The sequence below is a fragment of the Spirilliplanes yamanashiensis genome, from assembly GCF_016863475.1.
Taxonomy (GTDB): domain Bacteria; phylum Actinomycetota; class Actinomycetes; order Mycobacteriales; family Micromonosporaceae; genus Spirilliplanes; species Spirilliplanes yamanashiensis.
Map to the genome: position 1 here is coordinate 172259 of NZ_BOOY01000018.1, position 56136 is coordinate 228394.

A 56136-nucleotide genomic window follows, 5' to 3' on the forward strand; every position below is an offset into this window, starting at 1 on the left:
GGGTTGAGCAGTTTGGACCGCAGGACGGCCCAGCCGAGCAGCAGCCAGCCGCTGCCGGCGACCATGGCGGCGGTGACGCCGAGCGGTCCGATCCGGTCGGCGGGGACGGTGCCGCCGGCCAGCGCGGTGTCGGGCGGCAGCGCCATGAGCGGCAGCAGCATGATGGTGCCGAGGAAGCCGAGCAGCAGCCCGGCGACGGCGGGGCGGCGGGTGCGGGTGCCGGCGAGCAGGGCGGCGATCGCCACCATGGCGACGAGCGACAGCCAGGCCGCGGCGAGCACGGCGTAGAACTGCTCGGGGCGGCTGACGTCGCCGAAGGTGGTCCACCCGTACGCGACGGCGGCGACGGGCAGGGCCCAGAGGGCGTTGCGGGCGAACCTGCGCACCGACCAGATCCAGACGGCCTCGCGCACCGGCAGGACGTCGGCGCGGTGGTCGGTCCCGGCGGCGCCGACCCAGGCCGGGGCGACGCGCAGCGGTCGGCGCGGGTGGTGGCCGGCGTGCCGCCGGTCGGCTGCTGACGTCATTGTCGCTGCCTCTTTCGCTCCGGCCGAGCGGGCGGGGGCCACCGATCGGGCGCTCTGCCCCTCAGGATCACATCGGGCCGGGCGGTGCGCGGGCTTTTCCGGTTATTTGCCCCGCGGGGGCAGGCCGCAGCGGGCGCGCAGCATGGTGTCGAGGGTCAGCTTGTCGTTCTCGGTGACGGTGACCTGAGTGGGCACGTCCTCGCCGCCGAGGACGAGCCGGACGGGGAACTCGTACGGCTTCTTGACCTCGGCGACGGCGTGCGGGTCGCAGTCGAGCGCGTCGGCGCGCAGGCCGAACGCGACGGTGGGCGCCCCGGCGGCGAGGTCGCCGAGCCGGTCGGGCCGGAGCGTGTAGAGCACGTTGCCGCCGAGCTCGGCGACGGTGACGGGGTCCGGGCCGGCGCCGGACGCGCGGGTGACGACGAGCGAGCCGCGCAGGGCGCCGTCGGGTGTGGACGTCCACGGCCCGAAGGTGAGCGCGACGCTGCGCGCGGCGCGGGCGGCGAGGCAGTCCTGGCGCAGCAGCCGGTCGAGGCGTTCGCTGGGGTGCGGGAGGTCGAGGGTGACCCGGCGGGTGGGGCCGCCCTCGCGGGCGACGTCCACGATGGCCTGCGACGGGGCGGCTGCGGGCGACTCGCCGGCGCAGGCGGTGCCGGTGCCGTACGGGACGGGCACGTCGACGCGCAGGCCGCCGACGGGCAGCAGCGCCTCCTTGTCGACGACGCCGGCCCCGGTGAACGACGGCAGGACGAGCTGCACGCGGGTGACGCGCAGCGGCACGGTGTCGTCGTTGTGCAGGGCGACCGCGAGGTTGCGGGCGACCTCGTCGGTGCGCCACTGCTCGGCGGTGGCGTGCAGCTTGGGGGCGGGCGGGGCGGGCTCGGCGGGCCCGGCGCAGGCCCCGGCGAGCAGCAGCACGGCGACGGTCGCGGCGGGGTGCCACGACCGTCGCCGTGCGGGGCTCACGCCTGCTCGCGCCGGTACGCCGACAGGTCCTGCGTGAGGTCGTCGGCGGTCACCGGCTCGGGGGCGGGCAGGCCGCGCTGGCCGTTGCCGGGCGGGGCGACGGTGGGCGCGGGGGCGACCTGCTCCTCGGCCTTGCGGACCTCGGCGTTGATCCGCTGGGCCTCGGCGGCGGCGGCCTCGGCGGCGGCGACCGCCTCGCGCTCGACGGCGCCGGCGTCCACGTCGGACGACGGCGCGTCGCCGACCATGTTGGCGAGGCCGCCGAGGGCGCCGCCCATGCCCTCCAGCGCGCGGGTCAGCTCGGTCGGCACGATCCAGACCTTGTTCGCGGTGCCGTTGGCGATCTGCGGCAGGGCCTGCAGGTACTGGTACGCCAGCACCTTCTGGCTGGGGTTGGCCTGGTGGATGGCGTCGAAGACGGTGCGGATGGCCTTCGCCTGGCCCTCGGCCTGCAGGATGCGGGCCTGCCGGTCACCGTCGGCGCGCAGCACCGCGGCCTGCTTCTCGCCCTCGGCGGACAGGATCTGCGACTGCTTGTGGCCCTCGGCGTTGAGGATCGCGGCGCGGCGGTCGCGCTCGGCGCGCATCTGCTTCTCCATGGAGTCGCGGATGGACGGCGGCGGCTCGATCGCCTTGATCTCGACGCGGGTCACCTTGATGCCCCACCGGCCGGTGGTCTCGTCGAGGACGCCGGACAGGTGCTTGTTGATCTCCTCGCGGCTGGTCAGGGCGCGCTCGAGGTCGAGCGAGCCGATGACGTTGCGCAGCGTGGTGACGGTGAGCTGCTCGATGGCCTGGAGGAAGTTGGCGATCTCGTAGGTGGCCCGCACCGGGTCGACGACCTTGAAGTAGAGCACCGTATCGATGGACACGACGAGGTTGTCGGAGGTGATGACCGGCTGCGGCGGGAAGCTGACGACCTGCTCGCGCATGTCCACCTTGGTGCGCACGGCGTCGACGAACGGCACCAGGATGTTGAGGCCGGGCGTCAGGGTCTTCTTGTAGCGGCCGAGCCGCTCGACCACGTCCATGCGCTGCTGCGGCACGATGCGGACGGCTCTGACGAGCGTGATGACGACGATCAGGGCGATCGCCAGGACGACGATGCCGACGGCGGCTTCCATCTTGTTATGCCTCGTTTCCTGAAGTGCTGCTGCCGCCCGGGAGGCCCTCACGCCAGACCAGCGCGGTGGCGCCCCGGACCTTGATGACCCGGACGTGCTCGCCGGGTGCGTAGACCTCGGTGCCGTCGAAGGAGCGGGCGGTCCACACCTCGCCGTCGATCTTGACCATGCCGTGGTCGGCGTCGACCTGGTCCAGGACGAGGGCCTCGGAGCCCTCGATGGCGGCGAGGCCGAACGGCGTGTCGCCGCCGGTGAGCTCGTCCTGGCGGTGCCGCCGGATGACCGGGCGCACCACGGCGACGCTGAGCGCGGAGACGACGGCGAAGACGATCGCCTGGACGGCCACCGGCGCGCCGAGCCCGGCCGCGGCGGCCGCGGCGAACGCGCCGGCCGCGAACATGACGAGGAACAGCGTCGTGGTGAATATCTCGGCGACGACGAGGACGACCCCTAGTACGACCCACAGCAGCGGTTCCACGTCTCGATCGTGGCACGCCCGCGCACGCCCGGCCAGCGCCTGGCGAGCCGTCATGGAACCGACATACACCCGGCACGTTCCGCCCGCCATGTCACTCCGAAGAATTCAGACATACGGGTTATATTGGCCCACCGAACGAGCCCCCTGCGCGCTGCGAGAGTCCCCGTGAGCCCGCACCACCGGAAGGACCTGCCCGTGGTGTCCCTGCTGCCGGAAACCGGCCGAACCGTCGACGCGGTCGTCACCCGCGCCCAGTCGGCGGGGCGCGCGCCGTCGCTCGTCCTCGCCGTGGTGCGCGACCGCGCCATCGCCCACTTCACCGGCGCCGGCGAACAGCCCCGGCCCGACCCGAAGACCCAGTACCGGATCGGCTCGATCACCAAGACGATGACCGCCGCCATGGTGCTCCAGCTGCGCGACGAGGGCGCCTTCGGCCTCGACGACCTGCTGTACCGGCACCTGCCCGGCACCCCGATCGGCGGCGTCACCCTGCGCCAGCTGCTCGGCCACGTCTCCGGCCTGCAGCGCGAGCCCGACGGCCAGTGGTGGGAGCGGCGCGCCGGCGGCGACGTCGACACCCTGCTGCGCGAGCTGTCCTTCGACAAGCTGGCCGGCACGCCGTGGCGCGCCTACCACTACTCCAACCTGGCGTACGGGCTGCTCGGCGCCATCCTCACCAAGGTCACCGGCGACACCTGGGCCGACCTGGTGGGCAAGCGCGTGCTCGACCCGCTCGGGCTCAAGCGCACCACGTACCACCCCGTCGAGCCGTACGCCCGCGGCTACGTCGTGCACCCGCTGCACCAGACGCTGCACGAGGAGCCCCGCCTCGACGCGGGCGCCATGGCCCCGGCCGGGCAGCTCTGGTCCACGGTCACCGACATGGCCAAGTGGGCCGCGTTCCTGGCCGACCCGGCGCCCGCCGTGCTGTCGCGCGACACCCTCGACGAGATGTGCGCCCCGGTCGTCATCACCGACCCCGAGTCGTGGACCGCCGGGCACGGCCTCGGCCCGGAGCTGTACCGCTCCGGCGAGCGCGTCTTCGTCGGCCACGGCGGCTCCATGCCGGGCTACGTCGCCCAGGTCGCCGTGCACCGCCCGACCCGCACCGGCGTGGTGGCCTTCGCCAACTCGTACGGCCTGCACGGCCGGACCCTGCGCGACACCGTGCTGGAGGCGCTGACGGCGGTGCTGGACGGCGAGCCCACCACGGCCGCCCCGTGGCGCCCGGCGTCCCGGCTGCCCGACGGCGAGGCCGCCGAGCTGTGCGGGCGCTGGTGGTGGATGGGCCGCGAGTACGAGGTCGTCATCGACGGCGACGACATCGTCTTCGACTGCCTCACCGTGCCCGGCACGGCCCCGTGGCGCTTCAGCCGCGAGGAGCGCAACCGCTGGCGCGGCCGCTCCGGCTTCAACCTGGGCGAGATCCTCGACGTGCGCCGCGACGGCACCGGCACCCCGGTGGAGCTGGACATCGCCACGTTCCGCTTCCGCCGGGACCCGGAGCACCTGGCCTGACCGGCCACTGACATCTAACATGTCAGTGTGACCATCGAGCCGGTGCGGCGCACGCTGCTGCGGGAGAGCGCCTACGAGGCCATCCGCGACGCCATCGTGCGCGGCGACCTGCCCGCCGGGGCCAGCGTCGGCGCGGCCGAGCTGGCCGGGCGGCTCGGGCTGTCGCGGGCGCCGGTGCGCGAGGCGCTCGCCCGGCTCGCCGGGGAGGGGCTCGTCGAGTCCAAGCCGCAGAGCTTCACCCGGGTCACCCCCGTCGACGAGCGCGACGTGCGCGACGCCGCGGCCGTGGTGTGCGCGATGCACGAGCTGGCCGTCGGCGCGGCCGTGCCGCTGCTGACCGCCGCCGACCTCGACGAGATGCGCGCGGCCAACGAGCGGTTCGCCGCGGCGGCCGACGTGGACGCGGCGCTGCGGGCCGACGACGAGCTGCACGACGTGCCGGTGCGGGTGTGCGGCAACCGGGCCGTCGCCGCGACCGTCGCGCGGTACACGCCGCTGATCCGGCGGCTGGAGCGGCAGCGGTTCGCGGCGGGGGCGCACGCGTCCACCGCGCTGCACGCCGACCTCATCGCCGCCTGCGCCGCCGGGGACGCCGCCGCGGCCGTGCGGGTCACGCGCCAGATCTGGCAGTCCCTGACCACCCCCTGACCGGAGGCACCCCATGTCGATCGCGTCGTTCGAGCGGTACCCGCTGCTGTTCGGCCCCTCCCCCGTCCACCGGCTCGACCGGCTCACCGCGCACCTCGGCGGGGCCGCGCTGTGGGCCAAGCGGGAGGACTGCAACTCCGGCATCGCGTACGGCGGCAACAAGACCCGCAAGCTGGAGTACCTGGTCGCCGACGCGCTGGCGCAGGGCTGCGACACGCTGGTGTCCATCGGCGGCGTGCAGTCCAACCACACCCGGCAGGTGGCCGCCGTGGCGGCGCGGGCCGGGCTGAAGTGCGTGCTGCTGCAGGAGAGCTGGGTCGACTGGCCCGACTCGGTCTACGACAAGGTCGGCAACATCCTGATCAGCCGGCTCGCCGGGGCCGACGTGCGGCTGGTGCGGGCGGAGTTCGGCATCGGCTTCAAGGAGAGCTGGGAGCGGGCGCTGCGTGAGATCGAGCAGGCGGGCGGGCGGCCGTACGCGATCCCGGCCGGCGCGTCCGACCACCGGCTGGGCGGGCTCGGCTTCGCGAACTGGGCGTACGAGCTGGCCGAGCAGGAGCGGCAGCTCGACGTCTTCTTCGACACGATCGTCGTGTGCTCGGTGACGGGCAGCACCCAGGCCGGCATGATCGCCGGGTTCGCGGCGCTCGCCGACGCGGGCGGCCGGCCCCGGCGGGTGCTCGGCATCGACGCGTCCGCCAAGCCCGCGCAGACCCGCGACCAGGTGGCCCGCATCGCCCGCGGCACCGCCGCGCTGATCGGCGTCGGGCGCGACCTGCGCGACGACGAGATCCTGCTGGACGAGCGCTACCACGGCGGGGTGTACGGCATCCCCGACACGGCGACGCTGGACGCGATGAAGCTGGCCGCCCGCACCGAGGGCATGGTCACCGACCCGGTGTACGAGGGCAAGTCGATGGCGGCCCTGATCGACCTGGTCGGCACCGGCGAGATCGGCCGCGACTCCACCGTGCTGTACGCCCACCTCGGCGGGCAGCCGGCGCTGAACGCGTACAGCGCGCTGTTCTAGTCGCCGAAGTCGACCGTGACGAAGTCGATGAGCCGCTCCATCGCCCCGATCAGCGGGGTCTCCACGTCCTTGTAGCTCGACACGGCGGCCAGCACCCGGCGCCACATCTCCTGCGGGTCGCTCACCCCGAGGGCGGCGCACACGCCCTCCTTCCACGGCTGCCCGCGCGGCACGTCCGGCCACGCCCGGATGCCCAGCCGCGCGGGCTTCACGGCCTGCCACACGTCCACGTACGGGTGGCCGGTGACCAGCACGTACGGCGACGTGACGGCGGCGACGACGCGGCTCTCCTTCGAGCCGGGCACCAGGTGGTCGACGAGCACGCCGAGGCGGCGGTGCGGGGCGGGCCCGAACTCGCGCACCTCGTCGGCGAGGTGGTCGATGCCGGACAGCGGCTCCACGACGACACCCTCGACGCGCAGGTCGTCGCCCCAGATGCGCTCGACCAGGGCGGCGTCGTGCACGCCCTCCACCCAGATGCGGCTGGCCTTGGCGACCTGGGCGCGGACCCCGTCGACCGCCACGGACCCGGACGCGGTGACCCGGCGCTGCGCGACCGCGGCCGCGCGCGGCGGCCGGCGCAGCGTCACCGGGCGGCCCTCCAGCAGGAACGCGGCCGGGCTCAGCGGGAAGTTGCGCCGGCGGCCGTGCCGGTCCTCCAGCACGACCGCGCCGAGCTCGAAGCCCACCACCGCGCCGCAGAAGCCGCTGTCGGCGTCCTCGACGACGAGGTCCGGCTCCGCGTCCACCTCGGGCACCGTCCTGCGCTTGCGCCAGTTGCCGGCGAGCACGTCCTCCCCATACATGAATCGCACGTTACGTTCGTGTTCCGCCGCGCGGGGGGAGACACGCGGCGGCGGCTCCACGGCGGTCGAGGCGGGACAACGGCTGCGGACAGCACGTACCCTGGCTGCCATGTCCCCCGCAGCAGGTGCGGCGACCGCCGTCGCACGCCGGTCGACCCGCTTCGTGGCCTGGGTGCGCGCCTGGCGCGCCGGCGTGGTCCCGTTCGACGAGGTGACCGACGAGATCACCAACGGCGAGGAGCACCTGGCCTCCGACGTGCCCGGCACATGGCGCGACGTCCCGCTGCGGGAGGCGCTGCCGATCTTCGCCAAGCTGCACCCGGACGACATCCGCCTGGTCCTGCCCGCCCCCGGCGACCCGCGCGGCCTGCCCGGCCCGGGCCCGCTGACCGGCGCGGCGCTGCTCACCGGCGAGGCCGTCGTGACCGGCGCCTTCGGCCTGGTCCCCGAGGTCTGCCGGCACACCTCCGGCTCCGGTGTGGAGTTCGAGACGGTGCTGTGGCGGGTGCACCCGATCGAGCAGACCGGCTTCAACCGCGGCTTCCAGGTCTCCCCCGCCGAGGCGGAGGCCGAGCTGACCACCGCCCTGGCCGAGGCCACCACCCAGCTCACCCGGCTCGACGTGGCGCACTGGCGGCCCGAGCTGGCCGGCGCGCTGGCCCAGCTGCGCCGCCCCGACAGCACGGCGAACCTGCCGCCGGGCTTCGACCCGCGGTCGCGGCGGCTGTTCGCCCGCGCCAGCGTCCTCGACCAGGTGCTGGCCCTGGCCGAGCACACCGCGCCCGGCGGCGCGGTGAACGGCTACGAGGCGCAGCAGCGCGACACCGCCCTGCGGCCGCTGACGGCGGCCTGCCGCCGCGCCCTGGTGGCGGCCTGCAACGCCCCGCTCAGCGCCTAGGACACCCGCGCGTCGGAGCCGTGCCGCTCCGGGGCACCGGCGGGCGTGCGGGGCCGGGGTGCGCCCGGGTCGCGGGCCGGGCGCTGGGCCGGCGGGCGCACGCTCGCCGGGCGGTGGTCGGCCGGGCGGGGCGCCACGTCGCGGCGCGGGCGGCCCGGCTCCAGGGCCGGTTCGGCCGCGTTGGCCGCCGCGATCGAGCGGCGCAGGCCGTCGCGCAGCAGCGGCATCAGCGGGCGTTCGACGTACCGGTGCACCAGCCAGGCCAGGGCCGCCACCAGCACCAGCGTCAGCGCGATCAGCACCCACATCGGCAGGCCGGTGCCGTAGTGGCCGTACCGGATGGCGCTGAAGCCGACCCGCTGGTGCAGCAGGTAGAACGGGTACGTCACCGCGCCCGCCACGGTGAGCCAGCCCCACCGGATGCGGTCGGTCCAGCCCAGGGCGACGGCCAGGATCACGGCGAACGAGGCGGTCACCACCAGGTAGCCCGGCCAGGCGGGGACGGGGAAGCCGGCGTGCACGGCCGCCATCCGGTCGGCGACCCGGTCGAGGCTGACGAGCCAGCTCATGCCGACGATGCCGTACAGCAGCGGGGTCGCGCCGAAGCGGTGGATCAGGTACATCGCGATGCCGGCGACGAAGTACGGGGCGTACTCCGGCACCACCACGAGGGTCACCACCGGCAGCGCCCACGCCGGGGCCAGCACGGCCAGGGTCAACCAGACGGCGCAGAACAGCACGGCCCGCCGGTACGTCAGCCCGGTCCACACCACGACGGCGAACAGCAGGTAGAAGCGCAGCTCGACGAACAGCGTCCAGTAGACGGTGTCGACCGACGGCACCCCCATCGGCTGCTGGAGCATCGTGGCGTTGACGGCGATGCCGGCCCAGTCGGGCAGCCCCTCGACGGGCACGCCCCCGGTGACCGGCAGCAGCAGCACCACGGCCACGGTGATCGCCAGGCAGGCCCAGTACGCCGGGTACAGCCGGCTCACCCGGGACGTGAAGTAGGCGCCGAGCGGGCGGCCCCAGCAGCTCATGCAGATGACGAAGCCGCTGATGAGGAAGAACAGCTCCACGCCGAGGAAGCCGTAGACGGCCACCCGCGACGCCGTCGGCAGGAAGTGCTGCGGCGGGCTCACCCCGTCGAGGCGCCACGCCACCGCGTAGTGGTAGACGGCGACGGCGAGCGCGGCGACCAGCCGCAGCCCGTCGAGCGCCGCGAGCCGGGCCGGCGGTCGTGACTGATCGTTTCGGGGCACGGGGCGCCACCCTAGCGGCCGATTGCTACGGGCGGCGACCTGTGCAGGTCACGGAACTACAGCTCGGGGATGAGGTCCGCCACCGAGTTCACGACCCGTGACGGACGGTAGGGGTAGCGGTCCGCCTCGGCCTGCGTGCTGATGCCGGTGAGGACGAGGATGGTCTCCAGCCCCGCCTCCAGCCCGCACAGCACGTCGGTGTCCATCCGGTCGCCGATCATCGCGGTCGACTCGGAGTGCGCCTTGATGGTGTTCAGCGCCGAGCGCATCATCATCGGGTTCGGCTTGCCGACGAAGTACGGCTTGACGCCGGTGGCCTTGGAGATCATCGCGGCGACGCTGCCCGCCGCCGGCAGGTCGCCGTCCACGGAGGGCCCGGTGGGGTCGGGGTTGGTGCAGATGAACCGGGCGCCGCCGTTGATCAGCCGGATCGCCTTCGTGATCGCTTCGAACGAGTAGGTGCGGGTCTCGCCGAGCACCACGTAGTCCGGGGCGAAGTCGGTGAGCACGTAACCGACGGCGTGCATGGCCGTGGTGAGGCCGGCCTCACCGATCACGTACGCGGTGCCGCCCGGGCGCTGGTCGGCCAGGAACTGGGCGGTGGCCAGCCCGGAGGTCCAGATCGCCGACTCGGGCACGTCGAAGCCCATCCGGGCGAGCCGGGCCTGCAGGTCGCGCGGGGTGTAGATCGAGTTGTTGGTGAGGATGAGGAACGGCTTGCCGGACTGCTTCATCCGGTTGACGAACTCGGGCGCGCCGCGCACGGGCTGGCCCTCGTGCACGAGCACGCCGTCCATGTCGGTCAGCCAGCTCTCGATGACCTTCCGGTCCTTCATCGGGTTCCTCAGCTCTTGTGGCGGCGCGGGGCAGGGCAGCAGTCCAGTGGGCAGACGTCCCAGTGCGGCAGCGTACCGAGGGTCTCGCGGGCCGCCCCGGCCAGCCGCTCCTGCACCAGCTCGCGGACCATCGCGACGAACCGCGGGTCGGTGCCCGGGGTGGCGGCGCGCGCGTAGCCGAGGCCGAGGTCGCGGGCGGTGTCGGCGGCCTCGTTGTCGAGGTCCCACAGCACCTCGAGGTGGTCGGAGACGAACCCGATGGGGCTGACCACGACGTCGGTGACGCCCTTGTCGGCGAGCACGGCCAGGTGGTCGTTGACGTCGGGCTCCAGCCACGGCACCTGCGGCGGGCCGGAGCGGCTCTGCCAGACCAGGTCCCAGGCGAGGTCGGGCGCGGCGGCGGCGTGCACGAGCCGGGCCGTCTCGTCGAGCTGGGTGGTGTAGCGGCCGCCGTCCGGGCCGGCGGTCTCCGCCATGGAGACCGGGATGGAGTGGGCGGTGAACACCAGCCGGGTGGTGGCGCGGCGGGCCGGGTCGAGGCCGGCCAGCGCGGCGCGCACGGCGTCGGCGTGCGGCCGGACGAAGCCGGAGTGGTCGTGGAACTGGCGCAGCTTGGTGATGGCGGGCGCGCCGGGGCCGACCGCGGCGCGGGCCCGGTCGATGTCCTCCCAGTACTGCCGGCAGGACGAGTAGCCGCCGAACGCGCTGGTGGCGAACGCCAGCGCGGAGGTCACACCGTCGTCGCGCATCCGGGCGACGGTGTCCTCCAGCATCGGCTGCCAGTTGCGGTTGCCCCAGTAGGCGGGCAGGTCGACGCCGTGCGCGCCGAACTCGGCCGTCACCGCGTCGAGCAGGTCGCGGCACTGCTGATTGATCGGCGAGACGCCGCCGAAGTGGTGGTAGTGCTCCGCCACCTCGGCGAGGCGTTCCTCCGGGATGCCCCGGCCGCGGGTGACGTTGCGCAGGAACGGCATCACGTCGTCGGGGCCCTCGGGGCCGCCGAACGACAGCAGGAGGAACGCGTCGTAGGCCACCCGACCAGTCTGCCCGCCCGGGGACGCCGACGCCGCGCGGCCCGGCCGCGCGCGTCGAACGTCACCCTGCGTCGATCCGGTGCCTGGGCCGTCAGGCGCCGACCGCGTGGAACCCGCCGTCGACGTGGACGATCTCGCCCGTGGTCGCCGGGAACCAGTCGGACAGCAGCGCCAGGCAGGCCCGCGCCGCCGACTCCTGGTCGGACAGGTCCCAGCCGAGCGGGGCGCGCTGGACCCACGCGTCCTCGAACTGCTCGAAGCCGGGGATGCTCTTGGCGGCCATCGTGCGCAGCGGGCCCGCCGACACCAGGTTGCTGCGGATGCCGTGCTTGCCCAGGTGCAGCGCGAGGTAGCGCGACGCCGACTCCAGGCCCGCCTTGGCGACGCCCATCCAGTCGTACACCGGCCAGGCCAGCTGCGCGTCGAACGTCAGGCCGACCACCGCGCCGCCGCGGCCCATCAGCGGCAGGCAGGCGGTGGCGAGGGACTTGTACGAGTACGTCGACACGTGCAGCGCCGTCGCCACGTCCTCCCACGGCGCGTCCAGGAAGCCGCCGCCCAGGCAGCTCTGCGGCGCGAAGCCGACGGAGTGCACGACGCCGTCGAGGCCGTCGACGTGCTCGCGCACCTTGTCGGCGAGCCCGGCGAGCTGCTCGGGGTTCGTCACGTCCAGCTCGATCACCGGGGCCGGCTCGGGCAGCCGCTTGGCGATGCGCTCGACGAGCGACAGCCGGCCGAAGCCGGTCAGCACGACCTGGGCGCCGTTCTCCTGGGCGAGCTTCGCCACGGAGAAGGCGATCGAGGCGTCGGTGATGACGCCGGTGACGAGCAGCCGCTTACCGGCCAGCAGACCAGACACGCATCTCTCCTGATGTACGGGCTCAGTGGCCCATGCCGAGGCCGCCGTCGACCGGGATCACGGCGCCGCTGATGTATCCGGCTCCGTCGCCGGCGAGCCAGGTCACGACCGAGGCCACCTCGTCGGCCGAGGCCAGCCGGCCGGCCGGGATGGCCTTCACGTACTCCGCCTTCTTCTCCGCGGGCAGCACGGCCGTCATCTCGGTCTCGATGAAGCCGGGCGCCACCACGTTGGCGGTGATGTTGCGGGAGCCGAGCTCGCGGGTGATCGAGCGGGCCACGCCGACCAGGCCGGCCTTGCTGGCCGCGTAGTTGACCTGGCCCGGGCCGCCGTACAGGCCGATGACCGACGAGATGAAGATCATCCGGCCCCACCTGGCCCGCAGCATCTTGCCGCTCGCCCGCTTCGCGCAGCGGAACGCGCCGGTCAGGTTCGTGTCGACGACGCGGGTGAACTGCTCCTCGCTCATGCGCAGCAGCAGCGTGTCGTCGGTGATGCCGGCGTTGGCGACCAGCACCTCGACCGGGCCCAGCTCGGCCTCGACGGCGGCGAACGCGGCGTCGACCGCGGCGGAGTCGGTGATGTCGCACTGGACGCCGAACAGCCCCTCGGGGGCGCCGCTGCCGCGGTGGGTGATCGCCACCCGGTCGCCCTGCTTCGCGAAGGCCTGCGCGATGGCGAGGCCGATGCCCCGGTTGCCACCGGTCACGAGCACGGTACGGGCCACGTCGGCGATCCCTCCTCCACAACGACTGCGCCAGGAACATTAGGCCCTACCTGCGGGTAAGCCGAAACCGGGCCCGCGCCGCGCCGGAGGCCCGCCCTGACGCGCCACGGCGGCCCGGCGGGAGTAAGGTGTGCCACGGCCCTGAGAGACGACGACTGTGGGAGGTGATCGCTGTGCGAGATAGCGATCCTCCGAGTCGTCGCCGGGCCGGCCGTCCGCCCCGCTGACGCACCGCGCGCTCAGCTCCGCCGACGCTCGCCCCGCCCCCAGCCACCCGCCGGGCCACCGTGCCCGCGCGTCTGCCGTCGTGTGCGCCGCGACGACCGCTGGGGCCGCCCGGCCGCGACTCCCCACCCGTGTGCGCCGTCATCGTCCGCCACGACGGAAAGCCGCCGATCATGCACCGTTACGTCGCTCCGCTCGGTTTCACCATCGCCGCCGCCTGGGTGGTCGTCCTGTTCGTGCTGGCCGCCAAGCCGTGACCGGCGGCGGCCGGCTCACGGCAGGCGCGAGCTCCACGCCAGGCTGAGGCCCGCCGCGAGCAGGCCCAGCAGCAGGCCCGTGCCCGCGTACCACTGGGTGACCTCGCGGGGCTCCACCCGGTGGCCGATCGACGAGCCCATGTCCTCGTACACCTGCTTGAGCTCCGTCACCGACGCCGCCTCGTAGAAGAAGCCCTTCGTCGTCTCCGCCAGCTGCTCCAACGACGCCCGGTCGACCGGGACGCGCTGCATCGCGCCGCGGATGTCGACCATGCCCGCGTCGGTGCCGAACGCGATCGTCGACACCGGCACGTTGGCCGCCGACGCGGCCGCGCCGGCGTCCTCGACGGACCGGCCGGACGTGCGGTAGCCGTCGGACAGCAGCACGATGCGCGCGGGCGGCAGCTCGTTCGCGCCGTCCGACGGCACCGACCGGATCGCCTCCAGCGAGGTGAACACGGCCTCGCCGGTGGCGGTCGCCTCGGCCAGGGTCAGCCCGTCGATCGCCGCGGTCACCGCCGCCCGGTCCTTGGTCGGGGCGACCAGCACGTTCGCCGACTTCGCGAACGACACCAGGCCGAGGTTGTAGTCGGCCGGCAGCTCGGCGACGAACTGCTTCGCGGCCTCCTGGGCGGCCTCGATCCGGTTCGGCGCGACGTCGTCGGCCTGCATGGACAGCGACACGTCGATCGCCAGGATGACGGTGGCGCGCTCCAGCGGCTGCTCGGTGTCGACCGACGGGCGGGCCATCGCCCCGGACAGCGCGAACAGCGCCAGCAGCAGCGCCGCCGCGGACGCGTGCCGGCGCCAGCCGAGGCCCTTGGGCGCGAGCGTGCGCAGCATGTCCACGTTGGTGAAGCGGATGGCGTACTGGCGCTTGCGGAACTGCCGCCACACGTACACGGCGGCGACGGCGAGCACCGGCAGGACGGAGAGCAGCCACCACGGTTGCAGGAAACGGATCATCGCGTGGTTCCTCGCGTGCGGGCGTGCCGCTGGGCGGCGACGAAGCGGACCATGTCGAGCAGCCAGTCGGAGTCGGTGCGCAGGCGCAGGTGGGCGGCGCCGGCGGCGCGCAGGGCGTGCGCGATCGCGGCGCGCTGCTGCCCGGCGGCCTCGGCGTAGCGGGCGCGCAGCTTCGCGTCCGTGCGCACCTCGTGCAGGACGCCGGTCTCCGGGTCGGCGAGGGTGAGCACCCCGACGTCGGGCAGCTCCAGCTCGCGCGGGTCGACGACCTCGACGGCGAGCACGTCGTGCCGGACCCCGAGCTTGCGCACCGGCCGCGCCCAGCCCTCGACGGGCGCCAGGAAGTCGGAGATGACGACGGCGACGCCGCGCCGGCGGGGCGGCCGGTTGAGCATGTCGACCAGCGCGCCGAGGTCGGTGCGGCCGGGCCGGATCTCGGTGCGGGCGATGGCGCGCAGCAGGCCCTGGGCCTCCTTGCGGCCGGGCCGGGCGGGCAGCCGGGTGACGTGCGGCGCGGCCGGCTCGGCGCCGCGCCTGCCGGGCAGGCCGGCGCCGGTGCCGACGACCGCGCCGATGCGGTTGCCGCCGCGCACGGTGAGGTGGGCGATCGCGGTGGCCGCGGCGACGACCAGGTCGCGCTTGAGCCAGCGGGCCGTGCCGAAGTCGAGGCTCGCCGACAGGTCGACCGCCATCCACGTCTCCAGCTCCCGGTCGGCGACGGTGCGGCGCACGTGCGGGGCGGTGGTGCGGGCGGTGACCGGCCAGTCCATCCGGCGCACGTCGTCGCCGGGCCGGTACTCGCGGGACTCCCCCGGTTCGCTGCCCGGGCCGGGCAGCAGGCCCACGTAGTCGCCCTGCAGCAGGCCGTCGAGTTTGCGGGTGACCAGCAGCTGGAGCCGGGTCAGCACGGCCTCGGCCCGGCCGGCGCCCACGCCCTCGTCGGCCTCGAGGGCGCTCGCCAGGCCGGCGCGTCCGGCGTGCCGGTCGGCCATCACGCGTGTCCGGGCCAGGCGTGCGGCTCGCCCAGCGGCGGGCCGCCGGAGACGGGGGCGGCGCCGTTGACGACGCCGTTGGCGGCGGCGGCGCCCTGCCGCGGCGCGACCGACGGCATGGGCACGGCCGACATGATGCGGCCGACGATGTGGTCGGCCGGGATGTCGTCGGCCAGCGCGTCGTAGCTGAGCACGAGCCGGTGGCGCAGCACGTCCGCGGCGATGTCCTGCACGTCCTGCGGCAGCGCGTAGTCGCGGCCGCGCAGCAGGGCCAGCGCCCGGGTGGCCCGCACGATGCCGAGCGACGCGCGCGGGCTGGCGCCGTACTGGATGAGCTGGGCGACGTCGGGCAGGTTGTGCTGCGCCGGCGCGCGGGTGGCCAGCACGAGGCGCACCGTGTAGTCGACGAGCGCGTTGTGCACGAACACCTGGTCGGCCTTGCGCTGCAGGGCGAGCAGGTCGTGCGGGGTGAACACCACGGACGGCTCGGGCGCGCTGACGCCCATCCGGTAGACGATCTCGCGCTCCTCCGCGTCCGTCGGGTAGCCCACGACGATCTTCATGAGGAACCGGTCGCGCTGCGCCTCGGGCAGGGGGTAGACGCCCTCCTGCTCGATCGGGTTCTGCGTCGCCATGACGAGGAACGGGTCGGGCACCCGGTGCGTCTCGCCGCCGATCGACACCTGCTTCTCGGCCATGACCTCCAGCAGCGCGGACTGGACCTTGGCGGGCGCGCGGTTGATCTCGTCGGCGAGCAGGAAGTTGACGAAGACGGGGCCCAGCTCGACGTCGAACTTCTCACTCGACTGGCGGTAGATCCGGGTGCCGACGATGTCGGCGGGCACCAGGTCGGGGGTGAACTGCACCCGGGAGAAGCTGCCGCCGACGACGCGGGCCAGCGTCTCGACCGCGAGCGTCTTGGCCACGCCGGGCACGCCCTCGATGAGGCAGTGGCCGCGGGCCAGCAGCGCCACGAACATGCGCTCGACCATCCGGTCCTGCCCGACGATGACGCGCTTGACCTCGAACAACGCCCTTTCGAGCTGCCCGGCGTCCTGGGCCGGGGTGCTGCTGGACGAGCCGCCGGCGGGACCGGTCGTGCTCTCGGGCGTGGTCGGCTGGGCCACCGGTCCTCCACAGCGGGTCGCTCGTCGGTGCGCTCGTCGGCACGGTGCCGACCACCAAGCCTTACACGATCAGCCTGAGAACGGGCGGGCAGGCCCGCATGACGCGCTGTCCGGAGTTGATCACGGACCGTCCGGGACGGTTGATCTTTCTGCGCTATACGAATCAACGGGCATCGTCACGGGGCTGGACGAGCGACGGATGCATCCGTGTACCATTCGGTCGTCGCCGGGCAACTTCCCCCGTGGTTGCCCGGCGCACCAAAAACCACCCCGCACCCCGCTTGCCACCACGTGGCCGCACCGGAGTCCGTAGACTCAGCCGGGTGTTCGAGGACGGTCCCTCCCAGCTCGAGTGTTCGGCCAAGGGTTGCCGCGCGCCCGCCGTGCACCAGTTGCGCTGGAACAACCCCAAGCTGCACACGCCCGACCACCGCAAGGTGTGGCTCGCCTGCGACGAGCACCTCGACTGGCTGCGCAGCTTCCTGAGCGCCCGCGGCTTCCTGCGCGAGGTCACCCTGCTGCCGTCGGCGCGGGCCGCCGCCGGCGCTGCGGACGCCGACGCACCGGACGCCTGAACGCGCCGCGGTGACCTAGGCTCGACGGCGTGACCGCCGAACCGCAACCGCCCACCGGCCCCGCCGCGTTCGCCGGATCGCCCGCGCCCGCCGAGGCGGGCGCAGCACCGCTCGACGCCCTTGAACCGTGGCCCGACACGGTCGCCTGGCAGCCCGTCTCGCCCGACCTGGTCAAGGTCGAGCTGATCGGCGTGGGCACCTGGATGCTGATGCTGGGCGGCGCCGCCGGGGTGGCGTGGGCGCTCCTCGGTCACTGGCTGCTCGGCGCGGCGCTGGCGCTGATCGTGCTGTGGAGCGCGTGGCGCGCGGTCGTCGCGGTCCGGGCCGTGCGGGCCTGGGGGTACGCCGAACGCGACCACGACCTGCTCGTGCGCAACGGCCTGCTGGTGCGCCGGCTGTCCATCGTGCCGTACGCGCGGATGCAGTTCGTCGACGTCACCGCGGGACCGCTGGAACGTGCCTTCGACCTGGCCACCGTGCAGCTGCACACCGCGGCGGCCGCCAGCGACGCCCGGGTGCCGGGGCTGCGGCCCGCCGAGGCGGCGCGGCTGCGCGACCGGCTCACCGCCCTCGGCGAGGACAGGGCCGAGGGGCTGTGACGGAGCCCCTCCCGCCCGCGGACCCGGTGGCGGCGTCGCCCGCACCGCCCGCGTCGCCCGCGTCGCCCGGCTCCCCGGCGGGTCCCGGCGAGGAGCCGCGGCGGCGCCTGCACCCGCTGAGCCCGCTGCTGCGCGGCGCCAAGTCGCTCGTCGTCATCGTCGCGGCCATGAGCTGGCAGACCCTGGGCTCCGTGGGGCTCGGCGTGTTCGCCCTGCTGGTGGGCGTGCTGGCGATCGGCGCGCTGGTCGTGTTCGCGGTCAGCTGGCTGAACACCGGCTACCACGTCGTCGGCCGGGAGCTGCGCATCCACGAGGGGCTGCTGTGGCGGCGCACCCGCGCCATCCCGCTGGAGCGGCTGCAGTCCGTCGAGCTGGTGCGGCCCCTGCTGGCGCAGCTGGCCGGGCTGGCCGAGCTGCGCCTGGAGGTGGTGGGCGGCGGCAAGACCGAGGCGCCGCTGGCGTACCTGAGCGTCCGCGACGCCACCGCCCTGCGCGAGCGGCTGCTGACCCTGGCCCGGCGGGTCGGCGCCGCCCCGGCGGGCGCCGGCGGCGAGGCCGCGGCCGCCGGGGACGCGGCGCCCGCGGAGGCGCCGGCCTGGCAGCTGCACGCCGTGTCGAACGACGACCTGGTGCTCAGCCAGCTGCTCACCCCGCAGGCGATGTTCCTGCCGTTCGGCGTGGCGTTCGTGGTGCTGCAGTTCCTGCTGGAGGACACCTGGTCGTTCGTGGCGATCGCCAGCACGCTCACCGCGATGGCGGGCGTGCTGCTGCAGCCGGTGCGACGCATCCTGTCGGACTGGAACTTCCGGGCGGCCCGCGACGGCGACGACCGGTTCCGGCTCAGCTACGGCCTCACCGAGACCCGGCACCAGACCGTGCCGCTGCACCGCATCCAGAACGTGCAGCTCACCTCGCCGCTGCTGTGGCGGCCGAAGAAGTGGCTGCGGCTGCGCATGCACATCGCGGGCGCCGCGTCGCCCGGCGGCAACGACGCCCAGCGCGGCGACCGGCTGCTGCCCGTCGGCGACCAGGCCACGGCGCGGATGCTGCTGTGGCACGCCGTGCCGGGCGCCGACCTGGCCGCCGTGCACACGACCCCGCCGCCGCCGCGCACCCGCTGGCTGCACCCGTTCGCGTGGCGCTCGCTCGGCGCGGGCTTCGCCGACCAGGTCTTCGCCACCCGGTCCGGCCTGCTCACCCGGGAGCTGACCCTGGTGTCGTACGCGCGCATCCAGAGCGTGCGGGTGGTGCAGGGCCCGCTGCAGCGCCGGCTGCGGCTGGCGACGGTGTACGCGGACACCGCCGGCGGCCGGTCGGGGGCCGCCCGCGACCGCGACCTGGACGAGGCGTGGCGGATGGCGGCCGAGCTGTCGGCGCGGGCGCGGCAGGCCCGCGAGGGCCTAAGCTCGCCTCATGGAGCTGCCTGAGTTCGCGCAGGGTCTCACCGCGCGGGTCGAGCTGACCGTTTCCGACGCCGACACCGCCCAGTCGCTGGGCTCCGGCGACGTGCCCGTGCTGGGCACGCCCCGGGTCCTCGCCCTGGCCGAGGCGGCCACCGTGGTGGCCCTCGCCCGCGAGCTGCCGTCCGGCGTCACCACCGTCGGGGTGCACGCCGAGATCGAGCACCGGGCCGCCACCCCCATCGGCCGCACCGTGCACGCCACGGCCACGCTGACGAAGCAGGACGGGCCGCGGCTGCACTTCGACGTGACGGTGCGCGAGGGCGAGACGGTCGTGGCGGAGGTCCGGGTGCGCCGGGTGCTGCTCGACCGGCAGCGGTTCCTGGCCCGCGCGTTCGGCGACTGAGCGGGGGCGGCCGGGCGGTCGTGCCGCACGCCACGACCTGACTTTCTCATCGTCGCGGCCCCGCTGCCGAAGACACGGGTATGGTCCGGCAGAAGCCCGAGCCCTCGGACAGCGGATTCACGCTGCTCGAGGTGGTCGTCGCGCTCGCGCTCATCGGCATCACGATGGGCGCCGTCGGCACATTCTTCGCCAATGGGCTGCGGACCACGCACCGGCAGGGTGAGCAGCAGACGGCGGTGCAGTTCGCCGTCGACGGCGTCGAGGCCGCCCGGATGCTGCGCGGGCCCGCGCTGGTGGCGGGCCGCACCGCGTGCACGTCCGCGGCGAGCTGCCCCAACCCGGCCGTGGCCGGGGCGACCGCCCAGGTCGGCAGCGCCTGGCAGGGCCGGTGGGACATGGGCACGAGCGCCGCGCGGCTGGCGCCGCCCGCGTTCCCGGACGAGCAGACGGTCGACAACGTCGTCTTCCAGCGGCGGTTCTACATCCGGCAGTGCTGGGCGGCGGTCACCGGCAGCGGCGCCTGCGTCGACACCAAGTCGGTCGCCGCGCCCGCCCCCTTCTACAGGGTCGTCGTCGCGGTGAGCTGGCGCAACTCGGGCTGCGCGGCCGGGGTGTGCTCGTACGCCGTCTCCGGCCTGTTCACCGGCACCCTGCCCGACCCGATCTTCGAGACCGAGTCATGACGGGCCGGCGCCCGGCCGGGCCGGCCGGCGGTTCCGACGACGGCATGACGCTGCTCGAGGTCCTGGTCTCGATGTCCGTCATGGCGGTCGTCCTCGTGGTCGCGACGGCCGGGCTGCTGCCGGTCTACCGCCTGGTCAACGACGCCGACCTGCAGGACCGGGCGCAGTCCGCGCTGAGCGTGGCGATGCTGCGCCTGGACCGGCAGGTCCGCTACGCCGTGCGGGTGTCCGTGGCGGTGGACGGCCGCTCGGCCACGTACCTGTCGGTGGAGCCGGGCGCGGCCCGCAAGTGCCACGCGGTGCGCTGGTCGGTGACGTCGTCGCCGCTCGGGGTGCTGCAGCAGCGCAGCTGGACGGCCGGCGGCTCGCCGGGGGCCACCTGGTCGACCCTGGCGACGGACCTGCGCATCGACCGCACCGGCTTCACGCGCCCCTTCACCCTCTCGGAGCCCACCGATGACGTCGACTACCAGCGCCTGCAGATCAAGCTGGTGAGTTCGGCCGCCAACGGGCGCGCGGAGCGCCGCAGCGACGTCACGTTCTCCGCGCTCAACACCGACACCACGCAGGCGAACCCGTGCTGAGCCGGACGCGCGCCGGCGACGACCGCGGGTCGATGCCGATGGCCATGCTGCTCACGGTCGTCGCGCTGGGCCTGAGCATGGTCCTCGCCTCGGTCGTCACCGCCGAGCAGCGCAACACCCGCCGCGACACCAGCCGGATGACCGCCCTGGCCGCCGCCCAGTCCGGCATCGACGCGACGCTCAGCGCCGTCCGGCTCGCCAAGCGCGCCGACGGCACCGGCGACCCGCAGGCGCTGCCGTGCACCACCGCGCCGCGACCCGCCCTGTCCGGGCCGGTCAGCGCCGGCAACGGCGCCACCTACAGCGTGCGGGTGTACTACTCCACCACCCCGCCGGTCGCCGGCACCATCCCGTCCTCGCTGTGGGGCTGCGGCCCCACGGCCGCCGGCATGCCCGGCTACGCCCTCATCGTGTCCACCGGCACGTACGGCGTCAGCCGGACGGTCTCGGCGACCTACACGTTCACCACCGTCATGCAGAACGAGAAGGTGCCCGGCGGTCTGATCCGGGCCTTCGGCAACCAGGGCACCCAGCCGTACTGCTTCGCCGCCGCGTCGACGATGCCGCTGAACACCCAGCTGCAGATCCGCCAGTGCAACGCGAGCGACACGCGCCAGCAGTTCGCCTACAACCCCGGGCTGACGCTCTCGCTCACCAGGATCAAGGCGAGTGGGCAGCGGCTGTGCCTCGACGCCGGCAACATGGCCGTCGGCACCCCGGTCCGGTTCCAGGTGTGCGCCCCCGACCTGGTGGCCCGGCAGGTGTGGGGGTCGGACGACTCGACCGCGTTCTACGTGATGCCGAACGCCACCACCCGCCGGTGCATGGAGTCCAGCGCCGAGTACGCCGACGCGACCGTGGAGCTGGCCGCGATGAAGACGGCCACGTACTGCACGCTGGTCGACGACTGGAGTGAGCGGCAGACGTTCCTCACCGCCCCGGCCACCGGCGGCGGGCGCTCCGGCCCGAAGACCGGCCAGCTCGTCAACGCGGCCCAGTTCGGCCGGTGCATCGACGTCACCGCCGACGACGTCACCTGGGAGTACCTGATCAGCTTCCCGTGCAAGCAGCAGCTCACCGGCGAGGTGCTCTGGAACCAGCGGTGGAACGTGCCGGACATCCCGGCCGGCGAGGATCACGCCGACGGGCCCATCTGGACCGTGCCGACGGGCACCACGCAGGCGTACTGCATGCGCGGCCCCGGCACGACCACCCGGCCCGGGTACTACCCGACGATGGCCGCATGCACCCCGAACGGGGTGGTGCCCGCCAACCTGCAGTGGCGGATGTGGGGCGACACCGGCAACAGGGCCACCAGCTACCGCATCGAGTCGCTGGGCCCGGGCGGCCCCGGCACCTGCCTGACCGTCACCGACCCGGCCGCGCCCAACGCCGACCTGTGGGACGAGACCTACAACATCAACGTCAGCAAGCTGGTCATGGCGGTGTGCAACGCGACGGACTGGCAGAAGTGGAACGCGTTCTCGTTCACCACGGCGGCCACGCTGAAGGACGTCACGGAGCGCTGAGGGCGGTCAGTCCAGCGGTCCCCACCGGTCGGTCAGCTCCTGCTCGGTGGGCATCGCGGCCGCACCGCCGTGGCGCTCGCAGACCAGGCCGGCCACGGCCAGGGCGAAGCGCACGTTGCGCTGCCAGCCGGCCAGGTCGGCGGGGATGCCGTCGGCCAGCAGCCGGCGGATGAGCGCGCCCATGACCGAGTCGCCGGCGCCGGTGGCGTCCACGGCGGTGACGGTCGGCGCGGGCAGCATCGCGGTGCTGCCGGCTGCCGAGACGAGGCCGCCGCGCGGGCCGCAGGTGACCACGACGCTGCGGGCGCCCAGGTCGCGGATGTGCTGGGCGGCCGCCTCGGGTGAGGCGCCGTCGTAGAGCACGGCGGCGTCGGCTGAGCTGAGCTTGACCAGGTCGGCGGTGGCCATGAACTCCTCGACGAGCTCGCGCAGCGCGGTGACGGCGGCGACGTCGGGCAGCAGCCGTGGGCGCACGTTCGGGTCGAAGACGCGGATCGGGCCGCTCTGCCGCCAGGCGTGCCGGGCGGCGGACACGAACGGCTCGCGCAGCAGGCTGATGGAGCCCGTGTACAGCACGGCGGCGTCGCCGATCAGCCCGGCGGGCACGTCGTCGGGGGTGAGCAGGGCGTACGAGGGCGGCTCGCCGTAGAAGTGGAACTCGGGCTCGGCGCCGTCGTAGGTGGCGACGGCCAGCGCGCTCGGGGCGGCGACGCGGCGCACCGCCTTGGTGCCGACGCCCGCGTCGACCAGGGTGCGGGCGACCCGGTCGCCGAGCACGTCGTCGCCGACGGAGCCGGCGAACTCGACCTGGCCGCCGAGCCGGGACACCCCGACGGCGACGTTCAGCGGTGCGCCGCCGATGACCTGCCGGTACGCAGGTTCGCCGGCGACCGTGGTCTCCAGCAGGTCGACGAGCGCCTCTCCCAGCACCACCGCGTAGCCCATGGCCGTCCCTCCGCCGCGTGTTTCCCCCAGGCTTCCCCTCTCCGGGACGGAACGCCAGGGGCAGCCCGATGCTCGCCCGATTTGCAGCAATTCTTGCGATAGTGGGGGCGTTCACGTTCCTGTCCCGGAGGAGAAGCCGTGCGCCGCCGACCCGCTCTCACCGCCCTGCTGCTGGTCCCCGCCCTCGCCGCCGGCGCCACCGCGTGCGGCACGGGCGGCGACGAGACCGGCGCCCTGCCCGTGCCCCGGCCCGGGGGCTCCGCCCCGATCGTGCCCGGCGGCGTGCTCGGCGCCGGGATCGACGAGGGCACCTTCGCGCCCTGGGCGGTCAACGAGACCGCCGTCACGTACGACCCCGCCGTGGTGCCCGTCGGCGCCACCGCCTCGCTGTCCATCGCGCCCGAGACCAACGGGGCCACGGTGACGCTGCTGGTCACCGGCATGCTGGCCAAGCGCGGCTACGGCGCGCACCTGCACACCGCGCCGTGCGGCCCCGACGGCGCCGCCGCCGGCCCGCACTACCAGCACACCGCCGACCCGGCGGCGACCGCGGACCCGTCGGTCGACTCCGCCTACGCCAACCCCGCGAACGAGGTCTGGCTGGACTTCACCGCCGACGACCGCGGGGCCGCCACCGTCACCGCCAGCGGCGCCTGGAAGCTCGACGGCCCGGACCGCCCGCGGTCGCTCGTCATCCACGCCGACCGCACCGCCACCGCCGACGGCGCGGCCGGCACGGCGGGCCCCCGCGCGGCCTGCCTGACGCTGTCGGCCTGACCGGCCCGCGCGGTACGGTCGAGCCCGGGGCACACGGGAGAAGGGACCGCACGATGACCGAGGACCAGCAGCCGGCCGCCCAGCCTGCCGCCGAGCCGACCGTCCAGCCGGCCGACCAGCCGAGGACCGAATCGCACGACCCCGACTTCCCGGAGACGTTCCTGCAGTTCATGCGCACCGGCTGGCGCGACGACCCGCTGACCGTGGCGCCGCGCCCGGAGACCCCGCACTACGCCAAGCGGCGCGCCGCGCTCGCCGAGGCGTTCCCCGGCGACACCCTGGTCATCCCGACCGGGCCCGAGAAGACGCGCGCCAACGACACCGAGTACCACTTCCGCCCGGGCAGCGACTTCGCGTACCTGACCGGCGACCACGACCCCGACGGCGTGCTGATCCTGACGCCCGGCGGCGACGCGGTGCTCTACACCCGGCAGCGCTCCTCGCGCGACAACGACGAGTTCTTCCGCAGCCGCGACGGCGAGCTGTGGGTCGGCCGCCGGCACACCCTCGCGGAGAAGGCGACGGAGCTCGGCATCGAGACCCGCCCGTACGCCGACCTGCCCCGCGCCCTGGCCGAGTGTGCGCCCGCCCGCACCCGCGTGCTGCGCGGCCTCGACCCGCGCGTCGACCGTTCCGTGCTGATCCACGAGGCCGACCGCGACCGCGAGCTGGCCGCGGCCGTGTCCGAGGCGAAGCTGGTCAAGGACGAGTGGGAGATCGCCCAGCTGCAGGAGGCCATCGACGCCACCGTGCGCGGCTTCGAGGACGTGGCCCGGGTCCTGCCCGCCGACCGCCCGGTGTCCGAGCGGCTGCTGGAGGGCGTGTTCGGGCTGCGCGCCCGGCACGACGGCAACGACGTCGGCTACAGCTCCATCGTCGGCGCGGGCAGCCACGCGACGATCCTGCACTGGGTGCGCAACCACGGCCGCACCACGCCCGGCGACCTGCTGCTGATGGACATGGGCGTCGAGGGCAACCGGCTCTACACCGCCGACGTGACCCGCACGGTGCCCGTCTCCGGCACGTTCACGCCGCTGCAGCGGCAGGTCTACGACATCGTGCACGCCTCCCAGCAGGCCGGCATGGACGCGATCCGGCCCGGCGTGAAGTTCCGCGACGTCCACCTGACCTGCATGCGGGTGCTCGCCGAGGGCCTGAGCGACCTGGGCGTGCTGCCGGTCAGCCCCGACGAGGCGATGGACCCGCAGTCCACCGTCTACCGGCGCTGGTCGCTGCACGGCTTCGGCCACATGCTCGGCATCGACGTGCACGACTGCTCGGCGGCCCGCAAGGAGACCTACCGCGACGGCGCGCTCGCCGAGGGCTACGTGCTGACGGTCGAGCCCGGCCTGTACTTCCAGCCGGAGGACGACCTGGTGCCCGAGGAGCTGCGCGGCATCGGCGTGCGCATCGAGGACGACGTGCTGGTCACCGCCGACGGCTGCGTCAACCTGTCGGCCGGCCTGCCGCACTCGTCCGACCAGGTCGAGGCGTGGCTGGCGTCGCAGCGCGAGGCCGGCCCCCGGCTGCCCGGCTGATTTCTTCAAGACGGCGCGGCCCCGGGTGCGGCAGCCTGGGGCCATGACCGATCCGTTCGCCGCGGCGCACCGCTTCCTGCTCACCGAGGGACGGCTGCTGGAGCGCCGCCTGTTCGACACCGTGTTCCTCGGCGCGCCGCCCACCGGCGTCGCCGACGCGCTGCGCGGCTACGCCAACCCCGACGGCGGCCTCGGCCACGGCCTGGAGCCCGACACGTGCGGCCCGGCCAGCCTGCCGATCGCCGTCGAGCAGGGGCTGAACGCGTACGCCGACGCGGGCGCCGACGACCCGGAGCTGCTGCGCCGGGCCTGCGACTTCCTGGCGGGCGTCAGCACCCCCGACGGCGCCGTGGCGCTGGCCGCGCCCGTCATCGAGCGGTACCCGCGCGCCGCGCACATGACCGACTGGACGTACGTGCCGGGCGTCAACCCGACGGCAGGGCTGGCCGGGCTGCTGCACCGGGTCGGCTTCGCCCACCCGTGGCGGGACGCCGCCACCGCGTACTGCTGGGCGCAGCTGGAGTCGGGCGCGTACCCGGGCGAGGCGCACGCCCTGTCCGAACTGTTCGTCTTCCTGGCGCACGTGCCGGACCGCGAGCGCGCGGAGTCGCACGTGGCCGCGGTGGCCGGGCGGCTGGCCACGGCCGAGATGTTCCAGGCCGACGCGGGCGCCGAGGGCTACGGCCTGACGCCGCTGGCGATCGCGCCCGCCGCCGACTCGCCATGGCGGCGCCTGTTCACCGAGGAGCAGCTCGCCGGGCACCTGGACGCGCTGGCGGCGGCGCAGCAGGACGACGGGGGCTGGCCGATCACCTGGGACCCGCCCGGCACGGCGTCGCGGCTGGCGTGGCGCGGCATCGTGACGCTCGGGGCACTGCGCACGCTGGTGTCGTACGGCCGGCTCGCCCCGCCTCAGGGCTTCGGCGGGGCGTAGGGCCACTCCTCGAACGCCGTGCAGCGGCCCTCGTCGTCGAAGCGCAGCACCCACAGGTCCAGCCACTCCTGCGCCGGGTCGTGGTAGCGCACGGACACCCGGGCGACCGCGGTGCGGTCCTCGACGGCGAGGACCTCGGCCACCATGTCGAAGCTTTCGCCGGGGCCGTCGCGCTCCGCCTCCCACATCGCGGCGATCGCGTCCAGGCCGGCGACGGGCTCCCGGTACGGCCCCTGCCGGTAGGTGGCGTCCGCCGCGAACAGGCCGGCCAGCCCGGCCGTGCCCGCCGTGCGCCACGCGGTCTCGTAGTCGTCGATCCAGACCGTCACCTGCTCGCGCGTGACCATGTCAGCTCTCCACGTAGACGGCGACGGAGCGGCCCGGGACGGTGCAGGTGCCGGTGGCCGGGTCGACGGCGGCGGTGCGCAGCACCGGGTCGGCCGACTCGCGCAGCACCGGGTGCAGCGCCACGTGCGCGCCGATGAGCGCGGGCACGGTCTGCCACGCCGGGTCGGGCCCCGCGTTGATCACCACGGTCACCGAGCGCCAGCGCGGGTCGAGCCCGGCGCCGTCGAGGTGCATGGTGAGCACGCCCGGGGTCTCCCCCGGCCCGCTGAGCGGGAACGTCAGCCGCCGCTGCACCTCGTCGAGCGTGGGCAGGCCGAACAGGGGCGACGACGCCCGGACGCGCAGCAGCTCGGCGAACCGCGCCTCGGCGAACGCGATCGTCGCCGGGTCGGGCACCAGCGAGGCGTCGGCCAGCAGCGGCGCCGCGTACGGCCAGGCGTGCTCGTTGTCGGCGAACGGCGGCAGGCCCAGCCCGAAACCGTTGCCCTGCGCGGGGTCCCAGCGGATGGCGTTGAACCAGTCGCCGGAGTTGTAGGAGTTGCGGTCGAGCGACTTGCTGCGCAGCCGCTCCGAGCCGAGGGCGAAGAACCCGACGCCCTGGCCGAGCAGCACCAGCGCCAGCGCGACGAGCTGCGCCCGCGCCCGGTCCAGCGGCGCGGTCTCGACGGGCAGCTTGAATGCCAGCGCGTCGTACAGGATCTCGTTGTCGTGCGCGTCGACGTAGGTGACGCACTCCCCCGGCGCCCCGGCGTAGCCGGTGGGCGAGCCGTTGTAGTCGACCTGCGCGCCGGTGACGTGCCGGCCGCGGTGGTCGGTGAACATGTAGGCCGCCAGGTTGCCGGTCAGCCCCACCTTGATCCGGTCCTGCAGGTGCAGCAGCGTCTCGCGCTGGCGGTGCAGGTCGCCGTTGACCCCGTCGCCGTTGGGGGCGGTCCACAGGCCGGTGGCGAAGCCCTGGGCGCGGGGGTTGTCCTCGAACGCGACGCCGCCGCGGGCCGCGTCGCGCAGCCGGTCGTTGAAGCTGCCGATGCCGGTGCCGGCCAGGTGGCGCTGGGTGGCCTGCACGAACCGGGCATCGCCGGCGACCTCGCCGAACTCCCAGCCCTCGCCGTACAGGTAGATGTCGCGGCCGCCGGGCAGGGCGTCGAGGGCGGCGCGCACGTCGAGCATGAGCCGGCGCGGGTGGTGGCCCATCAGGTCGAACCGGAAGCCGTCGACGCGGTAGTGCCGGGCCCAGAACACCACCGAGTCGACGACGAGCCGGGCCGTCATGGCGTGCTCGGAGGCCGTGTTGGAGCAGCAGGTGGAGGCGGCGACGGTGCCGTCGGCGAGCAGCCGGTGGTAGTAGCCGGGCACGATCCGGTCGAGGACGCTGTACGGCGCCAGCCCGTCGGCCATCGTGTGGTTGTAGACGACGTCCATGACGACGCGCAGCCCGGCGGCGTGCAGGGCGGCGACCATCTCGCGGAACTCCCGGGTGCGCGCCGGGCCGTCGGGGTCGGTGGCGAACGAGCCCTCCGGCACGTTGTAGTGCAGCGGGTCGTAGCCCCAGTTCCAGCCGTCGCGGTCGGCGACGGCGGCCACCCGGGCCTGCGGCTCGGGCGAGTCCGGCGGGAACGACGCCAGGTCGCCCTCGGGCTCGGCCTGGTCGGCGCGGCGGTCCGGCACGGTGGCGAAGTCGAACGCGGGCAGCAGGTGCAGGTGGGTGAGCCCGGCGTCGGCGAGGCGGCGCAGGTGCCGCACCGACGTCGCGTCCGGGTGGGTGAACGCCCGGTAGGTGCCGCGGTGCTCCGCCGGCACGGACGCGTCCAGGTACGAGAACTCCCGCACGGACGTCTCGGCGATGACGGCGCGGGCGGGCGGCACCGGGCGCGGCGGCGGCCGGTCCCAGCCGGGCGGCGCGAGCGCCGGGTCGGTCAGGTCGGCGATGACGGCGTGCGCGGAGCCGGCGGTGAGGGCGACGGCGTACGGGTCGGTGACGCTCTCGGTGACGACGGCCTGCGCGGCCGGGTGCCACACCTCGACGGCGAACCGATAGGCGCGGCCCAGCCACTTGTGCCGCCCGGTGACCGACCAGATGCCGGTGGCGTCGTCGCGGGTCATCGGGTGCTCGCGCGGCTCCTCGCCGGGCGCCTTCCACAGCTGCAGCGTGACGGTGCGGGCGGTCGGCGCCCACACCGCCAGGGTGGGCCGGCCGTCCTCCAGGCCCGGCCCGATCGGCGCGTCGCGGGCGTCGGCGTACAGGTCGTCGAGGATGCCGGGCAGCTGGACGCCGGTGACGGTGACGACGCGGCCCTCGGCGTCGAGGCCGACGACGAGCAGCTGGCCGCGCAGCAGCTCGCCGAGCCGGGCCGGGTCGTTCTCCGGCACGGCCAGCGCCCGGTACGACCCGAGGTGCGGGAACTGCCGCCGCTGCACCTGGAACAGCCCGCCGGGGCGCGCGGTCAGCGGCAGCGCCTTGCGCTCACCGGCCAGCTCGCCGCCGGCCATGCGCAGGGTGCCGCTGACCGGCCAGGCCAGCTCGTGGGTGACGGCGAGGTCGGCGTGCTCCGGCGGCAGCGCGATGGTGCCCCGGTCGACGAAGACGGCCAGCGACCGGGCCGGGTCCAGCTCGGGGCCGAGGCTGCGCAGCTGCGGCCGGACGGGGGCGCGCTCACCGGCCAGCAGCCACACCTCGCGGGTGTCGCGCAGGTCGAGGCGCTGGTCGACGGGCAGGTCCTTGGCCTCGCCGCGGTGCAGCACGTAGCGCAGCCCGGCCGCGCCCGGCTCGACCGGCACCCGGTAGACGGCGCCGAACGCGTCGAACCCGGCGGGGGCGAGCGGCTCGTGCCAGCTGGTGGGCTCGGCGACGCCCTCCCAGACGTGCAGCCCCCAGCCGTCGTGGTCGCCGTCCGGGCGGTGGTGGTGGATGGTGACGACGTCGTCCGGCGCCGCGGCGGCCGCGACGGTGTGGGTGACGATGGCGGGCGGCGGGGCGTCGTGCAGGGCGGGGTCGCCGTGCACCAGCCAGATCTCCGGCGTCTCGGACGGGTCCACGTAGCGGTCGAGGGCGACGTCCTTGCCGCCGTGCCGGTCGACCACAAGGAACCCGACGTCGCGGGCGCCCGGGGCGAGGCGCACCCAGGCGAAGCGGCCGGTCGCGTCCTCGCCGGCGAACGGCTGCCCGACCGGCCAGCCGACCGGCTCCGCGACGTCGCCCCAGGCGTACAGGCTCCAGTCGTCGTACGCGCCGTCGCCGCGGTGGTAGTGCACGACGAGGAAGTCGGGCCCGGTGCCGGGCGGGGTCGCGGGGGCGTCGGGCGCGGGTACTGCGATGTCGGCCTGCACCAACTGTTGGTATCCGATCCGCGGGGCCGCGGCAACCGAAACCGGGGTCAGTGGGTCGCGATGACGGTGCAGATGCGCCAGCCGGCCGGCTCCAGGCGGACCAGGTAGCGGTAGGAGTCGCCGGGCACGGCGCAGCCGGTGGCGTCGAGGTACTCCCAGGTCACGGCGACCATTGCGAGCGCGCTGCCGAGCTGCTGCACGTCGGAGATCTGCGCGTGGGCGGCGACGATGCGCTGCTCGCGGTAGCTCGGGGCGGCGCCGAGGAACGACAGGGCGACGGCGGCCGGGGAGGTGAACGTGAAGCTGTAGCTGCCGGAGACCACCATGCCGGGCAGGGTGTAGCACCCGGCGATGCCGGCGACGTCGCCCATGGTCAGCGCGGCGCCGTAGCGGTCGAAGAAGTCCGTCAGCTCGTCGGTCCCCGTGGGCGTCGTCACGTCGTCCGTGATATCCCGTTCCGGCGCGCCGCAAACTCCCAACCGCTGGCAATCCCCGTCTAGGGTGACAACCGCCGTGGGACGGCAACGGGTGAAAGGCTCGCAGACGACGTGAAGATCCTCTTTCTGCTCACCGACGGGTTCGGCATCGGCGGCACGATCCGCACGACGTTCAACCTCGCGGCGACGCTCGCCGACCGGGGGCACGAGGTCGAGGTGCTCAGCACGTCGCGCCGCCGCGACGTGCCGAACATGCCGCTCGACCCGCGGGTGCGCCTGACCGCCGTGGTCGACGGCCGCAAGGACCACCCGGGGCACGGCGCGGGCGACCCGGACCGCGGCCGCCCGGCGGTGGTGTACCCGAAGGACGACTTCCGCGCGTACGACTACGACCTGCTGGTCGAGAAGCGGTACCGGGCGTACCTCGGCGGGCACGACGCCGACGCGGTCATCGCCACCCGGCCGGGCCTCATCGCGTACGCGGCCCAGTTCGCCCGCCGCGGCACCGTGAAGGTGGGCCAGGAGCACCTGACCCGCGGCATGCACCGCAAAGGGCTGCGCACCGCCATGGCGCCGCACTACCGCAAGCTCGACGCCCTGGTGACGGTCTCGCAGGCGGACGCCGACGACTACGCCGCGCACGGCCTGGGCACCCGGGTGCTGTTCATCCCGAACAGCGTGCAGGCGCCGGGCGTCCCACCCTCGGACGGCGCCGCGAAGATGGTGGTGGCGGCCGGGCGGCTGGTCGCCAGCAAGCGCTACGACGTGCTGCTGCGGGCCTGGGCGAAGGTCACCGCGCAGCACCCGGACTGGCAGCTGCGCATCTACGGCGGCGGCGAGAAGAACACCGAGCTGCGGGCGCTCGTCACGGAGCTGGGCCTGCACAACACGGTGCTGATGATCGGGCCGCACTCCCCCATCGAGCCGGAGTGGGCCAAGGGCGCCGTCGCGGCGGTCACCTCCGACAAGGAGTCGTTCGGCATGACGCTCGTCGAGGCGATGCGCGTCGGCGTGCCGGTGGTCAGCACGGACGCCCCGTACGGGCCGCGGGAGATCATCGCCGACGGCGTCGACGGCCGGCTCACGCCGGTGGGCGACCCCGGCGCGCTGGCCGACGCGCTGTCCGAGCTGATCGCCGACCCGGCGCGGCGCGCGGCGATGGCGGCGGCGGCGCTGCGCAACTCCGAGCGCTACGACCCGGCGGCCATCGCCGAGCGCTACGAGCAGCTGCTGACGGAGCTGGCGGCCCGGCCCGCGCGCCGGCTGGGCCGGCTGCTGCAGGGGCCGGCGCGGCCCGGCACGGCGCTGGAGCTGGCCCCGCAGGCGGCGCAGCCGGTCGCCGACACGCTGAACACGCCGGACGGCGGCGTCGAGGTGCGGCTGCCCGCCGCGGCGGTGACCGAGGGCTGCGCGCTGGCCTGGGACGGCGACGGCGCGGGGTCGGTGCCGGTCACGCCGGGGGCGCCGGTGCGGCTGCCCGACCTGCCGGAGGGCACGTACAACCTGCACCTGGCGGCGGCCGACGGCGCTCGGCAGCCGCTGCTGGCGGGGCTGCGCGACACCCGGGCCCTGCTGACCGCGGGCCCGGCCCCGGACGGCGGGGTGGCGGTCATGCTGCCGTTCCGGCACACCACCGGCCCGCTCGCGGTGCGCGTGTGGCGCCGGCCGGCGCACGCCGAGATGGGCGACGTGCACCTGGACGGCGCGCGGCTGCAGGCGCACGGCCGGCTGTTCGGGGCGGCGCTCGCCGACGGCGCCGCGCTGGAGCTGCGGCACCGCACGGACGCGTCCCGCACCCACGTCACCCCGGTCGTGGCGGCGGCCGGCGGCTGGCGCTTCGACCTCGACGTGGCGGCGTTCGCCGCGCTGCTGACGCCGGAGCCGGCGGAGGACTACTGGGACGCCTGGCTGCGGCCCGGGGCGGGCGCGGAGCCGCTGCGGCTGGGCCGGGTGCTCGACGACGTGATGCACAAGGGCCTGGCGTACGTGCTGCCGGCCGCGGTGGTCGGCGGGTACACGGTCCAGCCGTTCTACGCCATCCGCAACGTGCTGTCGCTGCGGGTCACCGCACCGGCCGCCTGACCGGGCACCCCGGGTTGCGACGGCTTACAAGACGGACGTACGGTTTACACGTGACGCCGCCCCGCGGGCCCAGGTAAGTCCTGCCTTACCCGCGGGCCATGGAACGCGGTGCGGAAGACTGGTGAGGACGACTCACGGTCGCTGGTGTGAAGGAGTACGACGTGGCGAGCCTCGACACCTTCGGTGCGAAGAGCCAGCTGCGCGTCGATGACGCGAGCTACGAGATTTACACGATCGACAAGGTGGACGGCCATCAGCGCCTGCCGTACTCCCTGAAGATCCTGCTGGAGAACCTGCTGCGGACCGAGGACGGCGCGAACATCACCGCCGACCACATCCGGGCCCTCGGCGGCTGGGACCCGGCGGCCGACCCCAGCGTCGAGATCCAGTTCACCCCGGCCCGGGTCCTGATGCAGGACTTCACCGGCGTGCCCTGCGTGGTCGACCTGGCCACCATGCGCGAGGCCGTCCGCGATCTCGGCGGCGACCCGTCGAAGGTCAACCCGCTCGCGCCGGCCGAGCTGGTCATCGACCACTCGGTCATCGCCGACCTGTTCGGCCGCGAGGACGCCTTCGCCCGCAACGTCGAGCTGGAGTACCAGCGCAACCGCGAGCGCTACCAGTTCCTGCGCTGGGGCCAGACCGCGTTCAACGAGTTCAAGGTCGTCCCGCCCGGCACCGGCATCGTGCACCAGGTCAACATCGAGTACCTGGCCCGCACGATCATGGAGCGGGGCGGTGTCGCGTACCCGGACACGGTCGTCGGCACCGACTCGCACACCACGATGGTCAACGGCCTGGGCGTGCTCGGCTGGGGCGTCGGCGGCATCGAGGCCGAGGCCGCGATGCTGGGCCAGCCGGTCAGCATGCTGATCCCGCGCGTCGTCGGCTTCAAGCTCTCCGGCGACATGCCCGCCGGCACCACCGCCACCGACCTGGTCCTCGTGATCACCGAGATGCTGCGCAAGCACGGCGTCGTCGGCAAGTTCGTCGAGTTCTACGGCCCCGGCGTCGCCGCCGTGCCGCTGGCCAACCGGGCCACCATCGGCAACATGTCGCCCGAGTACGGCTCGACCGCGGCGATCTTCCCGATCGACGCCGAGACGATCAAGTACCTCCAGCTCACCGGCCGCACCGAGGCCCAGGTCAAGCTCGTCGAGGCGTACGCCAAGCGGCAGGGCCTGTGGCACGACCCGGACGCCGAGCCGGACTACTCCGAGCGCCTCGAGCTCGACCTGTCGACCATCGAGCCGTCGCTGGCCGGCCCGAAGCGCCCGCAGGACCGGGTGCCGCTGAACCGGTCCAAGCCGATGTTCCGCGAGGTGCTCGCCAACTACGTCGACCACGGCGGCGTCGAGGGCCACGCCGACGAGGCCAGCGCCGAGTCGTTCCCGGCCAGCGACCCGCCCGCCAACGGCGTCGAGGACGAGGCCGACAAGCCGCACCTGGTCACCGCCGCGACCGGCGCCACCGGCCGCCCGTCGAAGCCGACCCGCGTCGCCGGCGAGGACGGCACGGAGTTCGAGCTGGACCACGGCGCGGTCGTCATCGCCGCCATCACGTCCTGCACCAACACGTCGAACCCGCAGGTCATGATCGGCGCGGCGCTGCTCGCCCGCAACGCCGTCGACCGCGGCCTGAACCGCAAGCCGTGGGTGAAGACCACGCTCGCGCCGGGTTCGAAGGTCGTCATGGACTACTACGACCGGGCCGGGCTCACGCCGTACCTCGACAAGCTCGGCTTCAACCTGGTCGGCTACGGCTGCACCACCTGCATCGGCAACTCCGGCCCGCTGCCCGAGGCCATCTCGGCGGCGGTCAACGAGGCCGACCTCACGGTCGTGTCGGTGCTGTCCGGCAACCGCAACTTCGAGGGCCGGATCAACCCGGACGTCAAGATGAACTACCTGGCGTCCCCGCCCCTGGTCGTCGCGTACGCCCTGGCCGGCACCATGGACATCGACCTGGCCACCGAGCCGCTCGGCACGGGCTCGGACGGCAAGCCGGTGTTCCTCGCCGACATCTGGCCGAACTCCAAGGAGATCGACGACACGATCGCCTCGGCCATCGGCGCCACCGGCTTCAGCGCCGCCTACTCCGACGTGTTCGCGGGCGACGAGGCGTGGCAGTCGCTGCCCACCCCCACCGGCGACACGTTCTCGTGGGCCGAGGAGTCGACGTACGTGCGCAAGCCCCCGTACTTCGAGGGCATGGCGGCGCAGCCGGAGCCGGTCGGCGACATCACCGGCGCGCGGGTGCTCGCCAAGCTGGGCGACTCGGTCACCACCGACCACATCTCGCCCGCCAGCTCCATCAAGGCCGACTCCCCCGCCGGCAAGTACCTGGCGGAGCACGGCGTCCCGCGGCACGAGTTCAACTCCTACGGCTCGCGGCGCGGCAACCACGAGGTCATGATCCGCGGCACGTTCGCCAACATCCGGCTGCGCAACCAGCTGGTGCCGGGCGTCGAGGGCGGCTTCACGGTCAACCACCTGACCGGCGAGCAGACCACCATCTACGACGCGTCGCAGGCGTACCAGGAGGCCGGCGTGCCGCTGGTCATCCTCGCGGGCAAGGAGTACGGCTCGGGCTCGTCGCGCGACTGGGCGGCCAAGGGCACGATGCTGCTGGGCGTGCGCGCCGTCATCGCCGAGTCGTACGAGCGCATCCACCGCTCGAACCTCATCGGCATGGGCGTGCTGCCGCTGCAGTTCCCGCAGGGGGCCGGCGCGGAGTCGCTGGGGCTGTCCGGCACCGAGACGTTCACGATCACCGGCGTGACCGGGCTCAACGAGGGCCGGATCCCGTCGACGGTCACGGTCCGCACGGACACCGGCGTCGAGTTCGAGGCCGACGTCCGGATCGACACCCCCGGCGAGGCCGACTACTACCGGCACGGCGGCATCCTGCAGTACGTCCTGCGCAAGATGCTGGCGAGCTGACCCCCACGCCACATCCAGCGCCCCCGTCGTCCGGCCGGACGGCGGGGGCGCTGCTGTGTCAGGCTCGGGGCATGGACGACAAGACCGTACTGAGCCGGATCACCGACCTCGTCGACGAGGAGCACAAACTGCGGGCGCAGGTGTCCGCGGGCGAGCTGTCCAGCGACGAGGAGCGCCAGCGCCTCAACCAGCTGGAAGAGGCACTCGACCAGTGCTGGGACCTGCTGCGCCGGCGCCGGGCCGCCCGCGCCCAGGGCAACGACCCGGACGCCGAGCAGCCGCGCGACATCCCGCAGGTCGAGGGCTACCTGCAGTGAGCGGCGGCCCGCCGGAGCGTTCCGGCGGGCCACCACCGTCGCCGGTCAGCGCAGCCCCGCCGCGAACAGCAGCTCGGCGACCAGGGCGTCGCCGTCCGCGGCCAGCCCGCGTGCCTGGAACCACTTGGTCACCACGCCGACGTCGCGGACGAGGAAGTCGGCGCCCTGCGGGTTCGCCACCACGTCGATCACCTGCGGCAGGTCGATCATGACCAGCCGCCCGTCGTGCACGAGCAGGTTGTACGGCGACAGGTCGCCGTGCGCCAGCCCGGCCCGGGCCAGCACCGTGAGGGCGTCGACGAGCTGGTCCCACAGGGAGGCCAGCTCGGCCGGGCCCGGCCGGGTCTGCGCGAGCCGCGGCGCGGCCTGACCGGCCTCGGCGTCGCCGACGAACTCCAGCAGCAGCTCGGTGCCGAGCAGCTGCACCGGGTACGGCACCCGGATGGCGCCGGACTGCTGCCCCAGCACCCACAGGCGGCTGAGCGCGTCGAACTCGGCGGCCGCCCACTGCCCCGCGATGAGCTGCTTGCCGAACGCGGTGCGGGTGGCCATGGCCCGGGTCTCGCGGGAGCGCCGCACCCGGCGCCCCTCGAGGTAGCCGGCGTCGCGGTGGAACATGCGGTGGTCCGGGTCGCGGTACCGCTTGACGGCCAGCAGGCACGACCGGCCGTCCGGCACGCCGCGGCGCACCAGGTGGACGTCGGCCTCCTTGCCGGTCTTCAGGATGCCGAGCTCGGTGTCGACGGCGGCCAGCTCGGTGACCACCCAGTCGGGGTAGGGCTCGGGCCCGCGCAGGCCGGTGTCCCAGCTGGACCAGCGGTCGCCGGCGTCGGGCAGGTCGGGGTCCGTCGCGAGCTGCGGCTCGCGGCGGGACAGCTTCAGATCGGCCGGGTCGTCGTCGTCGAACCGGCGGCGGCCGCGCTTGACGGTGGTGGGGCCGAAGGAATCGTGCTCGCGCAACGGAGGATCTCCTGGGTCGAGAAGAGGAAAAGGGTGAGCCGGGTCGAGCGCACGGCAACGACAGCAGCCATTTCTCGCCACCTCCCTCTCGTTCTCGGCCCGGACCCGCACGTCCGGCGCGGGCATGACGATGCCGGGCGGCCCCGGCCGGCGTCAACCGATTAATCGGGTGACCGCCGCGGACGGGGTCCGGCAGACTCGGGCCATGACGTCGCTGACCGTCGGCGCGGCCGACCCCGAGCTGGAGAAGCGGCTCTCCGACGAGCTGGACGCCATCAACGTGGCCGCCATCGGCGCCGGCGAGGAGCGCCCGTTCTCGATCCGGCTCACCACCGCCGACGGCGAGCTGGCCGGCGGCCTCACCGGCTGGACGTGGGACCGCTGCGGCGGCATCAGCTCGCTGTGGGTCGCCGAGTCGCTGCGCGGCCAGGGCTGGGGGGCGCGCCTGATGGCGGCCGCCGAGCGGGAGATCGCGGCGCGCGGCTGTGACCGGGCCCTGGTGTCCACGATGTCGTTCCAGGCGCCGGGCTTCTACCGGCGGCTGGGGTACGACGAGATCGGCCGCGTCCCGGACATGCCGGGCGGCTCGGCGAAGCACCAGTTCCACAAGCGACTGTCGGGCCCGCCGCGGCTGCGGCTGGTGGCGATCGTCGAGGACTGCACGCCGGCGGTGCGCGCATACGAGGACGCGGTGCTGGCCCTGCTGCCGCGCCACGGCGGCCGCCTGGAACACCGTCTGATCAGTGTGGACGGACGCACCGAGGTGCAGACCATCTCGTTCGCCGGCGAATCCGGCTACCACGCCTTCCTGGCCGACCCGCAGCGCGCCGCGCACCGGGCCGCGCTGGGCGGCGAGGCCCCGAACGCCCGCGTCGTGCCGATCGCGTGAATCCCGCCCGGCTGCGGCTCTCGGCGCAGTGGCACGCCGGGCTGCGGGCGCCGCGCACGGAGCACGTGGTGCCGCCGGGGGCCGGGCACCGCGTGCTCTAGCGGGCCGCCATGATCGCCGACAGGCCCTGGATGACGTTGCCGACGACGCGGGTCGGGGTGAACCGGCGGTCGACCCAGTCGCGGCCGCGGTGCACCCACACGCTGGGCAGGCCCATGGCGGCGGCGCCGCCGATGTCGGCCTCGGGGCTGTCGCCGAGCACCCACGCCCCGGCCAGGCGCATGCGCACCCGCTGGGCGGCGAGCGCGAAGATGCGCGGGTTGGGCTTGCTGACGCCCGCCTGCTCGGAGATGACCCAGTCGGCCACGTACCGGTCGAGGCCGGTGCGCCGGATGCGGACGTCCTGCTGCTCGACCGGGCCGTTGGTGACCACGACGGGGACCCAGCCGGCGTCGCCGGCGATCTGCAGCGCGCACGCCACCAGCGGGTCGAGGCGCTCGTAGGCCAGCGGCCCCTCGTGCAGCTCGTCGAGGAGATCGATGGACGGCACCCGCAGCCGGTACCGGTCGCGGATGGCGTCGGCGAGGTCCCAGCGGGAGGTCAGGCCGTCGGCATCTACGGAGAGTAGCCATTCGAGATCATCGTGTGGTGCCCCGATCTCGTCGAGGAACCCCTTCGCCCACAGCCTGAAGGCCCCGCTCCGATCGAGCAGGGTGTCGTCCAGCGCCAGGAAGACGAGAGGCACGGCAGCACTCTACGTGAGGTCACGGTCGGGCGAACAGGGCGTGAATGTTAACAAGCCATGGCCGTGATGGCGGAATTCGCATCATCCGGTCAGGGGGACCTCGTCACTGGCAAGCCGTACGTACGGATTGCAAGCGCCACCGCCCGCGTGACACGATTCCGCCGTGCCCAGGGTGAGTCAGGACCAGCTCGACGCGCGCCGCCACGAGATCCTCGCCGCGGCACGCACGTGCTTCGCCCGGCTCGGCTACGAGGGTGCCACCGTGCGCCGGCTCGAGGAAGCCACCGGGCTGTCCCGCGGCGCGATATTCCACCACTTCCGGGACAAGGAGTCATTGTTCCTCGCCGTCGCCGAGGACGACGCCGCCGCCATGGTGGAGACTGTCGCCCGCAACGGCCTGGTGCAGGTGATGCGCGACCTGCTCACCCGCGCCGACTCCAGCGACGTCGCCGGCTGGCTCGGCAGCCAGCTGGAGGTGTCCCGGCGGCTGCGCACCGACCCGGCGTTCGCCGGGCGCTGGGCGGAGCGGTCCCGGGCCATCGCCGACGCCACCCGCGAGCGGCTCCAGCGCCAGCGCGAGGCCGGCGTCCTGCGCGACGACGTGCCCGTCGAGGTGCTCACCCAACTGCTCGAGCTGGCGTACGACGGCATGGTCCTGCACCTGGCCACCGGCCGGCCCGCCGGCGAGCTGAGCCGGGTGCTCGACCTGGTCGAGGAAGCGGTCCGGCGGCGTTGACCGGGCCTGCACAATGAGGACTCTCAGGGTCCGCACAGCCAGGAGGTAGGTCATGGTCCTCGCCGCCACCGGTGACACCTGGGGCATCCCCGGCCCCACCTTCATCACCGGCTACCTGGTCGCCGCGGCCCTGCTCGTCGTGCTCGCCACCCTGCACCGCACCGTGCTGCTGGGCGGCGGGCGGGACGCGTTCACCGCGCCGATGGGCCCGCAGCAGGCCGCCTACCTCAACGGCGGCCCGCGCCTCGCCCTCTACGCGGCGCTGGCCGGGCTGCGCGTCTCCGGCGCCATCGGCTCCGAGGCCCACACCGGGGCGCTCACCACCACCGGGCCCCGCCCGCTCGGCCTCACCCCGCTCGACAACGCCGTGTACGACGCCGCCCACCGCCGCGTGCGCACCCGCGACCTGGGCGCCGACCCGGGCGTGCGCAGCGCGCTCGACGGCCTGCGCGCCGGCCTGGAGAGCGCCGGCTGGGCGCTGACCGACGGCCAGCGGGGCACGATCCGGCTGTGGGGTGTGGCGGCCCTGTTCCTGGTCGGCGTCGGCTTCCTGCGGCTCATGGCCGGTCTGCAGAACGACCGGCCGGTCGCCTTCCTCGTCCTGGCCCTGATCGCCATGGTCGGCACCGCCGTCTACCTCCTGACCCGGGTGCCGGTGCAGACCCGCGCCGGGCGCGCCGCCGTGCGCCGGCTGCGCGGCGAGCAGGCGCACCTCGCCCCGGCCCTGTCGCCCGCGTACGCCACCTACGGCGCCGCAGGCGCCGCGATGGGCGTGGCGCTGTTCGGCGCCGCGTCCCTGTGGGCGCTCGACCCGGCGTTCGCCGCCCAGGCCGAGATCCAGCGCCAGGCGGCCGCGTCCGGCTACAGCGGCTCGTCCGGCTGCGGCGGCGGCTCCTCCTCGTCCGACAGCGGTGGGGGCTCCTCGTGCGGTGGCGGCGGGGGCTGCGGCGGCGGGTGCGGCGGGTGACCACCCCCGTGAACACCCCGGCGACCACCCCGGCGTACGGCGTCGGCATCGGCTGGCGCCCCGAGATCGCCGGCGTCGTCGCGGGCCTGCCCGGGCTGCGCTTCGCCGAGGTCGTCGCCGAGTCCGTGCACCCGCACGCCCCGCTGCCCGACGCCCTCGCCGCGCTGGTGGACCGCGGCGTCGCCGTCGTCCCGCACGGCGTGCGCCTCAACCTCGGCGGCGCCGAGCCCGTCGAGGCGGCCCGCGTCACCGCCTTCGCCGCCGTCGCCGAGCGCCTGCGGGCCCCGCTGGCCAGCGAGCACATCGCCTTCGTCCGGGCGGGCGGGGTCGAGGCCGGGCACCTGCTGCCGCTGCCGCGCACCCGCGAGGCGGTTGCCGCGGTCGCCGCCAACGTGCGCCGCGTCCAGGACGAGCTGGCCGTCCCGCTCGCCCTCGAACCCATCGCCGCCCTGTTCGACTGGCCCGACGACGAGCTGACCGAGGCCGAGTTCGTCACGGCGATCCTCGACGCCACCGGCGCGCGGCTGCTGCTCGACGTCGCCAACGTGTACGCCAACGCCCGCAACCGCGGCGCCGACCCGCTCGCCGTGCTCGCCGCCCTGCCCCTCGACCGGGTCGCGTACGTGCACGTCGCGGGCGGCGCCGAGCACGACGGCGTCTACCACGACACGCACACCGACGCCGTCCCGGCGGAGGTGCTGGCCCTGGTCACCGAGCTGTGCGCCCGGCACCGCCCGCCGGCGCTGATGCTGGAGCGCGACGGCCACTACCCGCCCGAGGCCGACCTGCGCGCCGAGCTCGACGCCATCGCCGCCGCGGCCGGCTACCCCGCGGTTACATGACCGGCCCGCTCGCCGACCGGCAGGCCGCCCTGGTCGCGGCCCTGACCGCGGGCGCGCCCGTCCCGCCCGGCTTCGACGCCCGGCTGGTGGAGGTGGCCCGCACCGCCCTGCTGCGCAAGCGGGCCGGCGAGGTGGCCCGGCAGTGGCCGCTGCTCGCCGCCGCCCACGGCCCGCGCTGGCCCGCCACGTTCGCGGCGTGGGCCGCCGCCCGCCCCACCAACGGCTCGGTGCGCGACGGCTGGGACCTGGCCCGCGCCCAGGCCGCGTCCGGCGTCCTCCCCCGGCTGGCCGCCGAGGAGCTGGCCGCCCGCGAGGCCACCTTCCGCTACGACGGCACGGGCGCCGTGCGCCGCCGCCGCGCGCCCGCCCTGGCCCGCGCCGCCGGCGCCGTCGCCGTGCAGGTGGGGGGCCGGGTCCGGCTGCTGCGCCGCCCCGCCTGAGCCGATCACGATTCGAGAAGCGCGGACGCCCGCGCCACGGCTAGCGTGACCCCATGAGCAGCCACGACGTGATCCGCGTGCAGGGCGCGCGGGTGAACAACCTCAAGGACGTCAGCGTCGAGATCCCGAAACGCCTGCTGACGGTGTTCACCGGCGTCTCCGGCTCCGGCAAGAGCTCGCTGGTGTTCGGCACGATCGCCGCCGAGTCGCAGCGGCTGATCAACGAGACGTACAGCGCGTTCCTCCAGGGCTTCATGCCCTCGCTGGCGCGGCCCGACGTCGACGTGCTGGAGGGGCTCACCACCGCGATCACCGTCGACCAGGAGCGGATGGGCAGCAACCCGCGCTCGACGGTCGGCACCGCCACCGACGCCAACGCGATGCTGCGGATCCTGTTCAGCCGGCTCGCGCAGCCGCACATCGGCCCGCCCAACGCGTACTCGTTCAACACCCCGTCGGTGAAGGCCAGCGGGGCGATCACCGTCGAGCGCGGCGCCGGGCGGACGAAGACGGAGAAGGCGACGTTCCACCGGCTCGGCGGCATGTGCCCGCGCTGCGAGGGCATGGGCTCGGTCACCGACTTCGACCTGTCCGCGCTGTACGACGAGAAGCTGTCGCTCAACGAGGGCGCGCTGACCATCCCCGGCTACAGCATGGAGGGCTGGTACGGCCGCATCTTCCGCGGCTGCGGCTGGTTCGACCCGGACAAGCCGATCGGCAGGTACACCAAGCGCGAGCTGAACGACCTGCTCTACAAGGACGCGACGAAGATCAAGGTCGACGGCATCAACCTGACGTACCTGGGGCTCATCCCGCAGATCCAGAAGTCGTTCCTGGCCAAGGACGTCGACGCGATGCAGCCGCACATCCGCGCGTTCGTCGAGCGGGCGATCACGTTCACCACCTGCCCCGACTGCGACGGCACGCGGCTCGGCCCGGAGGCCCGGTCGTCGAGGATCGCCGGGAAGAACATCGCGGACGTCTGCGCGATGCAGATCAGCGACCTGGCGGGCTGGGTCCGCGAGCTCGACGAGCCGTCCGTGGCGCCGCTGCTCGCCGGGCTGCAGCACCTGCTCGACTCGTTCGCCGAGATCGGGCTCGGTTACCTGTCCCTCGACCGGCCGGCGGGCACGCTGTCCGGCGGCGAGGCGCAGCGCACCAAGATGATCCGCCACCTCGGTTCGGCGCTCACCGACGTCACGTACGTCTTCGACGAGCCCACCATCGGCCTGCACCCGCACGACATCGCCCGCATGAACGACCTGCTGCTGCGGCTGCGCGACAAGGGCAACACCGTCCTGGTCGTCGAGCACAAACCGGAGACCATCGCGATCGCCGACCACGTCGTCGACATCGGACCCGGGGCGGGCTCGGCGGGCGGCGCCATCTGCTACGAGGGCTCGCTGGACGGCCTGCGCGCCAGCGGCACCGTCACCGGCCGCCACCTGGACGACCGGGCGACCCTCAAGGACACGGTCCGCACCCCCACCGGCGCCCTGGAGATCCGCGGCGCCGCCACGCACAACCTGCGCGACGTCGACGTGGACATCCCGCTCGGCGTGCTGTGCGTCGTCACCGGCGTGGCCGGTTCCGGCAAGAGCTCGCTCATCCACGGGTCGGTGGCCGGGCGCGACGGCGTGGTGGCCGTCGACCAGGGCGCGATCCGCGGCTCGCGGCGCAGCAACCCGGCCACGTACACCGGCCTGCTGGAGCCGATCCGCAAGGCGTTCGCGAAGGCCAACGGGGTGAAGCCGGCGCTGTTCAGCGCGAACTCCGAGGGCGCCTGCCCCACCTGCAACGGCGCCGGCGTCGTCTACGTCGACCTGGGCATGATGGCCGGTGTCGCCACCGTGTGCGAGGAGTGCGAGGGCCGGCGGTTCCAGGCGGCCGTGCTGGAGTACCACCTCGGCGGCCGCGACATCAGCGAGGTGCTCGCCATGTCGGTGCGCGAGGCCGAGGAGTTCTTCGGCGCCGGCGACGCCCGCACCCCCGCCGCGCACGCCGTCCTGACCCGGCTCGCCGACGTGGGGCTGGGCTACCTGAGCCTGGGCCAGCCGCTGACCACCCTGTCCGGCGGCGAGCGGCAGCGCCTCAAGCTGGCCACCCACATGGGCACGACCGGCGGCGTGTACGTCCTCGACGAGCCCACCACCGGCCTGCACCTGGCCGACGTCGAGCAGCTGCTCGGCCTGCTCGACCGCCTCGTCGACGCCGGCAAGTCGGTCATCGTCATCGAGCACCACCAGGCGGTGATGGCGCACGCCGACTGGATCGTCGACCTCGGCCCCGGCGCGGGCCACGACGGCGGCCGGGTCGTCTTCGAGGGCACCCCGGCCGACCTGGTGCGGGGCCGCTCGACCCTCACCGGCGAGCACCTGGCGGCCTACGTGGGCGCCTCCGTGGGCGCCTGACCCCCGGCGAGGTGGCGGCGCAGCTCCGCGAACACCGCCGCCAGCCGGTCCACCGTGTAGTGCGCGTTGAGGCCGCTCGGGTTGGGCAGCACCCAGACCGGGCGGCCGCCGACGGTGTCCGGCTGCGGGCCCATCGCGGCCCGGGGGCGGCCGAACGCGACCCGGTACGCGGTCACGCCCACCACCGCCAGGCAGCCGGGCCGCCAGTGGGCGACCTTCGCCGCGAGCGCCGCGCCGCCGGCGACGAACTCGGCCGGGGCCAGCTCGTCCGCGCGGGTGGTGGGCCGGGCGACGACGTTGGTGATGCCCAGGCCGAGCGCCGGCAGCTCGCCGTCCTGCGACGGGTGCAGCAGCTCGGGCGTGAAGCCGGAGCGGTGCAGGGCGGGCCAGAACCGGTTGCCGGGGCGGGCGAAGTGGTGGCCGACCGCGGCCGAGTACAGGCTGGGGTTGATGCCGGCGAACAGCACCCGCAGGCCGGGCCCGACGACGTCCGGCAGCAGCCGGCCGGCGGCGGCCTCCAGCTCGGCGGGGGTCGGCGGGACGAAGCGGCGCGGGGCGGTCACAGCGAGCGCAGGTAGCCGCCGTCGACCGGGACGGTGATGCCCGTCAGGTAGCTCGCCGCCGGGGAGAGCAGGAACGCCGCGACGCGCCCGAACTCGGCCGGATCGCCGAGGCGGCCCAGCGGCACCTGCGCGGCGGCGGCCCGTCCGGCCTCGGCCGGGTCCGGGGCGGCGGCGAACAGGTCGCGGTTGCGGTCGGTGAGGATGCGCCCGGGCAGCAGGCTGAGGACGCGGACGCCGCGCGGGGCGTACTCGTCGGCCATGTCCTTGGCGACCCCGGCCAGGCCGGGGCGCAGGCCGTTGGAGATGCCCAGGTCGGGCATGGTGGTGCGGGCCGAGACGGACAGCACCAGACCGATGGCGCCGCCGGCCGGCAGTGCGGCGCCGAAGGTGCGGGCGGCGCGGACCGTGCCGAGGAAAACCGTCTCGAACGAGGCGCGCCACTGCTCGTCGGAGGCCGCGGCGGCGGTGCCGGTGGGCGGGCCGCCGACGGAGACGAGGGCGCCGTGCACCGCGCCGAAGCGGTCGCGGGCGGTGTCGAGCAGGCGTTGCGGGGTGTCCGGGTCGGCGAGGTCGGCGGCGAGCCCGGCCGCGTTCGGGCCGAGGGCGGCCACGGCGCGGTCGACGGAGGCGGCGTCGCGCGACGAGATCACCACCCGGGCGCCGTCGGCCACGAGGCACTCGGCGGTGGCGTAGCCGAGGCCGCGGGAGGCTCCGGTGAGGACGTACACGCGATCGGTCAGCCCGAGATCCACGGCTTTGACCCTAGCGCCGTCACGGCTCCGGCGGGTATACCGGCACCGGCACCACGACGGGGCCGTCGTCGGTGGTGAACGGCGGGCCGGGGCTGTCGGCGACGGCGAACTGGGTGCGGTACAGCTCCGCGTACAGCCCGCCGGTGCGCACCAGCTGCTCGTGCCGGCCGCGCTCGACGATGCGGCCGCCGTCGAGCACCAGGATCTGGTCGGCCTCGCGGACGGTGGACAGCCGGTGCGCGATGACCAGCGCGGTGCGCCCGCGCAGCGCGACGGCGAGCGCCCGCTGGACGGCCGCCTCGCTCTCGCTGTCGAGGTGGGCGGTGGCCTCGTCGAGGATGACGATGGACGGGGCCTTGAGCAGCAGCCGGGCGATGGCCAGGCGCTGCTTCTCGCCGCCGGAGAACCGGTAGCCGCGCTCGCCGACGACCGTGCCGAGCCCGTCGGGCAGCGCCCGGACGAGGTCCTCCACCTGGGCGCCGCGCAGCGCCGCCCACAGCTCGTCGTCGGTGGCGCCGGGGCGCGCGTACCGCAGGTTCTCCGCGATGGTCTCGTGGAACAGGTGCGCGTCCTGGGTGACGACGCCGATGGCGTCGCGCAGCGAGCCGAGGGTGGCGTCGCGCACGTCGACGCCGCCGACGAGCACGCTGCCGTCGGTGACGTCGTAGATGCGCGGGACCAGCATGGACGTGGTGGACTTGCCGGCGCCGGACGGGCCGACGAGCGCGACCAGCTGCCCCGGCTCGACGGTGAAGCTGACGCCGCGCAGCACCGGGTCGCCGGGGGTGCGGTCGAGCGTGACGACGTCCTCCAGCGAGGCCAGCGACACCTCGTCGGCGGCGGGGTAGCGGAAGTGCACGTCGCGGAACTCGAGCCGGGCGGCGCCCGCGGGCAGGTCGGCGGCGCCGGGCCGCTCGGCGATGCCGGGGCGCAGGTCGAGCACCTCGAAGACGCGGTCGAACGAGACCAGGGCGCTCATCACGTCGACCCGCACGTTGGACAGCGCGGTGAGCGGTCCGTAGAGCCGGGTGAGCAGCAGCGCGAGGGTGACGACCGTGCCGGCGGTGACGGCGCCGGTGACGGCGAGCCAGCCGCCGAGCCCGTACGTCAGCGCCTGGGCGAGCGACGCCACGAGCAGCATGGCGACGAAGAACGTGCGCGAGTACATCGCCGACTGCACGCCGATGTCGCGGACCCGCTCGGCGCGCTCGCCGAAGCGCTGCGCCTCGACCGACGGCCGCCCGAACAGCTTGACCAGCAGCGCGCCGGAGACGCCGAACCGCTCGGTCATGGTGGCGTTCATCTTGGCGTCCAGCGCGTACGACTCGCGGGTGATCTCGGCGAGCCGCTTGCCGACCCGGCGGGCCGGGATGATGAACACGGGCAGCAGGGCCAGCGACAGCGCGGTGATCTGCCAGGACAGCGTGAACATGACGGCCGCGGTGAGCGCGAGCTGGATGACGTTGCTGACCACGCCGGACAGCGTCGAGGTGAACGCGCGCTGCGCGCCCTGCACGTCGTTGTTGAGCCGGCTGACCAGGGCGCCGGTCTGGGTGCGGGTGAAGAACTGCAGGGGCATGCGCTGGACGTGGTCGTACACGAGTGTGCGCAGGTCGAGGATGATGCCCTCGCCGATGCGCGCCGAGTACCACCGCTGGGCGAGCGACAGCAGCGCGTCGGCGACGGCGAGCCCGGCGATGAACAGGGCGATGCGCACCACCGCTCCGGCCGCGTCGGGGCCGCCCCGGGTGATGGTGTTGATGACGTCGCCCGCCAGCACCGGGGTGGCGACCCCGATGGCCGCGGACACGACGACAGTGACGAGGAAGACGACGATGTCGCGCCGGTACGGCCGGGCGAACGCGAGGATGCGCCGGGTGGTCTCCCGCCCGACGGTGCGCCCGCGCAGCTTGTCGGCGTCACGGATGGAGCGCAGCATGCCCCAGCTGGCGCCGCCGCCCATCATCGTCACGCACCCACCCCCCTTGTCGTCCGGGCCCCGCGGAACCCGGGCCGGTTACCAGTCTCCCTCGCCGGTACGACACCATCCGCGACCGCGGCTACCGACACGTAGCGCATGCAGGGCGACACAGAGCGTTCAGGTCGGGCGGCGCGCCGACCGGTGTGCGCCGGTGGCCCGTTCGGCCTCCCCTGATCAGGATCATCCAGCGCGGCGTTATTGCCGGGTATTGCGCTGATGTTTCCGATGCATCCTGTTGCCTACGCTCGTCGGAGCCCCTCCCCCGTGAAGAAAGAGGGTTCCGCCTCATGCGTCGCACAGCCATCGCCGCCGCGGTCGCCGCCCTGGTGACGGGCGCCGGACTGACGACGGGCACGCCGGCCCAGGCCTACGACGGCCGGGCCGTCTCGCCCCAGGGCGAGCTGCGCTCGATCTACCTGCACGCGCTCGACCGGCAGCCGCACCGGGCCGCCCGCGACGCCTTCCTCCCGCCCGCCGCGCGCGACTGCCGGGCCGGGGTGCTGCGGTTCAGCTTCGACGTCCTCACCAGCCCGGCGGTCGCCCGGCACCTGCCCACCGCCGGCCGCCGGACGAGCGCGCTCTACCTGTCGCTGCTCGACCGCGCGCCGGACACGAGCGGGTGGGCCGCCCACACGGCCATGAGCAAGGCCGCCGGCCTGGAGCGCGCCACCGTCGACGTCATGATGTCGGCCGAGTACCGCAACCGGCTCACCCGGCTCTGCGCCGGGCTGCCGTCCGGCCACGCCGCCGTGTACTCCCCCGACGAGATCGCCGGCGTCGTGCAGACCCTGCTGCTCAGCACGACCGTCGCGCCCGCCACGTGCGCCGTCACCGGCGTCGTCGGCCGGATGCGCGCGCACCGCGGCCGGGCGGGGCTGGCGTCCGTCGCCGCCTACTCCGGACAGCTCGCCACGGCGGCCGTCGGCACCAACCCCACCTGCCGGTTCGCCCAGCAGATCGCCCTGGGCGCGGCGTGGGCGGCGAGCATCGCCGCCACCGGCCACCCCGTCTACATCGGCCAGAGCCTGGTGACCACGACGGCCGCGACCACGCGCACGGCCCACTACACGTTCACCATCGGCCGGGACCCGGCCGGGGTCCGGACGTTCACCGGCAGCGTCACGGCCCCGAAGGCGTGAAGCGGTCCGGCCGCGGCGGGCTACTCGCCGCGGCCGGCCAGGTCGGCGAGGCGGCGGGTCTGCGCCTCGCGCTCGGCGCGGTCCTGGTCCGCATAGGAACGGCCGGCCGCCGCGGCCAGCAGTCCCTTGATCTCGGTCACGGCGCCCCGGTCGGCGGCGAGCACCGCGGAGACCAGGTCGTCCGTCGCCCCGGCCAGCTCGGCGGCGGGCACCACCGCGTTGGCCAGCCCCATCGCCGCGGCCTCGGCGGCGCCGACGCGGCGGCCGGTGAGGCACAGCTCCAGGGCCCGGGAGTAGCCGACCAGCTCGACGAGGCGCTTCGTGCCGCCGAGGTCGGGCACCAGGCCGAGGGTCACCTCGGCCATGGACAGCCGCGCGTCGTCGGCGAGCACCCGCAGGTCGCAGGCGAGGGCCAGCTGGAAGCCGGCGCCGATCGCGTGGCCCTGCACGGCCGCCACCGTCACCAGGTGCGGCGCGCGCAGCCAGGTGAACGCGGACTGGAAGCCGGCGATGCGCTCGGCGCACTCCTGCGGCGGCAGCTGCGCCAGCGCGCCCAATGAGGAATCGTCGTCACCGCGCGCGATCGACAGATCGAGTCCCGCCGAAAAGGCGCGTCCTTCCGCCCGGACAATGACGACGCGAACATCGCCCGGCAATTCACGGGATATCGTTGTGAGAGCCGCCCACATGGCGGGTGTCTGGGCATTCAGTACGTCGGGCCGGCACAACGTCACCGTCGCGACCGGCCCCTCACGTGTGAGCCGCACGCCGTCGGTCGAGTTCACCCGCGGACCCCCGACAGCAGGTCAGAGCGGGTGCCCGGGTTCGGGCTGGTCACGCCTTCTTACGCCGGCGGGCGCCGCCGCGCTGGCGGAGCTGGACGCCGGACTCGGTGAGTACGCGGTGGACGAATCCGTAGGAACGGCCGGTCGACGCGGCGAGCGCGCGAATGCTCTCGCCGCCCGTGTACCGCTTGACCAGATCCTTGGCGAGGGTCTGACGCTCCGCCCCGATGATTCGGCGACCCTTCTCAGTGCTGGTGGCTGTGCCGGTGGCTGCCATGTTGATTCCTCACGTCCCAGACTGTGCGGTTCGATACGGTCCCAACCATTAGACCGCCTCGAACGATCATGCGCCAGGGATCAGCACCACGCCAACCGCCGTTCGGCACACTGTCGGGTACCCGACGCGTCGACCGGCGTCGATGGAGTGCGGGCGGGTGCGCGGCCCCGTACGCCGCGGGTGTGACCACCGATCGGGTGCCGTCGACACGGTCGTGACCAGGGCAGATGCGCCCGGTTCAGCCGCCGGCGCCGATGCGGCGCCCCGCTCGGGCGCCCGCCCGGCGCGATCCGCGGGGCGGGCGGCGGTGGTCCGAACGGGCCGAGATCGTCGCACCCTTTGTGCGAGCGGGTATTGACAATGGACTAAACCGATGACCGGCCGACGGCAATCGCATGAATTGCCAATTCAGGCGAGTTCGACGAGCTCCAGCAGATCGTCGCTCCACGCGTCCTCGTCGCCGTCGGGCAGCAGGATGGCGCGGTCCGGCTTGAGCGCCTGCACCGCGCCCGGGTCGTGCGTGACCAGCACGATCGCCCCCGGGTAGTTCGCGATGGCGTCGAGCACCTGCTCGCGGCTGATCGGGTCGAGGTTGTTCGTCGGCTCGTCGAGCAGCAGCACGTTGGCGCCCGAGCAGACCAGGGTGGCCAGCGCCAGCCGGGTCTTCTCGCCGCCGGACAGCACGCCCGCCGGCTTGTCGACGTCGTCGCCGGAGAACAGGAACGCGCCGAGGATCTTGCGCAGCTCGGTGTCGGACTGGTCGGCCGCGGCGCTGCGCATGTGGTCGAGCACCGAGCGGTCGACGTCCAGCGTCTCGTGCTCCTGGGCGTAGTAGCCCAGCCGCAGCCCGTGGCCCGCGTGCACCTCGCCGGTGTCCGGGTCGAGGATGCCGCCGAGCATGCGCAGCAGCGTGGTCTTGCCCGCGCCGTTGAGGCCCAGGATCGCCACCCGCGAGCCGCGGTCGACGGCCACGTCCACGTCGGTGAAGATCTCCAGCGACCCGTACGACTTCGACAGCCCGGTCGCCGTCAGCGGCGTCTTGCCGCAGGCGACCGGCTTCGGGAAGCGCACCTTGGCCACCCGGTCGGAGACCCGCTCCTCCTCCAGCCCGGACAGCAGGCGCTCGGCCCGGCGCGCCATGTTCTGCGCGGCGACCGTCTTGGTGGCCTTGGCGCGCATCTTGTCGGCCTGCGCCATCAGCGCCCCGGCCTTCTTCTCCGCGTTGGCCCGCTCCCGCTTGCGGCGGCGCTCGTCGGTCTCGCGCTGCGCCAGGTACGTCTTCCAGCCCACGTTGTAGATGTCGACGACCGAGCGGTTGGCGTCCAGGTACCAGACCTTGTTGACGACCGCGTCGAGCAGCTCGACGTCGTGGCTGATGACCACCAGGCCGCCCTTGTGCGCGGCCATGTAGGTGCGCAGCCAGGCGATCGAGTCGGCGTCGAGGTGGTTGGTGGGCTCGTCGAGCAGCAGGATGCCGTGGCCCTCCTCGCCCGCGTCGCGGAACAGGATGCGGGCCAGCTCGATGCGCCGGCGCTGGCCGCCGGACAGGGTGCCGATGGTCTGGGCGAGCACCCGGTCGGGCAGGCCCAGGTTGGCGCAGATGCGGGCGGCCTCGGCCTCGGCCGCGTAGCCGCCCAGGGAGGCGAACTGGTCCTCCAGCCGGCCGTACCGGCGCACCAGCTTGTCGTCGGCGCTCTCCTCCAGCTGGATCTGCAGCTTCTGCATCTCCGACAGCAGCACGTCGAGGCCGCGGGCGGACAGCACCCGGTCGCGCGCGGTGACGTTCAGGTCGCCGGTGCGAGGGTCCTGCGGGAGGTAGCCGACGGCGCTGCGCACGTCGATCTGGCCGGTGTACGGCTGGCCCTCGCCCGCGAGGACCTTCAGCGTGGTGGTCTTGCCGGCGCCGTTGCGCCCGACCAGGCCGATGCGGTCGCCGGGCTGGACCCGCAGGGTGGTGTCCGACAGCAGGATGCGGGCGCCGGCGCGCAGTTCCAGGCCGGTGGCGGTGATCATGGGAGAAGGTCTCGCTCTCGGGTCTCGAAGGCTGGCTCAGGGCACGCGAACACGCCGGCCTGGAAGAACGAGGTCGGCGCGGGGCGGGTCAGCCTTCGCAGAGCAGCACGGCGACCAGTCTACCGGGCCCCCGCTGCGACCTCCCAACCGATTACGCGCGACGATGACGGGGTAGTTCGCCACCAGCTACGACCACCGTGACCCCTGGGGACTGCCATGGAGCTGAACGACAGAGCCGAGATCGACACCAGTCAGATCGAGGACCGGCGCGGCTCCGGCGGGGGCGGCGGCGGAGGAGGCATGGGCATCCCGCTGCCCGGCGGCGGGGGCGGCCGCGGCGGCGTCCTCTCGCTGATCATCGGCGTGGTGGTGCTGCTGCTCGGCGGCGGCACCTACGGCGCCACCCAGCTGGGCGGCGGCGGCGAGGAGACCGCCGACAACACCACCATCGAGCAGCAGTGCTCGACGCAGAACGCCGAGCGGCTGGAGCAGCTGGACTGCCGCAACGCCCTCTACGTCAACTCGATCCAGGACTGGTGGGCGGACGCCCTGCCGCAGAACTTCGACAAGACGTACCAGCCGGCGGACACCGTGTTCTTCTCGCAGCGGGTCAGCACCGGCTGCGGCGCCGCCGACTCGGGCGTCGGGCCGTTCTACTGCCCCGCCGACCGCAAGGTCTTCATCGACCTGACCTTCTACCAGCAGCTCGCGCAGCAGCTGGGTGCGCCGGGCGAGTTCGCCCAGCCCTACGTGCTGGCCCACGAGTACGGCCACCACGTGCAGACGCTGCTCGGCACCGAGGCGCAGATGCGCCGCCAGCAGCAGCGCGACCCGGGCGGCGCCAACGAGCTGTCGGTGCGCCTGGAACTGCAGGCCGACTGCTACGCGGGCGCCTGGGCGAAGAACGCCGTGAGCACCGACACCAAGAGCGGCGTGCAGATCTTCACCAGCATCACCGACGCCGACATCCAGGAGGGCCTGCAGACCGCCGGCAAGATCGGCGACGACTCGCTGCAGCAGCGCGGCGGCGGCACCGTCAACCCGGCCGAGTTCACCCACGGCACGTCGGCGCAGCGGCAGAAGTGGTTCCGCACCGGCTACGACGGCGGCGACCCGAAGCGCTGCAACACCTTCGAGGTGGCGAACCTCTAGGGGTCACGCACCAGGATCCGGACCGCGCGGGCCAGCCGCACGGCGTCGACGAGCACCGCGTGCCGGGGCTCGGGCACGTCGAGCAGCCGGCCCGCGCGCAGCTCCGCCACCGGCGCGAGCGACCGCTCGGCGAGGATCGCGTCGACGGCCTGCCGGTCCCCGCCGGCCACCACCGCGGCCAGCGCGCCCACCTCGGGCAGCAGCAGCCGGGCGACGATGCCCGCGCCGTCGGCCGCGGCGGCCTTCGCCTGGTTGTCCCGGCGGCGCGCGAAGCGCTGCTGCGACCACCCTCCCGCGGCGGTGCGGCCCTGCACGTAGTGGGTGTCGACCTTGTGGCTGACCAGCTCCCGGCCGGCGGCCACGCCGACCGCCACCGCGCCCTTGCGGGCCAGCAGCAGCCCGATCCGCCGCGGCGCGGCGGCCGCGGCGAGGAAACCGTCCAGGTCGCCGGCCGGCTCCGCGCCGGGCGGGCGGGTCAGCTCCGCGGTGGCGCCGTCGGGCGCGGCCAGCTCCAGGCCGTCGGCGGTCACCCGCCCCGCGGGTACGCCGTGCCGCTCCGCGAAGCCCGTCACCCAGCGGGGCAGCCGTTCGGGATCGACGTCCACCCATCTGCCGCCGCCCGCGGCGGGTCTGCTCACCACCACACGACCGTACCGATCCGGGGGTAGGTTCACGCTCATGACCTTCGACGAGCTGTCGGACTGGCCGGCCGAGTCCCTGCTGATCGCCGCCGGGGTCGGCCCCGGCACCCGGGTGCTGGACGTCGGCGGCGACGCCGCGGCGGGGCCGGGAGCCGTGGCCGGGCTGGCCGCGGACCGGGGCGCCCGGGTCACCGCCGCCGGACCCGCCGCGGGACCCGGCGCGGCGCTGCCGTACCCAAACGAGACGTTCGACGCGGCGGTGGCCAACTTCGCCGTCCACCGGGCGGCCTGCCCCGCGTCGGCCGTGCGCGAGCTGCGCCGGGTGGTGCGGCCCGGCGGCCGGGTCGCGGTGACGGCGTGGTCCCCGGCCGGCCCGCCGCTGCGCGGGCTGTGGGCGGGCGTGCTGGCCGCCGCCGGCGTCACCGCCGGCGGGGTGGTCCCGGCCGGCGACGTCGCCCGCGCCGCCGGCGACCTGGCCGGCCTGCTGCGCGACGCCGGGCTCGACGACGCCCGGTGCGACACCCTGACCTGGACGCACCGCGCCGACCCCGCGGCGTGCTGGGCCGGCCTCGCGGCGACCGGGCCGGCCGGGCGGGACCCGGCCGCGGTGCGCCGCGCGTACGACGAGGCGGTCCGCCCGCACCTGGACGGCGACGGGATGCTGGCGCTGCCCGCGTCCGCCCTGCTCGGCTCCGGGCACACCCCCGCCCCGCACGTGTCCGGCGCGGCCGTGGTCGCAGCGACGGCGGTGTCGGCCCGATGAGCGTGCGCTGGGTGTACGCGTTCGCCGACCGCCCCGCGGAGGCGTTCGGCGCCGCCTGCGAGTTCTGGACGACCGTCACCGACACCCGGGCGTCGGCGCCGCGCGGCGACGACGGCGAGTTCGTCACGCTGCTGCCCGCCGAGGGCGACGCGTTCCTCAAGGCGCAGGCGGTCGGCGGCGCCGGCGGCGTGCACCTCGACCTGGCGGTGGACGACGTCGCCGCGGCGGCGGCCGCCGCGCACCCGCTCGGCGCGAGCGTGGTGGCGGCGCACGACGGCTGGCAAGCGCTGCGCTCCCCCGGCGGCCTGCCGTTCTGCCTGGTGCCGTGGCACGGCGAGGCGCACCGCCCGCCCGTGGTCACCGGGCCGGGCGGGGACCTGAGCCGGCTCGACCAGGTGTGCCTGGACGTGCCACCGCCCGCCTACGACGCCGAGCTGGCGTTCTGGTCCGGCATGACCGGCTGGCCGGTCGTGCCGGGCGGGCGGCCCGAGTTCACGGTGGTGCAGTCGCCGCCCGGCCAGCCGCTGCGGTTGCTGGTACAGAGGCTGGCCGACGACGGCCCGATCGGCGCGCACCTCGACATCGCGTGCGCCGACGTGACCGCCACCCGCGCCCGGCACGAGGTCGCCGGGGCGCGGTTCGCCCGCCTGGGCCACGGCTGGACGGTGATGCGCGACCCGGCGGGCGTCCTGTACTGCCTCACCGGCCGCGACCCCGGCTCAGGCGACTAGCACCGCCACGGCCAGCGCCGCCACGACGGCCGCCGACACCAGCGCGGTGGCCAGCCGGGCGCGCGGCCCGGTCAGCGCCCGGCCGACCAGCGAGCCGCCCGCGGCCAGCAGCAGCTGCCAGCTGGCCGAGGCGAGGAACGCGCCGGCGACGAAGGCGGCGCCGCCGCCCGACCCGGGCGCCCGGCCCAGCACCAGCGCCACGAAGTACAGCACGGTGGCCGGGTTGAGCAGGGTCAGCCCGAACAGGGCGAGGAACGCCCGGGCGGGCGTGGCGGCCACCCGCGGCGGCGCGCCGGACCGGCGGCGCAGCGCCCCGGCGACGGTGTGCGCGGCCAGCGCCAGCAGCACCACGGCGGCCGCGTACCGCAGCGGCCCGGCCACCGGCGCCAGCGCGGCCGCGAGGGCGGCGCCGCCGGCGACGGCGACCAGCGCGTACACCCCGTCCGCGACGGCCACCCCGAGGGCCGCCGCGGCCCCCACCCGGACGCCGGCCCGGGCGGCCAGGCCGACGAGCAGCACCCCGATCGCGCCGACGGGCACGGCGATCCCGTAGCCGGCGACCACGCCGGCCAGGAACGCGGAGGTCACGGCACGGGCGGGGCCGGCGCGACGCGGCGCCGGGACTGCTGCCGGCGGGCCGGGGCGGCCGCGGCGACAGGGTTCCGGTGCGGGCGAGGCGTCGTCATGGCGTCATCGTGCGCCGGGCGACGGCAGCGCCGCGACCGGATTTCCGCGGCGGCGTCCCGGGCAGTATGGGAGGCATGACGGACCTGATCGCGGAACTCACGGCGGTGCGGCACGGGCAGAGCCGGGCGAACGTCATGTTCCCCGCCGCCGACGCCGAGGGCCGGCTGGAGTCCGGGCTGACCGGCCGGGACGCCGACGTCGAGCTGACCGACCTGGGGCGGGCGCAGGCCGCCGCGGTCGGCCGGCACCTCGCCGGGCTGAGCCCCGACCGGCGGCCCGAGGTGGTCGTCACGTCGCCGTTCCGGCGGGCCCGGGACACCTGGGCCATCGCCGCGCAGGCGTCGGGGCTGCCGTGGCCGGAGCCGGTGACCGACGACCGGCTGGTGGACCGGGGCGTGGGCGACCTGGAGATGATGACCCGGGCGGCCATCCGGGCCCGGTTCCCGCAGGAGCCGGCGCGGCTGGCCGAGCGGGGGTACATGCGCTACCGGCCGCCCGGCGGTGAGGACTTCCACGACATGACGGCCCGGATCGGCTCGTTCGTCGCCGACGTCCACCGCGACCATCCGGGGCGGCGGGTCATCGTCGTCGCGCACGACTCGGTGGTGCTGGTGCTGCGCGGCGTCGTCGAGGGCCTCGACATCGACGGGCTCGCCGCGGTGGAGGCCGGGGCCGGGTCGGTGCGCAACGCGTCGATCAGCCGGTTCGTCGCTGACGGCGCCCGGCTGACCGTCGCCGAGTACAACGCGGTCGGGCACCTGGAGACGGTGACGGCCGGGCCCGACGAGAGCGCGGACCCGGCCGTGTGACGTGCGGCGTCAGACGTTGAAGCCGAGCGCGCGCAGCTGCTCGCGCCCGTCGTCGGTGATCTTGTCGGGGCCCCACGGCGGGAGCCACACCCAGTTGATGCGGAAGTCGCTGACCAGGCCGCCGCCGGGGCCCTGGGTCAGCGCCGAGCG

Annotated in this window: 56 protein-coding genes and 1 pseudogene (2 of these 57 only partly in view); 29 read left to right on the forward strand and 28 right to left on the reverse strand. The window is 74.6% G+C overall.

Annotated elements, in window-relative coordinates; all coding sequences use genetic code 11:
• From Sya03_RS12795 to Sya03_RS12810, 4 genes are all read right to left on the reverse strand, one after another.
• Nucleotides 1-527: the 5' portion of a hypothetical protein gene (locus Sya03_RS12795; protein ID WP_203938468.1), read on the reverse strand. It extends 151 nt beyond the left edge of the window; the window shows 527 of its 678 coding nt (coding positions 1-527); its start codon is at nt 525-527; the stop codon falls past the left edge of the window.
• A gap of 102 nt (nt 528-629) precedes the next feature.
• The gene (locus tag Sya03_RS12800; protein ID WP_203938469.1) at nt 630-1493 is read right to left on the reverse strand and encodes a hypothetical protein; all 864 of its coding nucleotides are present in this window, start codon (nt 1491-1493) and stop codon (nt 630-632) included.
• Nucleotides 1490-2617 (reverse strand): SPFH domain-containing protein, encoded by a 1128-nt coding sequence (locus Sya03_RS12805; protein WP_203938470.1) that lies wholly within the window; start codon nt 2615-2617, stop codon nt 1490-1492. Before Sya03_RS12805 ends, Sya03_RS12800 begins: the two co-directional genes overlap by 4 nt.
• Before the next feature lie 4 nt (nt 2618-2621).
• Nucleotides 2622-3095 carry an NfeD family protein gene (locus Sya03_RS12810; RefSeq protein WP_203938471.1) on the reverse strand — a complete coding sequence of 158 codons (474 nt, stop codon included), beginning with the start codon at nt 3093-3095 and terminating at the stop codon, nt 2622-2624.
• 198 nt (nt 3096-3293) lie between these two features.
• On the opposite strand from Sya03_RS12810, the gene Sya03_RS12815 reads away from it, so the two are divergent.
• From Sya03_RS12815 to Sya03_RS12825, 3 genes are read left to right on the forward strand one after another with little or no spacing between them, the layout of a single operon-like run.
• The gene (locus tag Sya03_RS12815) at nt 3294-4613 is read left to right on the forward strand and encodes a serine hydrolase domain-containing protein (protein ID WP_203938563.1); all 1320 of its coding nucleotides are present in this window, start codon (nt 3294-3296) and stop codon (nt 4611-4613) included.
• A gap of 27 nt (nt 4614-4640) precedes the next feature.
• Nucleotides 4641-5261 carry a GntR family transcriptional regulator gene (locus Sya03_RS12820; protein ID WP_239107416.1) on the forward strand — a complete coding sequence of 207 codons (621 nt, stop codon included), beginning with the start codon at nt 4641-4643 and terminating at the stop codon, nt 5259-5261.
• A gap of 13 nt (nt 5262-5274) precedes the next feature.
• The gene (locus Sya03_RS12825; RefSeq protein WP_203938472.1) at nt 5275-6291 is read left to right on the forward strand and encodes a 1-aminocyclopropane-1-carboxylate deaminase; all 1017 of its coding nucleotides are present in this window, start codon (nt 5275-5277) and stop codon (nt 6289-6291) included.
• On the opposite strand, the gene Sya03_RS12830 is transcribed toward Sya03_RS12825, so the two are convergent.
• The gene (locus Sya03_RS12830; protein ID WP_203938473.1) at nt 6288-7097 is read right to left on the reverse strand and encodes a DUF3097 domain-containing protein; all 810 of its coding nucleotides are present in this window, start codon (nt 7095-7097) and stop codon (nt 6288-6290) included. The two genes, Sya03_RS12825 and Sya03_RS12830, sit on opposite strands and share 4 nt — an antisense overlap.
• A gap of 109 nt (nt 7098-7206) precedes the next feature.
• Between Sya03_RS12830 and Sya03_RS12835 the strand changes: the two genes are divergently transcribed.
• The gene (locus Sya03_RS12835) at nt 7207-7995 is read left to right on the forward strand and encodes an Rv1486c family protein (protein WP_203938474.1); all 789 of its coding nucleotides are present in this window, start codon (nt 7207-7209) and stop codon (nt 7993-7995) included.
• On the opposite strand, the gene Sya03_RS12840 is transcribed toward Sya03_RS12835, so the two are convergent.
• From Sya03_RS12840 to fabG, 5 genes are all read right to left on the reverse strand, one after another.
• The gene (locus Sya03_RS12840; protein ID WP_203938475.1) at nt 7992-9257 is read right to left on the reverse strand and encodes an acyltransferase family protein; all 1266 of its coding nucleotides are present in this window, start codon (nt 9255-9257) and stop codon (nt 7992-7994) included. The two genes, Sya03_RS12835 and Sya03_RS12840, sit on opposite strands and share 4 nt — an antisense overlap.
• A 56-nt stretch (nt 9258-9313) precedes the next feature.
• Nucleotides 9314-10156, reverse strand: coding sequence for an HAD-IIA family hydrolase (locus Sya03_RS12845; protein WP_370872160.1), 843 nt, complete (start codon nt 10154-10156; stop codon nt 9314-9316).
• The gene (locus tag Sya03_RS12850; RefSeq protein ID WP_203938477.1) at nt 10102-11127 is read right to left on the reverse strand and encodes a ferrochelatase; all 1026 of its coding nucleotides are present in this window, start codon (nt 11125-11127) and stop codon (nt 10102-10104) included. The genes Sya03_RS12845 and Sya03_RS12850 overlap by 55 nt, the downstream gene beginning before the upstream one ends.
• Nucleotides 11128-11218: 91 nt before the next feature.
• Nucleotides 11219-11986 (reverse strand): enoyl-ACP reductase FabI, encoded by a 768-nt coding sequence (gene fabI / locus Sya03_RS12855; RefSeq protein WP_203938478.1) that lies wholly within the window; start codon nt 11984-11986, stop codon nt 11219-11221.
• Nucleotides 11987-12008: 22 nt separating this feature from the next.
• Nucleotides 12009-12713, reverse strand: coding sequence for a 3-oxoacyl-ACP reductase FabG (fabG, locus tag Sya03_RS12860; protein WP_203938479.1), 705 nt, complete (start codon nt 12711-12713; stop codon nt 12009-12011).
• Nucleotides 12714-13069: 356 nt separating this feature from the next.
• Here fabG and Sya03_RS31535 point away from each other — a divergent pair, with 356 nt between their 5' ends.
• Nucleotides 13070-13195 carry a hypothetical protein gene (locus Sya03_RS31535; RefSeq protein WP_275411446.1) on the forward strand — a complete coding sequence of 42 codons (126 nt, stop codon included), beginning with the start codon at nt 13070-13072 and terminating at the stop codon, nt 13193-13195.
• Nucleotides 13196-13210: 15 nt separating this feature from the next.
• Here Sya03_RS31535 and Sya03_RS12865 read toward each other — a convergent pair whose 3' ends face one another.
• Genes Sya03_RS12865 through Sya03_RS12875 form a run of 3 tightly spaced genes read right to left on the reverse strand, consistent with a single transcriptional unit; the run spans nt 13211 to nt 16280 of the window.
• A complete protein-coding gene (locus Sya03_RS12865) occupies nt 13211-14161 on the reverse strand; it encodes a VWA domain-containing protein (RefSeq protein WP_203938480.1) in 951 nt (316 codons plus the stop codon).
• Entirely contained in the window at nt 14158-15153 is a 996-nt protein-coding gene (locus Sya03_RS12870) for a DUF58 domain-containing protein (RefSeq protein WP_203938481.1), read from the reverse strand. The genes Sya03_RS12865 and Sya03_RS12870 overlap by 4 nt, the downstream gene beginning before the upstream one ends.
• Nucleotides 15153-16280 (reverse strand): AAA family ATPase, encoded by a 1128-nt coding sequence (locus Sya03_RS12875; RefSeq protein ID WP_203938482.1) that lies wholly within the window; start codon nt 16278-16280, stop codon nt 15153-15155. Before Sya03_RS12875 ends, Sya03_RS12870 begins: the two co-directional genes overlap by 1 nt.
• 323 nt (nt 16281-16603) lie before the next feature.
• Between Sya03_RS12875 and Sya03_RS12880 the strand changes: the two genes are divergently transcribed.
• The 7 genes from Sya03_RS12880 to Sya03_RS12910 all read left to right on the forward strand — a co-directional run bounded on the left by Sya03_RS12880 (nt 16604) and on the right by Sya03_RS12910 (nt 22056).
• Nucleotides 16604-16855 carry a hypothetical protein gene (locus Sya03_RS12880; RefSeq protein WP_203938483.1) on the forward strand — a complete coding sequence of 84 codons (252 nt, stop codon included), beginning with the start codon at nt 16604-16606 and terminating at the stop codon, nt 16853-16855.
• 29 nt (nt 16856-16884) lie between these two features.
• Complete coding sequence (locus tag Sya03_RS12885) at nt 16885-17454, forward strand: PH domain-containing protein (RefSeq protein ID WP_239107417.1); 570 nt, start codon at nt 16885-16887, stop codon at nt 17452-17454.
• A gap of 26 nt (nt 17455-17480) precedes the next feature.
• Nucleotides 17481-18881, forward strand: a complete 1401-nt coding sequence (locus Sya03_RS12890) for a PH domain-containing protein (RefSeq protein WP_239107438.1) — start codon at nt 17481-17483, stop codon at nt 18879-18881.
• On the forward strand, nt 18868-19260 hold the full coding sequence (locus tag Sya03_RS12895; protein ID WP_203938484.1) for a thioesterase family protein: 393 nt from the start codon (nt 18868-18870) through the stop codon (nt 19258-19260). Before Sya03_RS12890 ends, Sya03_RS12895 begins: the two co-directional genes overlap by 14 nt.
• A gap of 80 nt (nt 19261-19340) precedes the next feature.
• A complete protein-coding gene (locus Sya03_RS12900) occupies nt 19341-19943 on the forward strand; it encodes a type II secretion system protein (RefSeq protein ID WP_203938485.1) in 603 nt (200 codons plus the stop codon).
• Nucleotides 19940-20527, forward strand: coding sequence for a PulJ/GspJ family protein (locus Sya03_RS12905; protein WP_203938486.1), 588 nt, complete (start codon nt 19940-19942; stop codon nt 20525-20527). The genes Sya03_RS12900 and Sya03_RS12905 overlap by 4 nt, the downstream gene beginning before the upstream one ends.
• The gene (locus Sya03_RS12910) at nt 20521-22056 is read left to right on the forward strand and encodes an RICIN domain-containing protein (protein WP_203938487.1); all 1536 of its coding nucleotides are present in this window, start codon (nt 20521-20523) and stop codon (nt 22054-22056) included. Before Sya03_RS12905 ends, Sya03_RS12910 begins: the two co-directional genes overlap by 7 nt.
• 6 nt (nt 22057-22062) lie before the next feature.
• Here Sya03_RS12910 and Sya03_RS12915 read toward each other — a convergent pair whose 3' ends face one another.
• Nucleotides 22063-23001: a carbohydrate kinase family protein gene (locus Sya03_RS12915; RefSeq protein ID WP_203938488.1), complete on the reverse strand. Its 939-nt coding sequence runs from the start codon at nt 22999-23001 to the stop codon at nt 22063-22065.
• Between the two features lie 138 nt (nt 23002-23139).
• On the opposite strand from Sya03_RS12915, the gene Sya03_RS12920 reads away from it, so the two are divergent.
• Genes Sya03_RS12920 through Sya03_RS12930 form a run of 3 tightly spaced genes read left to right on the forward strand, consistent with a single transcriptional unit; the run spans nt 23140 to nt 26250 of the window.
• Nucleotides 23140-23778 carry a superoxide dismutase family protein gene (locus Sya03_RS12920; protein ID WP_239107418.1) on the forward strand — a complete coding sequence of 213 codons (639 nt, stop codon included), beginning with the start codon at nt 23140-23142 and terminating at the stop codon, nt 23776-23778.
• Nucleotides 23779-23831: 53 nt separating this feature from the next.
• On the forward strand, nt 23832-25316 hold the full coding sequence (locus Sya03_RS12925; RefSeq protein WP_203938489.1) for an aminopeptidase P N-terminal domain-containing protein: 1485 nt from the start codon (nt 23832-23834) through the stop codon (nt 25314-25316).
• Nucleotides 25317-25359: 43 nt separating this feature from the next.
• On the forward strand, nt 25360-26250 hold the full coding sequence (locus Sya03_RS12930; protein WP_203938490.1) for a hypothetical protein: 891 nt from the start codon (nt 25360-25362) through the stop codon (nt 26248-26250).
• Here the strand turns inward: Sya03_RS12930 and Sya03_RS12935 are convergent.
• The 3 genes and pseudogenes from Sya03_RS12935 to Sya03_RS12945 form a co-directional block, all read right to left on the reverse strand.
• Nucleotides 26229-26597: a nuclear transport factor 2 family protein gene (locus tag Sya03_RS12935; protein WP_203938491.1), complete on the reverse strand. Its 369-nt coding sequence runs from the start codon at nt 26595-26597 to the stop codon at nt 26229-26231. The two genes, Sya03_RS12930 and Sya03_RS12935, sit on opposite strands and share 22 nt — an antisense overlap.
• Before the next feature lies 1 nt (nt 26598).
• A pseudogene (pulA, locus tag Sya03_RS12940) lies at nt 26599-29862 on the reverse strand (pullulanase-type alpha-1,6-glucosidase); the annotation flags it as partial.
• 110 nt (nt 29863-29972) lie between these two features.
• Entirely contained in the window at nt 29973-30362 is a 390-nt protein-coding gene (locus Sya03_RS12945) for a DUF6841 family protein (RefSeq protein WP_203938492.1), read from the reverse strand.
• A 111-nt stretch (nt 30363-30473) separates the two neighbouring features.
• On the opposite strand from Sya03_RS12945, the gene Sya03_RS12950 reads away from it, so the two are divergent.
• The 3 genes from Sya03_RS12950 (at nt 30474) to Sya03_RS12960 (ending at nt 35703) form a co-directional block, all read left to right on the forward strand.
• Nucleotides 30474-32444 carry a glycosyltransferase gene (locus Sya03_RS12950; RefSeq protein WP_203938493.1) on the forward strand — a complete coding sequence of 657 codons (1971 nt, stop codon included), beginning with the start codon at nt 30474-30476 and terminating at the stop codon, nt 32442-32444.
• A 146-nt stretch (nt 32445-32590) separates the two neighbouring features.
• Complete coding sequence (gene acnA / locus Sya03_RS12955; RefSeq protein ID WP_203938494.1) at nt 32591-35386, forward strand: aconitate hydratase AcnA; 2796 nt, start codon at nt 32591-32593, stop codon at nt 35384-35386.
• Nucleotides 35387-35457: 71 nt separating this feature from the next.
• Nucleotides 35458-35703, forward strand: coding sequence for a DUF2630 family protein (locus Sya03_RS12960; protein ID WP_203938495.1), 246 nt, complete (start codon nt 35458-35460; stop codon nt 35701-35703).
• 45 nt (nt 35704-35748) lie between these two features.
• Here the strand turns inward: Sya03_RS12960 and Sya03_RS12965 are convergent, their stop codons facing one another.
• A complete protein-coding gene (locus tag Sya03_RS12965) occupies nt 35749-36663 on the reverse strand; it encodes a serine protein kinase RIO (RefSeq protein ID WP_239107420.1) in 915 nt (304 codons plus the stop codon).
• Between the two features lie 205 nt (nt 36664-36868).
• Here Sya03_RS12965 and Sya03_RS12970 point away from each other — a divergent pair, with 205 nt between their 5' ends.
• Nucleotides 36869-37552: a GNAT family N-acetyltransferase gene (locus Sya03_RS12970; protein ID WP_203938497.1), complete on the forward strand. Its 684-nt coding sequence runs from the start codon at nt 36869-36871 to the stop codon at nt 37550-37552.
• A gap of 97 nt (nt 37553-37649) precedes the next feature.
• Here Sya03_RS12970 and Sya03_RS12975 read toward each other — a convergent pair whose 3' ends face one another.
• Nucleotides 37650-38297, reverse strand: a complete 648-nt coding sequence (locus tag Sya03_RS12975; RefSeq protein WP_203938498.1) for an HAD family hydrolase — start codon at nt 38295-38297, stop codon at nt 37650-37652.
• Between the two features lie 163 nt (nt 38298-38460).
• On the opposite strand from Sya03_RS12975, the gene Sya03_RS12980 reads away from it, so the two are divergent.
• The 5 genes from Sya03_RS12980 to Sya03_RS13000 are packed head-to-tail and all read left to right on the forward strand — an operon-like array spanning nt 38461 to nt 43693.
• Nucleotides 38461-39033, forward strand: a complete 573-nt coding sequence (locus Sya03_RS12980; RefSeq protein WP_203938499.1) for a TetR/AcrR family transcriptional regulator — start codon at nt 38461-38463, stop codon at nt 39031-39033.
• Between the two features lie 52 nt (nt 39034-39085).
• Nucleotides 39086-40000, forward strand: coding sequence for a TIGR04222 domain-containing membrane protein (locus Sya03_RS12985; RefSeq protein ID WP_203938500.1), 915 nt, complete (start codon nt 39086-39088; stop codon nt 39998-40000).
• Entirely contained in the window at nt 39988-40842 is an 855-nt protein-coding gene (locus Sya03_RS12990) for an MbnB/TglH/ChrH family RiPP precursor modification enzyme (protein ID WP_370872159.1), read from the forward strand. The genes Sya03_RS12985 and Sya03_RS12990 overlap by 13 nt, the downstream gene beginning before the upstream one ends.
• A complete protein-coding gene (locus Sya03_RS12995) occupies nt 40839-41282 on the forward strand; it encodes an SCO6045 C-terminal-like domain-containing protein (RefSeq protein ID WP_203938501.1) in 444 nt (147 codons plus the stop codon). Before Sya03_RS12990 ends, Sya03_RS12995 begins: the two co-directional genes overlap by 4 nt.
• Nucleotides 41283-41335: 53 nt before the next feature.
• Entirely contained in the window at nt 41336-43693 is a 2358-nt protein-coding gene (locus Sya03_RS13000) for an ATP-binding cassette domain-containing protein (protein WP_203938502.1), read from the forward strand.
• On the opposite strand, the gene mug is transcribed toward Sya03_RS13000, so the two are convergent.
• Genes mug through Sya03_RS13015 form a run of 3 tightly spaced genes read right to left on the reverse strand, consistent with a single transcriptional unit; the run spans nt 43666 to nt 46974 of the window.
• Nucleotides 43666-44256: a G/U mismatch-specific DNA glycosylase gene (gene mug, locus Sya03_RS13005; RefSeq protein WP_203938503.1), complete on the reverse strand. Its 591-nt coding sequence runs from the start codon at nt 44254-44256 to the stop codon at nt 43666-43668. The two genes, Sya03_RS13000 and mug, sit on opposite strands and share 28 nt — an antisense overlap.
• Nucleotides 44253-45008, reverse strand: a complete 756-nt coding sequence (locus tag Sya03_RS13010; RefSeq protein WP_203938504.1) for an SDR family oxidoreductase — start codon at nt 45006-45008, stop codon at nt 44253-44255. The genes mug and Sya03_RS13010 overlap by 4 nt, the downstream gene beginning before the upstream one ends.
• A 19-nt stretch (nt 45009-45027) precedes the next feature.
• Nucleotides 45028-46974 (reverse strand): ABC transporter ATP-binding protein, encoded by a 1947-nt coding sequence (locus tag Sya03_RS13015; protein ID WP_203938570.1) that lies wholly within the window; start codon nt 46972-46974, stop codon nt 45028-45030.
• Between the two features lie 302 nt (nt 46975-47276).
• Between Sya03_RS13015 and Sya03_RS13020 the strand changes: the two genes are divergently transcribed.
• Complete coding sequence (locus tag Sya03_RS13020) at nt 47277-48128, forward strand: hypothetical protein (protein WP_203938505.1); 852 nt, start codon at nt 47277-47279, stop codon at nt 48126-48128.
• A 20-nt stretch (nt 48129-48148) separates the two neighbouring features.
• On the opposite strand, the gene Sya03_RS13025 is transcribed toward Sya03_RS13020, so the two are convergent.
• The 3 genes from Sya03_RS13025 to Sya03_RS13035 form a co-directional block, all read right to left on the reverse strand.
• Nucleotides 48149-48913 (reverse strand): enoyl-CoA hydratase/isomerase family protein, encoded by a 765-nt coding sequence (locus Sya03_RS13025; RefSeq protein ID WP_203938506.1) that lies wholly within the window; start codon nt 48911-48913, stop codon nt 48149-48151.
• A 49-nt stretch (nt 48914-48962) separates the two neighbouring features.
• Nucleotides 48963-49190: a helix-turn-helix domain-containing protein gene (locus Sya03_RS13030; protein WP_203938507.1), complete on the reverse strand. Its 228-nt coding sequence runs from the start codon at nt 49188-49190 to the stop codon at nt 48963-48965.
• A 408-nt stretch (nt 49191-49598) separates the two neighbouring features.
• Entirely contained in the window at nt 49599-51203 is a 1605-nt protein-coding gene (locus Sya03_RS13035) for an ABC-F family ATP-binding cassette domain-containing protein (RefSeq protein WP_203938508.1), read from the reverse strand.
• 216 nt (nt 51204-51419) lie between these two features.
• Between Sya03_RS13035 and ypfJ the strand changes: the two genes are divergently transcribed.
• Complete coding sequence (ypfJ, locus tag Sya03_RS13040) at nt 51420-52355, forward strand: KPN_02809 family neutral zinc metallopeptidase (RefSeq protein WP_203938509.1); 936 nt, start codon at nt 51420-51422, stop codon at nt 52353-52355.
• Here the strand turns inward: ypfJ and Sya03_RS13045 are convergent.
• Complete coding sequence (locus Sya03_RS13045; RefSeq protein WP_239107424.1) at nt 52352-52996, reverse strand: acVLRF1 family peptidyl-tRNA hydrolase; 645 nt, start codon at nt 52994-52996, stop codon at nt 52352-52354. The genes ypfJ and Sya03_RS13045 overlap by 4 nt on opposite strands.
• A 37-nt stretch (nt 52997-53033) precedes the next feature.
• Between Sya03_RS13045 and Sya03_RS13050 the strand changes: the two genes are divergently transcribed.
• Complete coding sequence (locus Sya03_RS13050; RefSeq protein ID WP_203938511.1) at nt 53034-53759, forward strand: class I SAM-dependent methyltransferase; 726 nt, start codon at nt 53034-53036, stop codon at nt 53757-53759.
• Nucleotides 53756-54490 carry a VOC family protein gene (locus tag Sya03_RS13055; protein WP_203938512.1) on the forward strand — a complete coding sequence of 245 codons (735 nt, stop codon included), beginning with the start codon at nt 53756-53758 and terminating at the stop codon, nt 54488-54490. Before Sya03_RS13050 ends, Sya03_RS13055 begins: the two co-directional genes overlap by 4 nt.
• Here Sya03_RS13055 and Sya03_RS13060 read toward each other — a convergent pair.
• Nucleotides 54479-55078 (reverse strand): LysE family transporter, encoded by a 600-nt coding sequence (locus Sya03_RS13060; RefSeq protein WP_203938513.1) that lies wholly within the window; start codon nt 55076-55078, stop codon nt 54479-54481. The genes Sya03_RS13055 and Sya03_RS13060 overlap by 12 nt on opposite strands.
• A gap of 173 nt (nt 55079-55251) precedes the next feature.
• Here Sya03_RS13060 and Sya03_RS13065 point away from each other — a divergent pair, with 173 nt between their 5' ends.
• The gene (locus Sya03_RS13065; RefSeq protein ID WP_239107426.1) at nt 55252-55986 is read left to right on the forward strand and encodes a histidine phosphatase family protein; all 735 of its coding nucleotides are present in this window, start codon (nt 55252-55254) and stop codon (nt 55984-55986) included.
• A 9-nt stretch (nt 55987-55995) separates the two neighbouring features.
• Here Sya03_RS13065 and Sya03_RS13070 read toward each other — a convergent pair whose 3' ends face one another.
• Nucleotides 55996-56136, reverse strand: partial view of a metal-sulfur cluster assembly factor gene (locus tag Sya03_RS13070; RefSeq protein ID WP_203938514.1) — the end only. 228 nt of this gene lie beyond the right edge of the window; 141 of the gene's 369 nt are visible here — the last part of the coding sequence; the start codon falls outside the window, past its right edge; the stop codon is at nt 55996-55998.

Excerpts from the sequence above, each read along its gene's own strand:
- Sya03_RS12905 (WP_203938486.1), top strand. The coding sequence starts at position 19,940 with ATGACGGGCCGGCGCCCGGCCGGGCCGGCCGGCGGTTCCGACGACGGC.
- Sya03_RS13055 (WP_203938512.1), top strand. The coding sequence starts at position 53,756 with ATGAGCGTGCGCTGGGTGTACGCGTTCGCCGACCGCCCCGCGGAGGCG.
- ypfJ (WP_203938509.1), top strand. The coding sequence starts at position 51,420 with ATGGAGCTGAACGACAGAGCCGAGATCGACACCAGTCAGATCGAGGAC.
- Sya03_RS12960 (WP_203938495.1), top strand. The coding sequence starts at position 35,458 with ATGGACGACAAGACCGTACTGAGCCGGATCACCGACCTCGTCGACGAG.
- Sya03_RS13030 (WP_203938507.1), bottom strand. The coding sequence starts at position 49,190 with ATGGCAGCCACCGGCACAGCCACCAGCACTGAGAAGGGTCGCCGAATC.
- Sya03_RS13065 (WP_239107426.1), top strand. The coding sequence starts at position 55,252 with ATGACGGACCTGATCGCGGAACTCACGGCGGTGCGGCACGGGCAGAGC.
- Sya03_RS12915 (WP_203938488.1), bottom strand. The coding sequence starts at position 23,001 with ATGGGCTACGCGGTGGTGCTGGGAGAGGCGCTCGTCGACCTGCTGGAG.
- Sya03_RS13000 (WP_203938502.1), top strand. The coding sequence starts at position 41,336 with ATGAGCAGCCACGACGTGATCCGCGTGCAGGGCGCGCGGGTGAACAAC.
- Sya03_RS12995 (WP_203938501.1), top strand. The coding sequence starts at position 40,839 with ATGACCGGCCCGCTCGCCGACCGGCAGGCCGCCCTGGTCGCGGCCCTG.
- Sya03_RS13020 (WP_203938505.1), top strand. The coding sequence starts at position 47,277 with ATGCGTCGCACAGCCATCGCCGCCGCGGTCGCCGCCCTGGTGACGGGC.
- Sya03_RS12830 (WP_203938473.1), bottom strand. The coding sequence starts at position 7,097 with ATGTATGGGGAGGACGTGCTCGCCGGCAACTGGCGCAAGCGCAGGACG.
- Sya03_RS12825 (WP_203938472.1), top strand. The coding sequence starts at position 5,275 with ATGTCGATCGCGTCGTTCGAGCGGTACCCGCTGCTGTTCGGCCCCTCC.
- Sya03_RS12935 (WP_203938491.1), bottom strand. The coding sequence starts at position 26,597 with ATGGTCACGCGCGAGCAGGTGACGGTCTGGATCGACGACTACGAGACC.
- Sya03_RS13035 (WP_203938508.1), bottom strand. The coding sequence starts at position 51,203 with ATGATCACCGCCACCGGCCTGGAACTGCGCGCCGGCGCCCGCATCCTG.
- Sya03_RS12970 (WP_203938497.1), top strand. The coding sequence starts at position 36,869 with ATGACGTCGCTGACCGTCGGCGCGGCCGACCCCGAGCTGGAGAAGCGG.
- Sya03_RS12900 (WP_203938485.1), top strand. The coding sequence starts at position 19,341 with ATGGTCCGGCAGAAGCCCGAGCCCTCGGACAGCGGATTCACGCTGCTC.
- Sya03_RS12835 (WP_203938474.1), top strand. The coding sequence starts at position 7,207 with ATGTCCCCCGCAGCAGGTGCGGCGACCGCCGTCGCACGCCGGTCGACC.
- Sya03_RS13050 (WP_203938511.1), top strand. The coding sequence starts at position 53,034 with ATGACCTTCGACGAGCTGTCGGACTGGCCGGCCGAGTCCCTGCTGATC.
- Sya03_RS13015 (WP_203938570.1), bottom strand. The coding sequence starts at position 46,974 with ATGATGGGCGGCGGCGCCAGCTGGGGCATGCTGCGCTCCATCCGTGAC.
- Sya03_RS12930 (WP_203938490.1), top strand. The coding sequence starts at position 25,360 with ATGACCGATCCGTTCGCCGCGGCGCACCGCTTCCTGCTCACCGAGGGA.
- Sya03_RS12870 (WP_203938481.1), bottom strand. The coding sequence starts at position 15,153 with ATGGCCGACCGGCACGCCGGACGCGCCGGCCTGGCGAGCGCCCTCGAG.
- Sya03_RS12985 (WP_203938500.1), top strand. The coding sequence starts at position 39,086 with ATGGTCCTCGCCGCCACCGGTGACACCTGGGGCATCCCCGGCCCCACC.
- Sya03_RS12805 (WP_203938470.1), bottom strand. The coding sequence starts at position 2,617 with ATGGAAGCCGCCGTCGGCATCGTCGTCCTGGCGATCGCCCTGATCGTC.
- Sya03_RS12925 (WP_203938489.1), top strand. The coding sequence starts at position 23,832 with ATGACCGAGGACCAGCAGCCGGCCGCCCAGCCTGCCGCCGAGCCGACC.
- Sya03_RS12865 (WP_203938480.1), bottom strand. The coding sequence starts at position 14,161 with ATGATCCGTTTCCTGCAACCGTGGTGGCTGCTCTCCGTCCTGCCGGTG.
- Sya03_RS12895 (WP_203938484.1), top strand. The coding sequence starts at position 18,868 with ATGGAGCTGCCTGAGTTCGCGCAGGGTCTCACCGCGCGGGTCGAGCTG.